The following is a 53,022-nucleotide window of genomic DNA, read 5'->3' on the forward strand; positions in this document are numbered from 1 at the left end:
GCGATCAGCACCGCCTGGCTCATCACGATGCCGGCTTCGCGCACTTTCTCGTAGCGGGCATCGAGAATGAGGTAGGGGAATGGCTCCTGAAGCGGTCGTTCGGCAAACGCCTTCAGGCTCTCGTCCAAGCGCTTGTTGATGGCCGAGATCGACGAAGCCGAGAACGCATGACCGCACAGCTCTTCCGTGATCGCCTTGACCTTGCGGGTCGACACGCCCTGCACATACATCTCCGCAAGCGTCGCAACCAAGGCCCGCTCCGAACGCTGGTAGCGCTCGAACAGCTCGGTGGAGAAGTGACCCGCCCGGTCCTGTGGAACCCGCAGCTCAAGCTTGCCCACCCGCGTCACAAGGGTGCGGCCGTAGTAACCCGAGCGATACCCAAGGCGCTCAGGCGTGCGTTCGCCCTTCGAAGCACCCAGCGCCTCCTCCATCTCGGCCTCGAGAACCTCCTGCATTACCGCACGGATCACTTCGTGCAGCCCCTCCGGGTTCGAAAGCAGAATGTCTTTGACGGCAGCGCTGGTCGATTTACCTTCTGTCTTGGTCATGGTGGCGTTCCTTCCAGGGAATCGGTGACGTTGAACATCACCAGCCTGCCATGACCGCCCTCTCTCAGCGAATTTGCAGAACTCTCAGCACACTACCCCAGGATGAGTGCTCTTCTTGACATTGTCTGTTGACCTTTCCTTGCGTGCGATGCGGTAGTCTGAGCGTAGATCGGTACCAGCTTTTCATTCTTTGTCTGTAGTTCCGTGGTCAGCACGGATACTACCGCATCCGATAGTTTCGGGTTGGCGACGCCGCCTCATGGCAGCTACCCCATATGGCTCACGCGTTCCTTTCATGCTTTGATCTCTCTCTAACCGTTGCCGAACAGATGCGTGCTGCTGCAGGCTATGTTGTCGTCACTGAAAGGTAACTTTGTGCGGTTCTGAGTGTTTTCTCGATATCGGAACGCAAGACCGATAGTTGCGGAGCTAGGTGCGCATTATTTTTTTCGATGAACCGGAGAAATTCCTCGTCGTACATGCTCACGTAGTTGAGCTTTCTGACTGCTTCAGCCGATAGCACCGGGATTGACGACAAATCCACTATGGTGCGCGGCTCCAACCGCAGAAGCGCGTTTCCAAGAATGGCTTGATATTCATCATTGACATCGGCGGTTGCGATCACAACGATCGACCGAGGTTCCCGTACGGACCCAATCTCCGCCGGGCGCATGAGCGAAACTTCTATGTCGGTCCAGGGGCGGAGACGTTTGCGAAGGTTCTTAGGGTTCCGCGTTACGACTACCGTTGAACGGAATCGCTCTCCCACACCACTCCTGATAAACTCGCGACCCAACATACCCGCCCCGACCATGTAAAGGCGGTCGGGCAGTTCTCCATTTTGAAACCGATCAGCTATGATGTCTCGGACGATCTGATCGTAGTTGAACGATGCAATAAACCGCTGCCGCTCGCGCGAGGCACGACCTATATCAATTGCCAGCCGTGCGATCTGGAAAATCGGAAGGTTTGGATCAAGGCGTTCGATAGCATTCGCAAGTTGATCCGTGATGTAATTCTCGCCGAGAATCTGGGAATGAGCGCCCGACGCAATCTCGGCGAGACGCTGAGTAATAGGGACCGCCCCTGCGATGTGTTCGCATGAAAAGCCAGAGAATATTGTACTGCTATCAATAGTTCTGAGTGCAGGCTCTTCACCGTAGATCTCAACCCGTAAGCAGGTCGTGACAAGGAGAACTCCGCTTCTCGCGAGGTCGGTCGCAAGTGGTTTGATCTTCGCCGAATGCTGCGCCATTGCCAAAGGCGAAGTCATTTGGTGATCAACATAAAGGCCAAGGAGTCTACTCATGTTCCCTCCTGACGTTAATCGAGGCTCAATTGATAGCTGACGCAGAACGCCCTCAAGTTCTCGGTCTTGCACCGAGCCTTCCTTTGCCGCGACATGTTGCAATCAGGAGCGGGCTAGCGGGTCGGCCTTTGATGGCAGCCGATGATGCGGATCTTCTGCGGGAGGTCGACGAGGACGGCGAGCGTATTTGGTGGACTTGCCGACCCTTCCCGCTAGAAGGCGGATCTGTTGCAGAACCTGACATATTGTTTTCCTTTGCTCCTTCGGGCGACGTCATATCGGTTGGCAGTTCCGGTCGCCTCGCCAGGAAGCAGCAAAAGTTGCGCCAGTTGCGCATAAGGACCGCAGCAGAACTGTCTTGCACATTGTTCGAGGGCTTTAATGAGAGTGCGGCAGGGCACGGGTTGAACAACACTATGTCGCGGACCCGACAAACCCGACGGGGCTTCATGGTTTACCTAAATCGGCGCGAGGACCGGCGCGACCATTGGCGGTTGCCGGCACGCGTCACCGAAGTCTACTGGGAAGCGATCTGTTCAGCGAGCAGCGGCTCCTGTCCTCGGCTAAGCGGTTCAGAAAAGCGCTGGCACGTCATGGCCGGCCCGACCGCGTCGTGATCGATGGGTAGCCAGACCAACCAGGAGGCTATCGTTTCCTGTGACACCACAAATCGACTGCAGGATCGTTCCCGGGGTCGGCTGACGCCGATCCGGATCCGCAAGAGTAAATACCTGAATAACCGGATCGAACAGGACCATCGGCGCATCAAGCGCCGCGTCCGGCCAACGCTCGGCTTCAATCACCAGCATCAGCCGCGAACATCCTAAACGGCATCGAAATGGATGCGTAAGCCACAGGCGGTTCGCCTTCAATCCGGATCCATCCCTGGCCGAGCAGTTCCAAATCCTTGCAGCGTGATTGGCCGGGTGTCAGATTTCTCTGCGCTCCCATTCAGCCGTTGCAACAAAACCCACAGCGCGGATCGTCTCGATAGAGGAATGGATCAGATCGGCGGTTCCCTCGCGCGGCCGGGGGACACGCGGTGACTTTTGTCACCGAGAAGAAACGGAGACTTCAGCGGCCGGCTTGTGCTAATGTTTGCCAAAACAATTCGGAGGTAAACTAATGGCCAAAAGGCGAGTCCTTACTGGAGGCATTGCGCAAGAGTCCCACAGTTTCAAATCCCATCCTGACTCGCCGCGAGCGCTTCACGATAATTGAGGGCCAAGGTGGCCGGCCGTTGATTTCTGTTTCATATTTCCAAAGCCGCAAAGGAGCCAATAGGTGGAGATTATCCCGTCTGATCGACAGAACATCCTCATCGGCATTCGTCCGATAGAGTACGCCGACGAGGACGCTTTGTTTTCTTCCGAAGTTACCGCACTAGGACAAGCTGTTGCCAAAGTCCGTCGCCAAAGCGGTGCCGCTAGAATAATAGCCCGGGCACTACTTGGAGAACTGGGATTTCCACCAATGCCTATTCCAAAGACACAATCTGGTGTTCCGACTTGGCCGACCGGCATTGTTGGATCTTTGGCTCATCACGGTACAGTAGCAGTAGCAGCTATTGCAGAGAAGAGAAGGGTTGCAACCCTTGGTATCGACATAGAACCGAATGAACCTCTGCCAGAGAACTTAATTGAGTTGATTTCTACCCCTAACGAGCAACGCATCTACGGCTTACGGCTGCTCCAGCGGCGAGATCTGTTTGTTTTGAAGGAGGCCGTGTATAAAGCCTACTTCCAACTATATAGGGATTTTCTTGAATTCCACGATATTGAAATCGATATTCACGCCCGACGTGGACATGTGCCGAGGTCAAATTGTACCTTTTCATTGGAGTTACATACTTCCTACAATGTAATCGGTTTAGCATATTTACTGACAGAGCGGATGTAAGAGTGCGGGTTTCGGAAAAGTCCGGACAGGCTTTCCGGTAATCTCCGGACAGGGTTGGAGTGCACCCCCAGACTGAGACACGGAAAATTGCGGACACCTCCGTGTTAAGGTATGCAGCCTTTTCCATCTGTCGCCCGCGTGAATGCTTCTGTTCGTATTCCTCCGGACTGAGGTAGTCGAGCGCCGAATGCAGGCGCTGCGTGTTGTAAACGGTCTCTATGAAAGCACCGATGTGCTTGCGGGCATCATCTGCATCCTTATAGGCGAGACCTTGCACCTTTTTCTGTTTCAGGGTTTTCATGAAGCTCTACGCCTTCGCATTGTCGTAAGGATTGCCGACACGGCTTATGCTTGCCTGGATGCCGCGGCGATGCAGAAGTTCGGAATAGGCCCCGCACGCGTATTGGGCGGATTCAACCGGTCGTCGCAACACCCCTTTACCGGAGGTGAAATTGACGACAGGAAGACGCAAATCTGAACGCTCCACCCGGCGTAAACTATCCTCGCCAGGACGGCCACCAGTCTGGCAACGTGAGCATCTGTGCCGGTTCTGGCGGGGTACCGCGGCAGGTCTCTCCAGTGAGGCCGGCGTCGAAGCAGGCGGTCTCCGGGCCTGTCGGAAGCCGGTGGTTTCGGAGTTCTGGTGGAATGCCTCCCACACATCTCGCCGCCTCGGAACGCAAGGGACACTGGCGTGCGTGCCATCGCGCGCAAGCTGGGGCGATCGCCCAGCACAATATCGCACGAGATCAGGCGCAACTCAGCCACGCGAGGCGGTGACTTCGATTACCGAGCTCTCACCGCGCAGTGGCAGCGGATCGTGCGGCACAACGGCCGAAAACCAACAAGCTGGCAGGCAATCCTGCCTTGCGCGACTACCTGGAGGACAGGCTCGCCGGCCTGATCGCCACACCGGAAGGCATCGCCTTCGACGGACCCGTTGTGGTATGGAAAAAGCGGCGCGCCGTTCATCGGCAGAGCCGACGCTGGTCTTTGGCGTGGAGTCCGGAGCAGATCGCGTAACGCCTGAAGGTCGACTTCCCCCGGGATCTGACCATGCGCACCACTGCTGAAGAGCCGCAACCTCTCGTTCGCGGAACGCGACGAAGTAGCCTTGGAGTGCGCGTTCTCTTTCCCTCGCCTCATCGACAAGCTCACTCGCGCCAGTTGCTCATCCTCGACGACTTTGGAACACATACGCTCTCCGATCAGGAGCGCTTGCACCTCTTCGAAATCGTCGAGGAGCGCTATGAGAGAAAATCCACCCTGATCACAGCCCAGGTTCCCGTGGCAAGCTGGCATGACCTCATTGCCGACAGCACGGTCGCCGACGCCATACTCGACTGTATCGTGCACAATGCTCACCGCATCGCCCTCCGGGGCGAGAGCATGCGAAAGCAGAAAAACGCACCCCTCTTGACTAGGGCAGAAAACGGCGAAATCAATTAGCCTTGATGGCAACCAGGCTGCCGAGGACCAACCTCGTCAAACTGTCCGGGATTTAGCGGAATCGCTGTCCAGTTTTTGCGAAGCGCGCAGTAACAGTCATCTCTGATTGGAGTCGTTGAGGTCAAGATGCTCCTGCACTTTTTCTGGACCGTTCCGTGGGTCACTCGCTTCTCTTCGCGGTCGGCGCTTGGGCCGCCGCATGATGGGGTCAGGAGGGCGAGGCGTCTCAATCTGTTTCACGACCTTGTCGCGCTTGGGCCGGCAGGTTCGGGACTCTCACGAGATCGCCTCGCCCATCGTCCCCAGGTAACGATCGGGGCATCGCCCTTTCGGGCGAAGGCTTTGTTCGTGTTGCTTGCTCCTCGATCTGTCTCAGTTCACGCGGCCAGGTGATCAGGCTTCTTTCCAAAGCGGAACTCGGTCGCGTCGGCCCACATGTGATGCAGAATGACGACCAGTTAGCGGGCCACAGCCACCCGCGCCCGCTCCATGCCCCGGCCTAACACTATTCATGCCCCAGGCTCGGAGGCTCGACCACTTCTTCGATCGCACGAGCAGCGAATGCCCGGCCTCGTAGATGGCGGTGCGGGCGAGTTCGTCGCCGCAGCGGCTGACCTTGCCCTGGATGTCGGTCTCGCCGGACTGGTAGCGTGCCGGCGTCAGCCCCAGATGCGCTCCCACCGCCTGCGACGAGCCGAACCGCTCGGGCCGGAAGGCGAGCGCGGTGATCGGCCCGACGCCCGGCGCGCTCATCAGCCCGCTGGCAGACTTCCTCCTTGCGCACGATATCGAGAACCCTGCTTCGTTAGGCGGGCGAACTCTCTCGACATGACACCGAGGATCGCAAGCAGCGGCTCGACCATCGCTATCACCTCGGCGTCGGCGCCCGTCAGCTCACGCACGCGTTCTCGATGCTGCGCATCATCTTCGAGGTCGCTGGCGCGAATTTGATAGGGAGCGCAACGCATGACCTGCTCGGCGGGCAATATGCCGTGCCTGAAGAAGCGGCGGATCTTAACGTGCAAGACGGCCGCATCCGACATGGTGAGCCACTCGCCATTCTTGTCGGAGGATCGGTAGCCGCTGCGACTAGTGGCTTAGAGTAGTTCAATCCGCATCCGTCCACTTCTCCCTGGGCGCGCAGGAAACCGCTCCCACGTCGTTCAAAAGGGTCCCGGTGACAAGGCCGAAAAGGGCACCAGGCAGGGTGTGGGCAGCTCCCACGAACCGGTGACAGCTCATCACCCTCCCCAGGTGATCGGAATTGAACGACGTCCCACGCGACTAGATCCATGCACGGACACAAACCGCGTCCTGGGGTCTTGCGCGGCAGTCGAACACTGGACTGCACCCAGCCCAGTGCTAAATTAGACTCTGCAACTGAAGGGCGGTCGGCCAGCCTGAATGACCTCCACGCGGAAGAGGTTCCCGGACTCGGGAAATCGAAGAAGTTCATCAGACGATTGCCTGGCTCGCCGTGAGGTTATGAACAGTGCTCTCAGATCTTCGCCGCCAAGTGCCACACAGGTCGGCGCCATAGTCGGCATATCCACGCGATCTGTGAGGTGGCCGTTTCGATCGATACGGACGACACAGCCGCCTCGTAGCCTGGCGCTCCAGTAGCCCCCTTCAATGTCCACGGTGGCGCCATCAGGCGATCCGGGGGCAATGTTCGGGCCTGCCAGCGGGCCTATCTCGGCAATACCCGCAAATTGCGGAGCCACGGCGAAACGCCGGATGGTGCCTTCCGTTGTGTCGGTGAAGTACATGATCCGGCCGTCGGGCGAAAATGCCAGTCCGTTGGCGGCCGCTACGCCGCTGAAGAGCGTAACGACGTCGCCATTGGGCGCAATGCGATAGACGCCTCCGACTGGCTCACGGCTCTGTTCATTGTATGTGCCCAAGACGATCCCACCGTAGGGGTCGATCGCGGCGTCGTTGACACGGGTTTGCGCAAGATGCGGCTCGATTTCGGCCACTTGTGAGAAGTCGGTGAAGGTTGGGTCCGTGATGACTATAGACTTAGGAAAGCCGAGCACGAAGCCACCACGCGCGCGTGGAAAGACGAACGCCGCACGATTGGGAAGTTGCCGCACAGCCGCAACTTTCCCGTTGTCGTCCCAGCGGAACACGCTCTTTCCTTCAATGTCAGTCCACCAAAGGCTCTGGTCCAATGCGCTCCAGTTGCATCCTTCGCCTAGGAGGTTGTGGCAATCGACCGCCATGCGCGCGTGATGGAGCCGCATTCACTTTGCGCTCTGCATATTCCGGGTCCGAAGTTCGGCAGGATCGACAGCGAAGGGTTCGAGTTTTTCGTGATCGAACACCACCCCATGTCCGGGTGTTTCAAATGGAAAGGCCACTCCGTTCTCCAGGCGAAGTTCCGCCTGAAGTACGCCCATCTCGGAGAAGCTCCCGCCGTGCACGCATTCGAGAATGTCCGCGTTGTCGATTGCACACATCAATGCGACGGAGAGTTCGGACATGTAGTGGGGCGCCATGGTGCGGTGGAAGGACGCTGACAGATTGGCGATCTTCAGCCACTCGCTGATACCTCCGACGCGGCATACGTCCGCTTGGACGATGTCGACGGCGTTGGCCTGGAGATAATCGGCGAACTGATGCCGCGTATATAGGCTCTCGCCGACCGCAATGGGCAGCGCTACGAAGCCGCGTAGGTCGGCGTGCCCGCGAATATCCTCGGCATGGAGAGGCTCTTCGATCCAACCAAGGTCGAACGCGGCTAGTTTCTGCAGTCGGTTCATGCAGTCAGCGATATTCCAGCGCTGGTTGGCATCGACGAACAGTCGTCGCGTGGGGCCGATCAGTTTCTTCACGGCTACGATACGGTCGAGATCTTCTTCCGCGGCGTCACGACCGATTTTTATCTTCACCGCATTGTGCCCCTGCGCTACGAACTTATCTACCTGGTCGAGTAGAGCGTCGCTGTCGAGGAAGAGGTCAATGCCACTGCCATAGGTGCGGATGCTTTCGCGCCGCGCGCCGAGCAGACGGTGTATTGGAACATTGTACCACTTGGCCGAAATATCCCAAAGCGCGATGTCGATCGCGCCCAATGCGAGGGTGTTGATGCCCCCGGTGCCGCTGCGGTGCAATTGGCCATAGAGGAACGACCAAAGTCGTTCGATCTGCCGCGGATCTTGTCCGACAAGCATCGATCGGCAATAATCATCGATCAGGGCGAGGATGGCACTTCCGCCAACCCCTGTCGTATAGGCAAAGCCCTCGCCGACGATCCCAGCGTCTGTGGTCACGCGGGTGATGATGAATTCGAGGTTCGCGACGCGGTGTGTGGCGTCCTCCCAGGAGACCGTCGGCGGGATCTGATAGAGACGCGAGGCGACATCGATTATTTTCAAGGCACGATCCTCCCCGCCATCGCGAGAACTTCGGGGTTCGACAGATTGCCAGGCTTGCCGGCCAAAAGCCGCTGCAGGTTTTGCACAATGCTACGGGTGTGACGTAAACGCATCTCTTCGGTCCACGCGGCGATATGAGGCGTCGCAAGGACGCGCGGATGAGAAACAAGCGGATCCCTCGCCGAAGGCGGCTCCGTGTCAAAGACGTCTAGCGCGGCCCCAGCGATCTGTTCGCGATCTAAGGCCTGTAGTAGCGCGCCAGTGTCGATAAGGCCTGCCCGACCTGTGTTGATGAGATACGCGCCGCGCCCCATCCGATCGAGCTGGTCTGCGCCGATCATGCCGCGCGTTTGTGTGCTGAGCCGCGCGTGCAAGGTTACAATTGCCGAGCGTCCCAGAAGTTCGTCGAGTGAGACCGGTTCGACCCCGAGCGTTCTTAACTCGGCGCTATCGACGTAAGGATCGTGGACGATAGTGCTCATGCCAAAGCCGGAAAACTTTTCGGCGACCGCACGACCGATTGCCCCAAAGCCGACGATACCGAGTGTGCGACCATGCAGCTCAATGCCCGTGAATGCGAGTTGCGGAGAACTCGCGCCGCGACCCCATACCGTACCACGAAAAAAGTCCTCTCCGGCGTCGAAGTCGGGCGAGCGGGACCTAATCCATGCAGCGGCAGGGATGAGTTGGCGAGTAAGCCCCAGCGCGAGAGCAATCGTGAACTCTGCAACTCCGTGATTGGTTCGCCCGAGAGTGTGTACTACAGCGATCCCCCGCGCCGTGGCGGCCGCCACATCGATGTTCGCTTGCGGGGCCGAGCGTACTGATAAGATGACGCGAAGCCGTGGCGCGGCAGCCAGTAGCGCTTCGTCAAAACACTCATATCCCGCTATCACGACCTCAGCTTCAGCGATTGCGTCCACCAGCTGCTTGCGATCACAGAACCACTCGCCGGCTGCCCAGCCGAGCAAATTAAGCTCGCTGATTTCGCGGAGCGAGGCGATGCCTTCCGGGCTAAGATCTGCTGTCGCCAGGACGCGAGGTCGGCCACTAATCAATCTGATGGCGTCGGTGCTGCTAGGCATCGAGGAGATAAACCGGATGATCGGAATCTTCGCCGTGCGCGGCAACGACCGGAACGATTGTAGATTCATTGATGCGCGCACAGAACTCCACGTCGTTCTGCCGGCAGTTGCCGATGAAGCGGCGACCGGTCATCGAGCCCAACAACACCTTCACGGCACTATCTTGCGAGATTGTGAAGCCGTGAGCGAGCGACGCGGAGTCGTCAAGTTCAACAGCGTCATCCTTCGCCAGTGCACAAAACCGTGAAACGATCAGTCCGGCGCAATAACTATCTTCAATCGCAATACGTGAGTTGTGCAGTTGGCCTGAGCAGATGATCGTGATGTCTGCATTGCGCGATGACGCCTCCGTGAGTGCGCGCCGGGCAACCGCATCAAGGTTTCGCAGCGAACCAATGAGTATTGAGGCTGCGCCTTTGCGGACTGCCGCGAGAATGGCTGGCGTGCCATTGGCCGTTGCCAGCATCGCGGAGCGACCCGACAGATCGAGTCGAGACAGGAGGGATGGCGAGGGCTCATGATCGAATCCGAGGGACGTTGATCCGTCATCCAGCTCCGCGCAAATAACGCCATTCTCGCCCACGGCGGCGCGCGCTTTAGCGACTTCCGCGCGAAATCCTCCGACAAACACACGATCGCTGCCGGCGTCGAAAAGGCCGACAAGAGCTGTCGTGGCGCGGATCACATCCACGATAATGCACACGTCACCGGCAATAGCCAGGGGGCCCGTGGGAAGGAAAGCAACCCTAATCTTCATGCGCAAGCGGTCCGGGTTTTCATCAATTCTGAAATCTGATTCTCATCGGGCAATGCCGGAACCACGAGCTTTTTCGTGACTGCGAGGGCGCCCGCCGCAGTGCCGCGGCGAACAGCGTCCGTGAGGGTCAATCCACTGGCCAGCCCTGCAGCGAGTGCCCCGTTGAATGCATCTCCAGCCCCGGTAGTGTCGACGACGTTGACTGGATAGCTCGCGATCTTGGTCAGTCCTTCGGGGCCGACAATCAAGGCACCATCCGTTCCCAGCGTCATGACGACATGCCCCACGCCGAGGTCGCGCAGTCTTGCCGCTAAATCGGCGTCGGCCTGCTGATCGTCAGCGTCGAGCCCCAGCAGAATGCGCGCTTCGGACTGGTTTGGCGTTAGGATGTCAACGTCGGCAAAGATTTGCTTCGGCAGGGCGCGTCCAGGTGCAGGATTGAGGATGGTCGTCAGTCCTCGCGCCTTTCCGATGGCAAGCGCGCGGGCCGCCGTCTCGACTGGGATCTCGAGCTGTGTGAGCAGGATGCACGGGCTCTTCCAGGTGGCTGCGAAGGTTTCGACATCGGTCGCCGTAAGCCGCGCGTTGGCCCCGGGATCGGTGATGATGCGGTTCTCGCCTTCGGCGTCGAGAATGATGATCCCGGCCATCGTCGGTGTCTCAGTTATCTGCCTCACAGCCGAGCAGTCGACGCCTTCGGCGCGCCAAAGTTGCAGTGCCTCGTCACCGAATTTGTCGGCGCCAACGCCCGCCAGCAGTTTGCAACTGGCGCCGAGTCGCGCAGCTCCGATAGCCTGATTAGAGCCCTTGCCGCCATTTCCGAAGGCAAACCCCGACCCCAGCAGAGTTTCGCCCGGCGCTGGCACGTCGCCCACAATCCAAAACGCAACTCCGTACGAGCCGACGACGTAAACCTCGCAAGTGGGCATCATCTGCTCCCGCCGATTAATTGGCGTGGTTGAGTGATCGAGGCGCTCGTGCGCTCGATCCAGCCGGTGTAAATGTAGCGATCGGCCCGGTAGGACGAGGACGAAAAGTAAATAACCTGATCGGTCGCGTCGAAGGCGGTACGATCGATTTGCAGCACCGCAGCGCCGCTCGACACGTCGAGTGCTTTTGCCAGTTTGGCACGCGCGACGCCGGCCTTTATCTCCTGCCTGGCTCGCGCCAGAGCCACACCAAGCTGCCGCTCCAGAATTTCGGTGAGAGAGGTGTCGGCAAGGTCGAGCTTTTCCATCAGTAGACCGATTGCTGCTACAAACGAAACTGTCTCAACCGCTACGACCTCGTCGTCGATCGTCCGCACGCGCTCGATGGTCAAGACGTTCTCATCGGTCGGCACGTTTAGTGCGGCTGCAACCAAGGCGTCAGCGGGATGCCAGTCGACCATCACGTGTTTAGTACCCGGCCGGAAGCCACGCGTCACCGCTTCTTCCGAAAATCCTGAAAAAGTGAGCAGGTCCCGACCGATGTGACGTTTGGCAACGAAAGTTCCCTTGCCAGCGCGTCGATACAGCAAGCCTTCGCCGACAAGGGCAAGCACTGCCTGTCGCACAGTGCTGCTGCTGAGCTCATGCTGCTTCATCAACTCCATCTCAGTGGGGAGTTGATCGCCAGCATTGAAGACGCCGCTCTCGATCTGAGACCGAATGATATCGGCGAGCTGAATATGAAGTGGAGTTCTACCGGGCCGAATCATGCGGTCTCCTCAGGGCGACTCATTGCTACCACATGGCGTTACCGTTTGGCAATATTAGGTTATTGCATTCTTGCAAGAAATGGCCTAGCGTACGCTTTGAGCTAAGGGAGTTCCTTTATGCTTCCGCAGAACGAACGGGAGGAAACAAGATGAGTTTATTGGGATATCGCCCGGGTCGGCGCGACTTCTTGACTGGCATGTTGGGGGTGTCGTCGCTGCCACTCCTTGGATCATTGCCGGCCAGGGCGGAGGACAAGAAGCTGCGATTCTTCGGCTATGGCGACGGCGCCGGCTATAAAAGGCTCTTCGATGCTTTCGAAAAGGTGTCTGGCAAGAAGGTTTCTTTCGAAGGTGTGCCGTTTTCCGACCTTCAGAACACGACAGTTCAGCGCTTCCGGACGGGAAATTCCGGAACCGATGTCTTCCTCGTGGACCCGACTTATGTTCCGACGTTCTCCAAGCTGGGCATTTTGGCCGACTTGACGAGTGCCTTCGCAGAAAAGAGCAAGGGCGTACTGTTCCCCAGCGACGTGCAGGGCGCTACCTACAACGGGAAGATGCTGTCAATGCCGATCGGGGAGTCAACGCAGCTCCTGTTTTTCAACAAGAAGCTTCTGGCCCAAGCCGCTGTTGAAGCGCCGGGTGTCTCGCCCGACGCGCGCTTGACCTGGGACAAGCTCATTGATCTGGCCAAGAAGGTGCAGAAGGGCGGAGCCGAGATCGGCTTTGGATTCGAGCAAGTGGATCGTTACTACCAGCTACAGATTCTTCCCGAGTCGCTTGGCGGTGGCCCAGGCGTCAAGGGTCCGGACCTGCTGACCATAGACGTATCCAACGATGCCTGGTTGCAGGCAGGAAAATGGTATGGAAGCATCTTCGCCGATGGCGTGGCTTCGCGTGGCCCGACCGGAGCCGAGATGCTTGACCTGTTCACAGCTGGCCGGCTCGCATTCCTTGTTGGCGGCCCTTGGTTAGTCGCCGCTTTCAACAAGGCCGACGGTCTTGATTATGGGGTGGCGCCTCATCCGTATTTTACCGGTGGCAAGGCGGTCACGCCTTCTGAATCGTGGCATTTTGGAGTGGCGGCGAGCACAACTAATGCCGACCTGGCTCTGGAATTCTTGAGCTACGCGGGTTTAGATAAAGATGGGTCGCTATTCGCCTCCGACGAAGACGGTCTATCCGCGAACATCGCGGCTTCGACCGAAGTGCTGAGCCGCATTCCCCAGCAGAATCCCAACCTGAAGGGTGTTGATTCTTTGATCCGCTATGAGCTGGCGAACACGGCCGTCCGGCGACCGCGTACACTCGGATATCTCCAGCTGGAGGAGCTGGTCACGCGTGCGTGGAGCGATATTCGCAACGGAAGTGACGCTGCTCCGACGTTTACACAGCTTCAAAGTGAACTTGAGCGTAGTTTCAAGCGGATCGAGCGATAAAAGCGATGGAGATGGGAGCGGTTTCTGAAGGACGGATTGTGAGGGCCGCTCCCATGATTGGTCGACGTTCAAAATGGAGAGCGGCCATAGCGCCGCTCCTCTTCCTGACGCCGGCTCTGGTTGCCCTCATCGGGTTTCGGTTGTTGCCAGCAGGTTGGCTCGTTCAGCAGAGCTTGTCCGGCCCTGACGGCGAATTCGCCGGGCTCGATAATTTCGGGTTTCTTTTCACGGCGCCTTCATTTGCCAAGACCCTGCACGCCACCCTAACCTTTGTCGCGGTGACCGTGCCGCTGCAGACGGCAATTGCTTTCGGCCTCGCTTTGCTGTTTGGCGAAAACTCACGGATCCTCTCGCTGCTGCGAGTTTTGGTGTTCCTGCCGGTATTCATCCCATCGAGCGTCGCAGCCATCCTGTGGGGCGCTGCATACCGCCCGCAGGGATTGGCGAATGCTCTGTTGACTTCTATAGGCGTGAGCGCTCAGCCGTTCTTGACATCGCCGGACCAGGCACTGATGTCGATCATTATCATGAGCTCGTGGGTCGGAGTAGGCTTCTGGATGATGTTCCTCATCGGTGGCCTAAAGGACATTCCTCGCGATCTCTATGAGGCAGCATCGATCGATGGGGCTGGGAAGCTTTCGTCGCTATGGCACATCACTATCCCGCTGATGCGTCGGCCTCTGGCCTTCGTAATCGTCGCAGACACGGTGTCCGCATTTCTGCTGTTCGCTCCGATCGCTATACTAACCCGAGGCGGGCCCGGCGGCAGCACGCAGCTCATCATGTACGACGTGTATCAGCAGGCTTACTTTTTCAACGACGTGCCATTGGCTGCTGCGGAAGGGTTGACCTTGATGGTCATCATGATGGTCATCATCCTCATCCAGTTCCGGTTGCTGTCGCGGGAGAAGCAACTGTGAGCGCCGGAGAAAAGAGTTCGGCCGGGGCGGGCCGCATGATTAAGCTGGTGTTCGGCATCGCCGTCGCCGCCGGCTTTCTGCTGCCGATCGTCTGGCTGGTTGCCGGAAGCCTCCGGCCCGGTAGCGAGATATTCACCTCGCTCGATCCGCTTTCCATTGGCAGCTTCATTCCGCCACGGCCGACGCTGGCAAATTTTGGCAGCGCGCTCGGCGGAGCGTTCCGGACCGGATTGATCAACTCGATCGTCGTGGCCGCATGTACGGTGGTCGTAGGACTGCTGGTGTGCGCAGCCGCGGCCTTCGCGTTGAGCGCCATGCAGTGGCGCGGCCGCGAGGTCGTCTTCGCCATCATCGTCTTCAGCTTTTTGGTCCCCGAGGAGGTCGTGGCTGTTCCGTTGTCGGCCATCTTCGCACGCGCCGGGCTGCAGAACACCTACCTCGCACTGATCATGCCCTTCGTGGGCAGCGGCATAGTGATCTTCCTGCTGCGGCAATTTTTCCTTGCCATACCGCGTTCGCTGATTGAAGCCGCTCAAATCGACGGAGCCGGCTGGCTCAGGATTTTCCTCGAGATTTTCCTGCCGCTTTCGCGTCCGGCTCTCATCGGGGCCGGGGTCATCCTCTTCAATGGCCAGTGGCAGGCGTATCTCTGGCCGCTTCTGGTCACGACGCGCAACGACATGTTCCTCGCCCCGATCACCCTCGGCCTTATGGTGGGGGAGCATAGCAGCGACTACGGCCAGATCTTCGCCGCATCGACCATTCTCAGCCTCATCCCTGCAGTCATCCTGCTGGGCTTCCAACGCTTCTTCACCGACTCGGTCGCGATGTCGAGCGTCAAAGAATAACGCGCACGTTCGAATCGAAGACAGTGTTCAAGATGAAGTCGCCGCATTCGCGGCGAAGGCGAAGTGAAGATGCGGATTGCTTTGCCCCAGTAGGAGGTGTGAGTTGGCTCAGGTCACTGTCAGGAATATCGTCAAGCGCTACGGAAACGTCCAAGTCATCCATAGCGTGAATGTCGACATTGCCGATGGCGAGTTCGTCATCCTGGTCGGCCCGTCAGGGTGTGGCAAATCCACCCTGTTGCGCATGATCGCCGGTCTCGAACCAATATCGGCCGGTGAGATCAGCATCGGCGGCCGGGTGGTGAACGATGTTCCGCCAAAAGACCGCGACATAGCGATGGTGTTCCAGAACTATGCACTCTATCCGCACAAGAGCGTCGCCGCCAACATGGGCTTCTCGCTCAAGATCAAGGGCAGGCCAAAGGCCGAGATCGACGCCAAGGTTAAGAAAGCGGCCGATATTCTCGATCTGGGCAAGCTGTTGGACCGGTTTCCGAAACAGCTTTCGGGCGGACAGCGCCAACGCGTGGCCATGGGACGCGCCATCGTGCGCGACCCGGAAGTCTTCCTGTTCGATGAGCCGCTGTCCAATCTCGACGCCCAACTTCGTGTTGCGATGCGTGTCGAGATCAAGGAACTGCATCAGCGCCTCGGCACTACGATCGTCTATGTTACCCATGATCAGATCGAGGCGATGACGATGGCCGACAAGATCGTGGTGATGAAGGACGGCAAGGTGGAACAGGTCGGCGCACCGCTCGATCTCTACGACAATCCGGGCAATGTCTTCGTCGCCGGCTTCATCGGCTCGCCGGCTATGAATCTCATCAAGGGCAAGATCAATTCGACGGGCGGCAGGCAGATCTTTGTGTCGGATACCGGATCCGTGCTGCCGGTCGAGGAGGGCAGGGCGCAGGGCGGCCAGCCGGTCATCTACGGCATACGTCCCGAGCATATTGATATTGCGCCCGACGGCTTGCCGGGAATTGTTTCGGTGCTGGAGCCGACCGGCTCCGAGACACAGATCTTCGCCAAACTTGGCGAAGATCCTATCGACGCCATCGTCAAGGACAGGCTCACCGTCGGTCCCGGTGAAGAGGTAAGGCTGAGGATCGATCCGCGCCGTGTCCACATCTTTGACAGGCAAAGCGGCGCGCGCTTGTGACCCTTTGCTCCCGGAAGCCCGTGCTGGTCACCGGCGGGCAAGGGCAGTCGTGCGATCACGCTGATGTTCGCCTGCACTGGCGGGTTTTGTTGCAACGGCTGACGAGGGCGCAGAGAGGCCTGATGCGAGGTCAATCAGGCGGCGATGATTTCGATCTGCTCGGCCAGGGAGGATTCGGATTGAAGGCGTACCTCACCTGTCGATTGCGCATCATGTGGATCATTTCGATGCCGGACAGGATGGTGGAGGCGGTGGCCGTCGATTTGAAGCCGAGCTTCGGCCGGACCCGGCGCTTGATGCGCCGATGGTCCTGCTCCATCCGATTGTTCAAATACTGGCTCCGGCGGATGCGGATCGGCTTCAGCCGGCGCCGGGAGCGATCTTGCAAGCAATTTGTGGTGTCGCAAGAAACGATCGCCTCGTGGTTGGTCTGGCTCCATGACGCGATCCGGTCGGCCATGACGCTCCAGCGCCTTTATGAAGAACAGCGCTTGGCCGCCGGCAGGTCGCGCTGCTCGCTGAACCGCCACGCTTGCACCGGTTGAAATGCTCCAGCAGTCGCGGTACGAAACGAACGGTCCAGCGGTGAATGGTCGTGTGGTCGACGGCGATCCACCGCTCGGCCATCATCTCCTCAAGATCGCGCAGGCTCAGGTTGTAGGCCAGCTACCAGCGCACGCGAAGCAGGATCACGGACCGGACGGCCTGTGAACATTCCAACCCTCCGAAAATGATCGAAGGCTCCTTGCCACAGTGCTGGTAATCAAAAGGTTGGAACAGATCCAATCGGCGCCTTCGTCGATACCGCTTTCAATACGCAACGGCACGCGCATGTCCGCGCCGCCACCAAGCACAACGCGCGATCTACAGCAAGTTTCGCTGTCTGCGCGTCACTTCGGCAAGCGGCTTGCCGGTTGGTGGCGCCGATGTAGCGAACCCGACAAAGTGTCGCGGCCATTCCAGCGGGCGCGCGTGCTTCATCTTTTCAAAATGAGGAGCACTGCATTCCGCAACGTGGCACGCCGATTGCTGCGATGATGAGAAAGAGCCGCCGCGACAAACCGGTCGGGCGGCCCCGTACCAAGATCACAAGTTAGCATTGGAGCGCCGAGCCATGCTGTCCCAGTTTGAAAACCAGTCCATAAATCAAGAAATCGCTAGGCTCAATTTACCGAACTCTCGGATCAAGCACTTCGCGCCGTCTAGTTACGCACAAGCTGGAGAAGACGTTATTGTCGAAGGAATACTGGCTGCAAGACTCTGCAAGAGCCAAAGATCTTGGGTCAGTGCGTTCTATGTCGAGATCGGCGCTAATCACCCCATCTCTACCTCAAGTACCTATCTTTTGTACCAAAGAGGCGCGCGAGGTGTTTTGGTTGAACCCAATCCTGAGCTGGGGGCGCTGATTCGGGCTGCGCGCCCGGAAGACGTTCTCGTGCGATCCGTTGTCTTGCCTGCTCCGCAAGCGTCTGCCACGCTCTTCATCGGAAACGCCCATGAGCTTTCGTCGGTGAATCAGGCACATGTGGAAAGTTTCGGCGACTTCGACGGTATAGGAGGTATCCGAGAGCGTATTGAAGTGAGCGCGATAGGTATCAATGAACTATTGGCGCCTTATGCCAATAAAGTCGATTTTTTATCAATCGACTGCGAGGGGCTAGATCACGATCTCGTTAAGGCCATCGACTACGAGCGCATCAGACCTGCTGTCATCCAATGCGAGCCAAGTGAGCATTATCTGAAGGGCAACAGGGACCGGATCATCAATCTGATGGAAAGCAGGTCATACCGGCTTGCTGCAATGACTAGCATCAACCTCATCTTCGAGCGATTGCCCTGATGGAGTGGCGCAATCGAACGCTGTCATTGAACAAACACGAAAACCCTGCCATGGCGTCCGACCCTCGGGTGCCTCGCGGCAATCAGGCAAGATGGGAGCGCGTATGCCGGATATACCGTAGGCGGGCAACTAAGGCCTGCCAGCGCTGGTAATTCCATATGTGGACGTATATGGACGGTTTTGTTGCAACGGCTGAATAGGGGCGCAGAGAGGCCTGATGCGAGGTCAATCAGGCGGCAATGATTCGATCTGCTCGGCCAGGGAAGGATTCGGATTGAAGGCGTACCTCACCTGTCGATTGCGCATCATGTGGACATTTCGATGCCGGAGAGGATGGTGGAGGCGGTGGCCGTCGATTTGAAGCCGAGCCTCGGCCGGACCCGGCGCTTGATGCGCCGATGGTCCTGCTCCATCCGATTGTTCAAATACTGGCCCCGGCGGATGCGGATCGGCTTCAGCCGGCGCCGGGAGCGATCCTGCAAGCAATTTGTGGTGTCGCAAGAAACGATCGCCTCGTGGTTGGTCTGGCTCCCGTCGATGATGACGCGATCCGGTCGGCCATGACGCTCCAGCGCCTTTATGAAGAAGCGCTTGGCCGCCGGCAGGTCGCGCTGCTCGCTGAACCAAAACTCGACTGTGTCACCAACAGATGTGCCGCTGCAAAGGGAGCGGATGATGCAAGGCTTCCGATCACCAGGAGCACTGTAACGCTTTGTTTCGATCTTTTCGGCTCTGCGCAATCTCTTCGTCCCGCCCCGCTCAAAACGCTCCGCTCTGGCTACACAATATTCACCGCCTGCAGGCCATGGCGGAATAGAAAGCTGTGGCCATGGTCAGCTGACATCAGCGGCCGCAGGTCTCAACGCGTGTATATGCAGACAACGTGAGATCGCCACTTAACATTTCTTCATCAAAGCATCACACAGACCCGCTGGTACACATGCACACTTGGGATACAATCCCTCACTCCCGTCGCTACGTTGACGGCAACTTTATGACTGATAATCTTCGGCCAAAGGGTTGGTGAGCCGAAGATGGCCACTCAAGGGTCGCATGTATTTTGACGTTAGCCGGATTTCATTCTGCGAGAGCAGGGATAAAATGATGAGATAGGGATCGTCTGGCGGTAGGACAGCGGAGTTTTGCTCGGCAGACCCTGGTTCGAACCCAAGTCCCTCAACCAGTTCAGGACATCTCTATTTTGATTGCCGGTTTAATTGCCGGCTTCATGGAAAACTCCGTAGCAAACGCTGTTGCTGCTGACATCGACAATTTGGCGATCCGGAGGGCCTAGACCCGAGAGTGGACGACAAGTGAGAAGTTCTCAGCCAGACAGATTGCACTTGCGCGAAGGAGAAACACAATGCAGCTTATACTAGAGCGCTTGGTCGCCAAGATAAAGCAAGCCGATATTAATCAGCAGTCTTCCGGAAGGTTACCTATTGAGGATATGTTTGCTCCTAGCTTCGTGTCGCATATTTCCGCCGGAGACGACGTCTATCGGTTTATCGGTCACTCTGATGCAATGTTTCCATACGGAGGACATCTAATAGAAGAGATCAACCAATGGCAAAAGCCGGAGGATTGCCTTCTCTCCAGCAACGTGCGTCACACTCACCATACGGCGCAAATAACGGCCAACGATATCCCAACTATTCTGGACGACTTTGGCGCTTCGATAAAGGTACTCTCACTCGACTGCTTCGATACGTTGCTATGGCGCAAAACAGCGACACCCGAAGACGTTTTTGCTGAGCTGGCCAATAATCCCGTCGGGCGAAGGTTCGGGATTACTCCTCACCAACGCATTAGCGCTGCTGCGCGTGCCTATCGAGCGAAGCCTTTGGAGAACGGATCCAGGGAGATCGATATCGCTGATATTTATCGGATTTTTACATCGCTTTCTTGTGAGGAACGGGAGCTATTGGCCGAGGCGGAACTCCGAACCGAAATGAATGTTTGCTTTGCATTCTCACCGTACGTAGAACTGATCAGGCTGGCGCACACCCGTGGTATCAAAATTATCGTCGTGAGCGACATGTATTTGCGCTCAGGCGAGTTAAGGCGCCTCTTGGCTCGGCATTTGCCTGCGGACGCTATGCAGGCAATCAGCAAGATTTACTGCTCTGTCGATTATGGGACGTCGAAGAGACATGCCCTTTTTCAGATTGTAATCAAAGAGTGTGGCGTTCCTGCATCGCAACTACTCCACATCGGGGACAATGACGTAGCCGATGCGCAAGCGCCGCGGAAATTGGGCGTACGTGCGCTGCATTTTCTACAGTTTGATCGTGAGGTCGCAGACTTCTTGCGCCTACAGAACGCGGCATCTTCGTTGATTGTACTCGAACAACCCGCACCGGAAGCGGTTGTCATTCCACGCTATAGTCCATTTCGACCAATTTTTTCGGTAGCAAACCTGAAGCCGTATGCGCCTGAGACAGTGATCGGCTACATGTCGTTCGGCCCCGTGCTATATGCTTATGCCCGTTTTCTTATGGACGAGGTGGAGACACTACAACAGCGGGGCAAGCGAGTAAGAGTTTTCTTTATGTTGCGTGGGGCTTATCTTCTTTCAGCCGCCTGTGAAGCCTATGCGGGCAAACCGGTCGGCACGCTGGTACGAATCCGCAACTTCGTTGCTCGCGCGGCCTCGTTCAAAACCCGCGCCGATGTCGATTATTACATCAGCGGGATCAAGCCCGAAACTGACAATCTTCATGCCACTGCAAAACAGCTTTTGCTTCCGCCGGAAGTGACGGAATTGTTAATACGGATCGCTCATCAATCTGACGATCCACGAACGGCGTTCCATCAGTTGCTGCACGACGACGATGTGTTGGAGTTGATATTCAAGAACTCCTTTGCTTTGCGTGCGCGCTTGATGCGCTATATGTCAAAGGAATTGGAGTTGGAGGAAGGCGATACCATTATCCTGGCAGACACAGGCTATATTGGCACTACGCAGGAATATTTGGCTCGCACCTTCAAAGAAGAATTTAAAGTCGACATACTGGGGCGCTATGTGGTTGGCTCCGACGAACCTTACCGTGCGGCGAACAGCAAAGCGCTCATTACGTCGCCCTGTTGGCCCAGACTATTTGAGCAATGCTGCACTGTTAAGGAGGGAGCACTTGAAGATTATGACTTGTACGGCGTGCCGATTCTTGGCGACACCATGTTTAGCGATAAGCAGTACGAGAAGGTCGCCAATGTACAGGCGGAATGCTTGCGGTTCATTAATGATACGAAAACGTTTTTTACCAAGACGAGCGTGACGCACGAGTATTCTATTTTGCAGCAGGCTGCCCATGCAGCTCTATTTCGTCAGACCTATATGCCTACTGAAGCGGAGTTGGAATATTTGAAGGACTTCGAGCACGACAATTTTAGGGAACCAGGTCGCAAGGAGAGGATTTATCATCTAGAAAATGCTGGGAACATTGCGAGGTGCCTGCCCTCACCGTCTCGGCAGGGCGCATATGAAACGCGCAGCTCGGGGCTTGACTTCACATTCAGTGGTCTGGTGCAAAGAAGATTTCAGCTTGATCTAAGACCAGAAGATATGAATGTGCGATTTTCACCTCTGAAAGTCGCGATAGGGAGCATACACGAGTCCAAGGCCCTCTTGCTTAGGGCACACCATCTGCATGACGGATATTTCTCCATGATGCTGCCATATGTAAGCGGCACCAGTGTAAAAATGCTCCTGGGAGAGCACTACGAATGGTTGCAGATCGCAGATATACAACTTTTATGTGGTGCAACAAGCGTGTGTAGAAATGTGTTGAGCTCTCTCTATTTGGAAGAAATCAACAGGGAGGGAGAGATTTACCAATGCCTGTCACAGGCAAGTGTCGCGACAATACGTCCCGTTGATTTGCAACAGTTCAACTCGCCTCATTGCTACAATATGATCTTTCGCCCATTGGTTTCGAGGGCATCTGATCCGCTGCGGAGTCGAGGCGATTCGCAATAAAGGGAGGAAAATTCATGCCGTCTGCGCAACGGTGATTCACTGGCTCCGAAGGGATTCGGAGGATAGCGAGTGCGCGGCGGCGACGATACAACTGGCGAACTGTTCAGATCCTGTGTGGGGCCGGCACGGTGGCAAAGTGAGGTTGCCAAAACATCTCACCTTTGGAGGCTAGATGACCAGTGCGCGGGTGTCTGGATTGGCGTGTTGACCTGTCATGCTCTCCATCAGTACATTGGATTGAGGGATCCGATGTCACGTCGGCGCAGGCTCAAGGGGAACCTGTAGTAGAGCCAGACTGCATTGGCGATGATCTGCGGCGGGAAACGATGGCGGTTGTAGCTGACGGTCGCGGTGTTCATGCCATCGGTCTATGCCGCAAATCCCTGAACGCGAGTTAAGTTGATAACGCCCACAAAGGACCTGATCGATCGGCACCAGTCGATCAGTCTGGCAAGCCCATCCAAAGACGAATGCTGGCCGCGATCAACAGCACAACCAAACTTTTCCTGACGAATGCGCGTCTGGTCGAGGAAATGCGGCTGGAGCGCGGGATCGTGGTTTCGTATGAGACAATCCGCCGGTGGGGCATCAAGTTCGGTCCGGATTACGCTCGCCGCTTGCGCCGCAAGCAGCACAGCCGAAACGATGTCTGGCACCTGGACAAGATCGTCATCACCATTGCCGGCAGGAAACACTGGTTGTGGTGGTGGCGCGCCGTCGACCAGGATGGCCATGTGCTCGACGACATCGTCCAGAACCGCCGCAATACCAAAGCGGCCAAGCGCTTGCTGACGCGGCTGCTGAAGAAGCAAGGCATCTCGCCGAAGCGCATGATCACCGACAAGCTGCTGCGCTCCTATGGAGCAGCCAGGCGACAGGTGATGCCGCACGTCGAGCATTGGTCGCACAAGGGATTGAACAACCGGGCGGAGCATGCACTTCGTTTCGATGTTTTCGGCTCTGCGCAATCTCTTCGTCCCGCCCCGCTCAAAACGCTCCGCTCTGGCTACACATATTCACCGCCTGCAGGCCACGGCGGAATGGAAAGCTGCGGCCATGGTCAGCTGACATCAGCGGCCGCAGGTCTCAACGCGTGTATATGCAGACAACGTGACATCGCCTGCGTCGCGCGCCGCCGTGGGCGAGAATGGCGTTATTTGCGCGGAGCTGGACGACGGATCAACGGCCCTCGGATCCGATCATGAGCCCTCGCCATCCCTCCTGTCCCGACTCGATCTGTCGGGTCGCTCCGCGATACTGGCTACGGCCAATGGCACGCCAGCCATTCTCGCGGCAGTCCGCAAAGGCGCAGCCTCAATACTCATTGGTTTTCGCTGCGAAACCTTGATGCGGTTGCCCGGCGCGCACTCGCGGAGGCGTCATCGCGCAATGCAGACGTCACGATCATCTGCTCAGGCAAACTGCGCAACTCACGTATCGCGATTGAAAATAGTTAGTTCGCACTGAACTACGAGAGCCATGACCAACTGCGCCAGCATCTCGCCGATTTCGTCTTAGCCTATAATTTCGGCCGTCGACTGAAGACCCTCAAGGGCCTCACGCCCTTTGAATACATCTGCAAAATCTGGACAAAAGAGCCCGAACGATTCAGGCTCGATCCAACCCATCAAACCTTGGGACTAAACACCTAGCAGCACCGACGCCATCAGATTGATTAGTGGCCGACCTCGCGTCTTGGCGACAGCAGATCTTAGCCCGGAAGGCATCGCCTCGCTCCGCGAAATCAGCGAGCTTAATTTGCTCGGCTGGGCAGCCGGCGAGTGGTTCTGTGATCGCAAGCAGCTAGTGGACGCAATCGCTGAAGCTGAGGTCGTGATAGCGGGATATGAGTGTTTTGACGAAGCGCTACTGGCTGCCGCGCCACGGCTTCGCGCCATCCTCGTGATTGAGCTGGAGTTTAACTTAGCGGTTCTCCATTGGCGCTGGAAGCCACCGCAGAGCCATAGCTTGAACGGAGGAGGCCGTCCTCGCGACGGGGCCGGAAGGCCGGTGGCAACTGGGAGGTTCGTTGCCCAACCAGCTTCCTGGCTGCGCCGCAACGCAGCCAGGATAACACGTGGTGATAGCGCCGATTTTTCGCTTCGCGGCCACGGCGAGGGCCCCGCTACAGCGCCAAAACCACTCGTTCGCGACGATCACCAGCGGCGGAAAGGTCTCGAAATTGCAATGGCCGCCATTTCGGCTTGCGACTACTGAATATTCCCCAGTAGCGTCGTCATGGCGAGGGTCATGGCGCTAGCATAGCTATCGAGATCCTTCACCTCAAACAAGAACCGATTTGACTCTGCATCGGCGTCCGTCCACGTCGGCACCTCATTCGGATCGCATTTGATGTCGACGGGACGGAAGCCAAAAACCGCATCGTCCGTGTTGGAACTTGGAATGATGTTGCCCGCCTTGTCCACGGCTTGAGACACCATGTGGAAAAACCCGGCGGTGCACCACATATCACGATCGGCACGAAAGGTCACGAAGCTCGGTACGTCGCTCCGGGGTGCCAGCAGCGGCTGTAGGTAGCGTGCATCTGTCCGCCCTTCGAGGGAATAGGTGAAGTAGCTTTGGAGGGCCGGCGACAACTTTGACAGAATGTCGCGCTGCTTGAAACGGTATAAAGTACCATACCGCTCGACCGTTCCCTCCGCCTCCTGCCAAATGGTCTCGAAGCATGGCATCCAGTAAATCGGGCAGGGTATGTCGAACGTGGCCGCGTACGCGGCTGCATTTAGTTCGACATTGTACTCTATCCCTCCCTGCTTCGCGACATCGGGATGGCCCGTGCCGGCGTTGAGGTAGATGCCTGCGCATTTGTTACGGAAGAGATCCGGATCAAGCTTGGCCGCAATGGCGAGATCGCGGCAGGAACCTACGATGCTGATATAGGCCGGCCCTTCGCTGCCGCGAAGATAGCGGAGGAGAAACTCCGCGCCGGCGCGGTCGCGCCTGGAAAGGGTAGCAAGCGACGCCCGGTCATGCGTGTAGGGAACCGATGAACCGACAGCCATATGGGTCGGCAACCCCGTGAGGTAGCTTAGCTGCGCAATGCCGGTGACGTCGGGACTGCGGCCCGGATAGTGATTGGGCGGGAAGTCAACCAGTACGCCGCCGAGTTCGAGTTGGCCCGATGCGGCAAGAGCATAGACGCAAGCAAGGTCCCAGTGATCGTCCGGATCGATATAGGGACGAAACAGGTCGGTCTGGTGAAGCAGTCTTATGGTCATGCGAATCCTCTAGATTTTCTTTGACGCCCGAAATCGCAACCGATTGCGTGAAGAAGCAGCGCCTACGCTAAGTCATTATTTGCAAGAATGCAATAATCTAATATTACGAGCAATACACGCGTTGAGACCTGCGGCCGCTGATGTCAGCTGACCATGGCCGCAGCTTTCCATTCCGCCGTGGCCTGCAGGCGGTGAATATGTGTAGCCAGAGCGGAGCGTTTTGAGCGGGGCGGGACGAAGAGATTGCGCAGAGCCGAAAACATCGAAACGAAGCGTTACAGTGCTCCTGGTGATCGGAAGCCTTGCTCATCCGCTCCCGTTTTCGCAGCGGCGCATGTGCATTCTCCGCCCGGTTGTTCAATCCCTTGTGCGACCAATGCTCGACGTGCGGCATCACCTATCGCCTGGCTGCTCCATAGGAGCGCAGCAGCTTGTCGGTGATCTGCGCTTCGGCGAGATGCCTTGCTTCTTCAGCAGCCTCGTCAGCAAGCGCTTGGCCGCTTTGGTATTGCGGCGGTTCTGGACGATGTCGTCGAGCACATGGCCATCCTGGTCGACGGCGCGCCACCACCACAACCAGTGTTTCCTGCCGGCAATGGTGATGACGATCTCGTCCAGGTGCCAGACATCGTTTCGGCTGTGCTGCTTGCGGCGCAAGCGGCGAGCGTAATCCGGACCGAACTTGATGCCCCACCGGCGGATTGTCTCATACGAAACCACGATCCCGCGCTCCAGCCGCATTTCCTCGACCAGACGCAGGCTCAAGGGGAACCTGTAGTAGAGCCAGACTGCATTGGCGATGATCTGCGGCGGGAAACGATGGCGGTTGTAGCTGACGGTCGCGGTGTTCATGCCATCGGTCTATGCCGCAAATCCCTGAACGCGAGTTAAGTTGATAACGCCGCGGCAGATGCTTGACAGCGATCCGCAATTGAACGGTCGATTGACAGCGCTCAATCGTCCTATGTCCGACGATGTCCGATAAGCAACATAGCAGTGTTAGGCTATCACATTGGTTGAGAACGATTTCTCCTTTGGCACGGTACATGCGTAGTCCTCTACAAGGCGCATAGACTGAGGAGAGGTCGACCGATGATCACGCCCACCGGAGACTCGGACGAGGTTAAGCTGGCAGCTGCGATGCTGCCGGAGACGATATTTGGAGCCCTGGGTGGTTGCCGGGCACTTGGGGAAGATGTGGCTCCGCGCAATAGTTTCGTTACCGTCAAAGCACGCCATATAACACAAGCGACTGTGGGCGCTGTTACCCCCGAGCAAATCCGAACCAGTGTGATTAGTTTGGGCCGCTACGTGCCGCGACGCCTGGGTCGGGCACTGCCCGGCCTACTGGGTGGACTGCTGGAGGGGTGAAGATGGCAAATCGGTCTTCTCCAGTGCGCGCAGGCGCTTGCGAACCAGGCGATCAGGATAGGCATGCTGCAGCGCAATCGATCTCCTCCAGCGTCTTTGTTGGCAGTGGTACGCTTGCTATCAGCTGCGCTCAGCTGGCAATTGAGATGGGCCACGTCATTGGCGCGGCCCTGTGTGGCGATGCCAAATTTGCAGAGTGGGCGGCTCGCGCCAACATCCCCCGCATGGCGAGCGTTGAAGAACTCTGCTCTCTTTTGAAGGCTGAGCCGGTGGATTGGATTTTCTCCGTCGCCAATCCGCTGATATTGCCACCGGACGTGTTTGGGCAAGTGCGTCGAGCTGCTTTCAACTACCACGACGGTCCATTGCCACGATATGCAGGAACGCACGCGACGTCCTGGGCGCTGCTGGCGCAAGAGACCGAACATGCCATCACGTGGCATCGTATCGATGATGGTGTTGATACGGGTGACGTCGTGGTCCAACGCCAAGTGCTGATTGCGCCTACCGATACGGCACTGACCCTGAACCTCAAATGTTATGAGGCAGCTCTCGACGGTTTCCGCGAGCTTTTAACTGGCCTCAAGAGCGGGAAGCTTATTGCTTATCCGCAGGCGCTGCGGAACAGAAGCTATTTTCCGAGACGTCGACGCCCAGATGCGGCAGGCTGTCTGCGATGGGATCGATCCGCGCAAGATCTGTCAGCGATGACGCGGGCCCTAGATTTTGGGCCATATCATCCCAATCCATTGTGTTTGCCCAAGGCTCTCGTAGGCGATGGGGTTGTCACAGTCAGATGCCTGGAGGTGCTGCCTAAACGCTCGGGCTTTCCGGCAGGTTGCCTGCTTGAAATCCACTCCAGCCATTGGCGTGTGGCGACGGGTACGCAGGATATTGATGTTTGCTTTGGCAGCTTAGTTGGTCAGGTTCTAGACGCGCGAGCCCTCGCCAGGCACTTTGATGTGGATGAAGGTGATCGCCTTCCGATCTTAAGCGATGATGAGGCGCGGAGCATAACTGCCACCCATGAATTGCTGGCGCCTCGGGAGGATTTTTGGCGACAGCGGCTAGAGCAGTTTAAAATATTGCAGCTTCCTTTCCTGTCGTCGTCCGCGGCTGAGGCGCCGCCCAGATGGCAATCGAGTTCGTGGTTCATTCCAAGTGCTTTGGCTAAGCTGGCGCCACATGATCGCACGGAATGCTTGGTAACGGCTTGGCTGATCTATCTCGCCCGCATCACGGGAGAAACAGAGCTTCAACTGGGATGGACGCCTGCATCGGATAGATCGCAAGTTGGCTCTAAAGCGAGGGGGGTGCTTATCGCCTCTGTCGCGCCGATGGAAGTTACCATTGATCTTGCACATGATTTTGAAGAACTGCGCAAAACGGTGGCAGCCGAATGCGCTCAGTTGAGGGAGCGCGGTAGCTTTGCGCGGGATCTTATCGCGCGCTTGCCCACAGTGGGAAGTGTGGAGCCCCTACGGTCGCACCAGCCCTGGCCGATTGGCCTCACAATGACGACAGACAGCTGTTCCGTCCCTGGTGATTTGACGTCGAGCCAAAGTGCTGGGGCAGGCCTATGCGGCGATTTGCTGACATTTGAGGTCTGCGTTCAGGACGGGAGCTTTCGATGGCACTTTGATGCAAGTCGACTAGCGCCGAAGCAAATCGGCCGTATGACACAGCATTTGCAAACTTTGTTATATGGTGTGACGGCCGATGCAGGGCAGCCGGTCGGCCGGGTTGAGCTGCTGCCGGCCGACGAGCGGGCCTATCTTTTGGAGGAATTGAACCGGACGGCGGCGGCCTATCCGTCGGAGCGGTGCATCCACGAGCTGTTCGAGCAGCAGGTGCGCCAGGCGCCGGAGGCGGTGGCGGTGGTCTGCCAGGACGAGCGCCTGAGCTATGGCGAGCTCAACGCGCGCGCCAACAGGCTGGCGCATCATCTGATCGCACTGGGTGTGAAGCCGGACCAGCCGGTGGCGATCTGCCTGGAGCGCAGCCTGGCGATGGTGGTGGGACTTTTGGCGATCCTCAAGGCGGGGGGTGCCTATCTGCCGCTGGACCCGGCCTATCCGTCTCAGCGGCTGCGGCAGGTTCTCGGCGATGCCGCCCCGAACCTGTTGCTGGCCGATGCGGCCGGACGCGCAGCACTGGGCGCCGAGGCGCTGGCCGATGTGAGTGTGGTCGAACTGGATACGGCGACCCCGGCCTGGGCCGAGTTGCCGGCCTCGAACCCGGACCCGCGCACCCTTGGCCTCACCGCGCGCCATCTCGCCTATGTGATCTACACCTCAGGCTCAACCGGAACCCCAAAGGGCGTCATGGTCGAGCATGGAAGTCTGGTGAACTACTTGCATTGGTCGGATCGCAGCCACTACGAAGGAGCGTTGAACGGCTCGCCGATGCTGCTGTCGTTCAGCTTTGACGGCAGTATCACAACCTTATTCGGGCCTTTGCTCGCGGGTACCAAGATTCGTCTTGCCAACTCCATTGCCCAAATGGATGCGCTTGGTGTCGACGAGAATCAGACCTATGATCTTGTCAAGCTGACGCCTTCGCATCTTAGCCTGCTGAACAAGAGGCTTGAAGGGTATAAAGGGCCGGCGCCGACCAGAGCGCTCATGATCGGGGGCGAGACATTAATCCCGGCGGATATACAGTTTTGGCAAGAGCGTTTTCCGGCCGTGCGCCTGATCAATCATTTTGGTCCGACAGAAGCGACGGTTGGGTGTGCGACATTCGCAATGTCTGAAGCTGTCGAGGGGTTAAGCTCGATCCCGATTGGCCGTCCGATTGCGAACACGCGGGTGTACCTGCTGGATGGTCATGGTGCGCCCGTTCCGTTCGGGACGGTGGGTGAGCTTTACATCGGCGGGGCAGGCGTTGCGCGTGGCTACCTCAACCGTCCCGAGCTGACGGCGGAGCGGTTCATCGCCAGTCCCTTTGTGGACGGCGATCGGCTGTACCGGACCGGCGATCTGGTGCGCTACCTGCCGGACGGCAATATGGAGTTCCTGGGCCGCAACGACGACCAGGTGAAGATCCGCGGCTTCCGCATCGAGCCGGGCGAGGTCGCCGCACGGTTGAACGAGCATGAATGGGTGCGCGAGGCGGTGGTGGTGGCGCGTGAGGACCGCGCCGGTGACAAGCAGCTTGTCGCCTATGTGGTGTGTGTGCCCGATGCCGGCTCGGACGAGGACGATGGAAGCGGAGTTGCTGGCGCCTTGCGCGGTCATGTCAGCGAGCAGCTGCCGGACTACATGGTGCCGTCGGCCTTCGTGCGGCTGGATGGGCTGCCGCTGACACCGAACGGCAAGCTCGACCGCCAGGCGCTGCCGGCCCCCGACGACAAGGCCTATGCGCGCACCGCCTACGAAGCGCCGCAGGGCGAGGTCGAGACGCTGCTGGCCCGGATCTGGCAAGAGCTGCTCGGCCTTGAGCGGGTCGGCCGCCACGACCACTTCTTCGAGCTCGGCGGCCACTCGCTGTTGGCCGTGCAGCTGATGGAGCGGCTGCGGCGGCTGTCGCTCGGGGTGGAGGTGCGCACCCTGTTCGCCCGGCCGGTGCTTTGCGATCTGGCCGCCAGCCTTGGCAGCCATCGCGAGGTGGCGGTGCCGGCCAACCTGATCGGCGAGCAGAGCACTGCGATCACGCCGCGGATGCTGCCGCTGATCGATCTTACCCAGCCGGAGATCGACCGGATCGTCGCCACGGTGCAGGGCGGGGTCGGCAACATCCAGGATATCTATTGCCTGTCGCCGCTGCAGGACGGCATCCTGTTCCATCATTTTCTGGCCGGGCGGGGCGATCCCTACCTGCTGGTCTCGCAGATGGCCTTCGCCGATCGTGGCCTGTTGGAGCGCTATCTTGGTGCGGTTCAGCAGGTGGTGGATCGTCACGACATTCTGCGCACGGCCTTTGTCTGGGAGGGTCTGTCGAGCCCGGCGCAGGTGGTGTGGCGCAAGGCGGCCCTGGAGGTGCGCGAGGTCGAGCTGGATGAGGATGGCGTTCCCGGTTCCGAGCAGCTGAAGCGGCGGTTCGATCCGCGCCAGTACCGAATCGACCTTGGCCGGGCGCCGTTGTTGCGGTTTGTGATCGCGCGTGAGCCGGGCAGCGTGCGCTGGCTGCTGTTGGAGCTGCTGCACCATCTGATCGGCGATCACACGACGCTGGAGGTCATGCATGCCGAGGTGCGGGCCGTGCTGGAAGGTCGCGGGCATGAGCTCGCCGCACCGCAGCCGTTCCGCAAGCTGGTGGCGCAGGCGCGGCTGGGGGTCGATGCCAAGGCGCATGAAGAGTTCTTCCGGGCGATGCTGGCCGACATCGACGAGCCGACGCTGCCGTTCGGGCTGAGCGAGGTCCATGGCGACGGCAGCGGGGTTGGCGAGGCGCATCGGATGCTGCCGCAGGCGCTCAACGATCGGCTGCGGGCCCAGGCGCGGCGGCTAGGGGTGAGCCTGGCCAGCCTGTGCCATCTGGCCTGGGGGCAGGTGGTGGCGCTGAGCAGCGGGCGTCAGCAGGTGGTGTTCGGCACGGTGCTGTTCGGCCGCATGCATGCCGGTGCCGGCGCCGACCGCGCCATGGGCCTGTTCATCAACACCTTGCCTGTGCGCCTCGACCTCGACGGCACCGGAGTCGAGGAAAGTGTGCGGGCAACGCATCGCCGGCTTTCCGAGCTGCTGGCGCATGAGCATGCCTCGCTGGCGGTGGCGCAACGCTTCAGCGGCGTTGCGGCGCCGGCGCCGCTTTTCGGCGCGCTGCTGAACTACCGCCACAACACGCCGGAGCGCATGGCCGGTTCCGGGACGGAGGATGGTCGGTCCGGCGTGGAATGGCTGGGCAGCGAGGAGCGCACCAACTATCCGCTGACCTTGTCGGTGGAGGACTTTGGCGAGGCGCTCGGCCTGACGGCGCAGGTGGCGGAGCCGTTGTCTGCGAACCGGATCTGCGGCTACATGCAGCGTGCGCTCGAGCAACTGGCTGAGGCGCTGGAGCATGCCCCCAATACGCCGGTGCGCAACCTGGACATCTTGCCGGCCGACGAGCGGGCCTATCTTTTGGAGGAATTGAACCGGACGGCGGCGGCCTATCCGTCGGAGCGGTGCATCCACGAGCTGTTCGAGCAGCAGGTGCGCCAGGCGCCGGAGGCGGTGGCGGTGGTCTGCCAGGACGAGCGCCTGAGCTATGGCGAGCTCAACGCGCGCGCCAACAGGCTGGCGCATCATCTGATCGCACTGGGTGTGAAGCCGGACCAGCCGGTGGCGATCTGCCTGGAGCGCAGCCTGGCGATGGTGGTGGGACTTTTGGCGATCCTCAAGGCGGGGGGTGCCTATCTGCCGCTGGACCCGGCCTATCCGTCTCAGCGGCTGCGGCAGGTTCTCGGCGATGCCGCCCCGAACCTGTTGCTGGCCGATGCGGCCGGACGCGCAGCACTGGGCGCCGAGGCGCTGGCCGATGTGAGTGTGGTCGAACTGGATACGGCGACCCCGGCCTGGGCCGAGTTGCCGGCCTCGAACCCGGACCCGCGCACCCTTGGCCTCACCGCGCGCCATCTCGCCTATGTGATCTACACCTCAGGCTCAACCGGAACCCCAAAGGGCGTTATGGTCGAGCACCGGGGAGTGGTGAATCACACAACTTGGCAGGCGGATCGATTCCGGCTTGCTGCCCACGACATTTTCTTGCAGCGAACCTCCCCCTCTTTTGATGCCGCGGTTTGGGAGCTATGGACAGCCTTGTCGATTGGGGCCCAATTAACTCTTCTCCCCTTCGACAGCCAATTAGATGTCCGAGCAATTCTGGATATAGTAAATAAGTATCGGGTGACAGTACTTCAGTTGGTTCCGTCGCTGCTTTCGGCATTGACAACGGGTGATGACGTTCATCCCAAGCAAGTCCGTAGTTTACGTTACACATTCTGCGGCGGAGAGCCGCTCCGGAATGAGCATGTAGCTAAATGGCTGCAATTGGCATCGCGGCCACTTGTCAATCTCTATGGGCCTAGTGAGGCAACGATTGACGCGACCGCCTGGGTGTATTCCGCTGGATTAGACAGGCCAGTTGTCCCGATCGGGCGTCCGATAGCGAACACGCGGGTGTATCTTCTGGACGGTCAAGGTGCGCCCGTGCCGTTTGGGGCGGTGGGTGAGCTTTACATTGGCGGGGCAGGCGTTGCGCGTGGCTACCTGAACCGCCCCGAGCTGACGGCGGAGCGGTTTCTGGCCGATCCGTTCAGCGATGGGGCAGGCGCGCGGATGTACCGGACCGGCGACCTGGCGCGTTATCTGCCGGACGGCAATCTGGAGTTCCTCGGCCGCAATGACGACCAGGTGAAGATCCGCGGCTTCCGCATCGAGCCGGGCGAGATCGCCGCGCGGCTTTGTGAGCACGACCGGGTGCGTGAGGCGGCGGTAGTGGCGCACGAGGACCGCGCCGGCGACAAGCAGCTTGTCGCCTATGTGGTGTGTGGACCCAATGCCGGCTCGGACGAGGACGATGGAGGCGGGCTTGCCGCCGCCTTGCGCGCGCATGTGAGCGGGCGGCTGCCGGACTACATGGTGCCGGCTGCGTACGTGCGGATCGAGGCGCTGCCGCTGACGCCGAACGGCAAGCTCGACCGCAAGGCACTGCCTTCGCCGGCCGACGACGCCCATGCGCGGGCGACCTATGAGGCGCCGCGCGGCGAGGTCGAGACGGCGCTGGCGCAGATCTGGGCGGAGCTTCTGGGTGTCGAGCGGGTCGGACGCCATGACCACTTCTTCGAACTCGGCGGACACTCGCTCTTGGCGGTGCAGCTACTCAGCCGAGCATCAGATCTTGGACTGAAGTTTAGCGCGGCTGAACTCTTTCATGCTCCTGTCCTGAAGGAGCTTGCATCGAGGGTCGAGATTGACTTTCACCGTCATAGACCTGGCATTCTACCCGTTCGTGTGACAGGATCTCAACCGCCGCTCTTCTTTGTTCCCGACGGTGAGGGCGATTGTTCCTATGTCATCAGTTTGGTAAAGGAAATGAACATAGACTGTCCCGTCTATGCTTTGCCATGGCCGTCTTCCGATGAAGCTCGTTCACTGTCCCTTGAAGCGATTGCTGACACGGTCATACTGGCAATCAAAGAAATTCAGCCGCAAGGTCCATACCGCTTTGCAGGATACTGCTCGGGTGGCATCTTGGCTTACGCCATAGCCCAGCGCTTACTGGGTCTGGATAAAGTCGTGTCTTTCATGGCGTTCATCGATGTTACGCTAGTTGCAAATCCACCGAGCATATCCCCCTCTCAGATCGTCCGAAATATCGTATTGGAACGTTTCGAATCCTTGGATGATGAAAGCTTCGAAGTGTTGGAACGCTTTGCTGGACAATGTTCAATTACTCAGCTGCTTGAAAAGGCACAAAAAATTGGGGCGATACCTCCGGATCGTGATCTCCACGATGACGTTCTGATGTTTGAAAGAATCGCCCAATTTCATAGGGCGCTGCAGTCGTATCAAGTTCCGTCCCTGCCAATTGAGATTCATCAGTTTTATGCAGCTGATCCTTTCCTCAGCCGTCGTGTGCGACTGGGCGAGAGCTCAATTGGCCCAGAGGCAAGATCGCTCATGCGCGGCTGGGACCGAATTTTGAGTGCGGCGGCCATCCATGCAGTTCCAGTCCCAGGCAATCACGACACGATGATTGTAAACCCAGAAAACCGCAAAGAGCTGGCACGCATGTTATCAAGAGCCTTAAACAGTTTCGCAGACAACACACGCTATTGAGAGGTGACGTGACGCGCTTGCCCCGCCCCAACTCTTACCACCCATGAACTTGCTTGCTCCTTACCGCGAGAGGCGATGAGAGCATCTAACCGAATAAATACGGGTGCCAACCTACACCCGACAACGGACTCTTTTCGTTTGGCTCGCGACGGTATGCACGATCTCTGAAGCCGGATTTTGTGCGCCTGGTGCGGGCGATCCGGAGCAACTGGCCGAGCACCCGGATTCTGATCCGGCCGACAGCCACTATTGCAGTCCGCAGATCATGGATTGCGCTAACGATGTCGACTTCATCCTTGGCGAGGCGCCTACCACGACCCTACGCAAGCATGTCGCGGATCTGGAAGGCCGCTCGCGGGCGCGTTTTGAAGCGTCGGCGAAGACGAACAAGGTCCGCCGGTTCAAGGAATTCCTGGACGGCGCCGCCACTTTGAGCCGCGTCGAGCACTCATCGCCCGCGTCAATGTCGGCGCCCAAGGGGCCGACAGCCGCTTCATCGTCACCAATCTTGCAGGCGGAATAGCCAAGGCGCTCTACGAGGATTCTACTGCCGGCGCGGCCGGGAACCACATCAAACCCTGGAAGACGCATCTCGCCGCCGACTGCACATCCTGCACAAGAGCGACGGCCAATCAGTTCCGGCTGTTCCTGTATGCCGGCGACGCGGGAAAGTTTAACAGCGCTACGCGCCATCTCCGCATCGATCGACAGCTCGGTCGAATAGCCCCGCACTCGATGCTGAGAGCCGTCGCAATCAATGACTGTGTGCCAGGCATCCAGCTGGTACCAGTTGCCCGGCGCTGTCTCAGCACAGAATCCCTCTGAGAGAGCTGATTCATGCGCCATTCAGCCACGGTCAGCGTTGTCCGATACCGACAATGTCGGGTACGCAACATGCCACAGTTGTTTTAAATGCTTTTTTGTTTTGGCACGCTACATGCAGGCTATTCGAAAAACGATCTGCGGAGAAGTCGTCTCATGGCTCCGAAAAACCGCTGACTTACGCCACCTCCCAAGGCGTACCCGGCCCGGCAGCGAGCTCAGCCTCCTGCCGGGCATTCGGTTTCACCCCTGGCGTTCAGAAGTTGAAGTTGGGGGGCGTCAATGTCCGCGGCGAATGGAATATGAGAACGCAATCTCAAGCCGACTCGAGAGGGATTTCCGACGGCATTAAGAAGCGCCGGATACGGGCTCAAAGAAAGGAGAGCAGCTCTCGTCTCTCGCATCTGCATGCAGTCAGCTTTTACTCTGTGTTGCCGCATCTCAATGAGCAAAAGCCGTGCCAGCACGCTCAGCGCGCAGTACGCGCATGATTACGCTTTGAAAACCTTCGTGTGCCAAGATGGCCGGTTGTAGAACCCGACATGTCTTCTGCCGCTGACAGGTTTTGGACACGCATCACGCGCTTCGCGCCGGCAGAATAGCCTGGCCACGGACCCCTCAACATGTATTAGGGCTGACGATCAGATGCATGACTGTGTTGGCCGGGCTCGTCGGCTGCAGGAAAAGGCGATTGCTATTTTCGGTGCAGTCCGAATTGAGCCAAGGCTCGGAGTATCGGGCGAAACTAATGTCGACGGAAGTTGGTACACGCGCCAGACACAGCTTGAAATTTTCCAGCCTAAGATGCTTCGAATGAGATACCTTTCTTTGCCGGTCCGCGAACTTGGATCGTGTCCCACCAGGTGGTGTAGCTCGGCGGTAGCGAAGCCGCTCACGAGCGCGCCGTTAGTAGCGCTGTAGCGAGCGAGCGGCGTGTGGGTGGTCATCGGCGCTTTCCGGTAGGGTTTGGTTGTTGACGCCAACCCATTTCGGAAGGACCACCGATGCCGACGACATGATGAACCTGCGCACGCTCGTGGAGAAGACCCCGGATGCCGATCTGCTGCGGGAGATGATCGGCTTTGCCGCCGAGCGACTGATGGAAATGGAGGTGGGCGCGGCCACCGGCGCCAGCTATGGCGAGAAGAACCCGCTGCGGCTCGCCCAGCGCAATGGCTACCGCGACCGGGACTGGGAGACGCGGGCCGGCACGGTCGAGCTGCGCATCCCGAAGCTCAGGAAGGGAAGCTACTTCCCAGGTTTCCTCGAACCGCGCCGCATGGCCGAGAAGGCGCTAACCGCCGTCATCCAGGAAGCTTATGTGCAAGGCATCTCGACCCGGTCGGTTGACGACCTGGTCAAGGCCATGGGTATGAGCGGCATATCCAAGAGCCAGGTCTCGCGGCTGTGCGAGGAGATCGACGGGGAGGTGAAGGCCTTCCTCGATCGGCCGATCGAGGGCGATTGGCCATACCTGTGGATCGACGCCACTTACCTGAAGGTGCGCCGCGGTGGGCGGATCGTCTCGGCCGCCGTTATCATCGCCGTCGGCGTCAACGCGGACGGCCGGCGCGAGGTACTGGGCACGGAGATTGGCACCTCGGAGGCCGAGCCGATCTGACGGAGTTCCTGCGCAAGCTGACACGTCGCGGCCTGCGCGGCGTCAAGCTCGTCGTCTCCGATGCTCACGAAGGCCACAAGGCGGCCGTCACCAAGGTGCTGTGCGCGCACATGGCAGAGGTACCGCGTCCACTTCATGAGGAACGTGCTGGCCCATGCCGGCAAGAGCGGCCGCAGGGTCGTCTCAGCCTTCATCCCCACCGCTTTCGCCCAGGAAACGCCCGAGGCCGCGTCCGTACAATGGCGCGCCGTCGCCGACCAGATCCGGCCGAAGGTGCCGAAGCTGGCGACAACCATGGACGACGCCGAGCCCGACGTGCTGGCCTACATGACCTTCCCCAAGGAACATCGCGCCAAGCTCCACTCGACGAATCCGAACGCCTCGTCGGCGCAATCCTGCTCGAACAGAACGATGAATGGGCAGTGCAGCGGGCCAGATTTATGACTCTGGAAACGATCAGCCAGATGAGCGATGATCCCCTGATCAGCCTTGCCAGCCGTGGCGCGCTGATCAGCCCGGCCCATGCCGGAGAGCACGGCGACTAATGCCGCCAGCTACACCACGCCGCGGGACACGATCTACCGGAGAAATGTGGCCGTTAGCGGAAGCTTCGCCGCTCTCAATCTTTGCCACGCGGTCGGCTGGTCGGCGGGGAACAGATGCCGATCCTGCGGGTACTCTGTCCGGCAGAGACGCAAGGTTCTGCACTGTCCGATCATGAAGACTTCGTGCTGGTCTCCACAAGAGAAGTATTTTGGTGCAGAAGGGCCCGATTAGCTATCGAAAAAGGCGACATCGACGTGCAAATGGGGCGCCGCAGTGAGGCGTCCCCCTCAATGTCGGATTTCTGACAGGATCGTAAATCCGCCAACCCATTGTTTTAATAAAATTTCCTTCTCTGGCACGGCCCATGCATGGGACTCTGCGAACGCATCAGCGAGACGTCGTCCATGATCATGCGCACGAAAATGCTGTCGCCGCAGTGAAAACCGCGCTCTCGCCTGCCATCAAGCCGCCGAAAGGCCGGCGCGTCATGGTCGAGGCAGGCGATTGCGCCGGCTTCAAACACCTTAGTGGGCCTGGAAAGCTCCTCGCGTGACGGCGAGGGGGGCACCCAGACGGGCGGAAAGGACAAACGTCGTTGCCCCACGTCGCCGGCATGACCCGTCGATTGTCACCGCGCTGGAATGCGCGGGTCTACATGCGAAGACCCGAACGCGCAGGACAAATTCTCGCAAGCCCGGTCGGGACTGGGGCTCGAAGTCCGTGAGCGGAGGCTAATGGCTATGGCCTATATTCGCCGCGAACAAGCCGCCTAGTGGGAAGACGCTATAGGAGGAAGCAGGTGGAGTTATCTTGCGTTGGGATCGGTGCTGGCCCGTCCAATTTGAGCCTTGCGTGTCAGATACACGAGCAAGTTGGGAAAGGGGCAGTGTTCCTGGATCGGCAGGTCGACTTCCGCTGGCATCCAGGCATCGCATTCGATTCCTCGGAGCTCCAGGTCAGCCACTTCAAGGACCTGGTCACTCTAGTGAATCCGCGATCAGCCTACACTTTCGTAAACTTCCTGCACGAGAACGGGCGTCTGTATCACTTCCTGAACGCACAGTTCGAAGCCGTGCTCAGAGTGGAGTTCGAACAATACCTGAACTGGGTCTTCCACAGGAACCCACTTGTGCGTGGCCGCGAGACAGTGCGCGAAATCCGCTTTGACGGCGAGTTTCAGGTGCGGACGGATAAGGCGGTTCTCGGCGCCAGAAACGTTGTGGTCGGCATTGGCAAGCAGGCGCAAATTCCGCCTCAATTTCAGGGCTGGGTTGGACGCAACCTGTTCCACTCATCGGTTTTACTGCACATCCACCCTGAGGTGCGGAGAAAGCATGTCTGCGTGGTCGGCGGAGGCCAGTCGGGAGCCGAGGTGATGTTGCACCTTGTCGGCCTGCCGAACGAACGGCGGCCTGCCTCGATCACTTGGGTCTCGCAGCGCGAAAACTATCTGCCTCTGGACAACAGCCCGTTCACAAACGAGTTGTTCATGCCCTGCTTTTCGGATCGCTTCGCGGCGATGAGCGAGTCGCAGCGTAAGCTGCTCCTGCGGCGTTTCGTGCTTGCTTCGGACGGCATTTCGGAAAGCACGTTGCGCGCGATCTATCAGGCGCTGTACCGCCACGCATTTTTCGAGCCATACCGATGCGACATCACACTGCGGCCGGGCTGCACCGTCTCGCACTGCATCAACGCCGGACCGGGTCACAGGCTGACCCTGCAGCATGGCATGGACGAGGTCGAAGAAGTCACGGCTGACATCGTCATCCTGGCCACCGGTTACGAGAACGCGGTCCCAAGCTTGTTGGAACCGATCATGGGCCGCTTGGAGCAGATCGACAATGAATTAGCTATTCGCGAGGATTTTTCGGTGAGCTGGGACGGACCGTGTGACAGACGCATCTTCGTACAAAATGCGAGCCTCGGGCAGCGCGGCCTGGCCGATCCGAACCTAAGCTTGCTGGCCTGGCGCGCGCGTCGCATCCTCGATAGCCTACTTGGGCGCGCGCCATGCGCGAACCCCGAGCATCCTGGCTTCATCACTCATACCTCGATCGAGAGCTGGCCCGACCACGCAGCCGAAGAAATGGGCAGTGGAATATGACTCGTATGCTTTTGATCATCGGCGGTGGCATCCTAGGAATGATGCCCGCCTGCGCTGCGGCGAACCCCGGAGGCTTCTCCGATATCATCGTGACCGACCAAGCCCTTCGACCAAGCGGCGCATCGCATCACTCTGGGGGCGTGCATTTCCCCTACGGTTGCCAAGGCCGTACCAAGTCGCTCACTCGAAAGACCGCCGTGGTCTTGGCGGCCATGGCTGGGTCGGCAGGTAGCGGATGGTGCCGGCCTTTGGCGATGCGTGTCGTGGTTGAACCGGGTGAAGCGATTGATCCGGCCCAGTTTGCGGAACGCCTAGACCCGGCTGAGCCTGACATAGGCAGTCTCGCGCCGAGCTTCTGCGGACAATATCCGCCGGAGCGGAACGCACTTAGCATCGCCTCCCTCATCACGTGAGTCCGTCTCTGTGGACCCGCAACTTGATCAGCGTCCGACCGTCCTAATTGGCATGTCCAACCAAACCAGTGTTTCCAACAGGAGGCTTTTCGCATGTTGACTGATGCACAAAGAGAAAAGTGGCAGAAGGACGGATACGTCAGGCTCGAAAGGTTCTTCGATCCAGCGGCTCAGGAAGATATCTCTACCTTTGTCGAAGATATGTCACGCTGGGATGTCAGCGATGATAAATGGCTCATGTGGTTCGAGAAGACGACGGACAATCGAAAGATCATCTCCAAGATCGAGAATTTTCTCGACTTCCATGATCCATTGCGTCGTTTGCTCTTAGAAGATCAGCGCATAAAGTCAGCGGTCGAGGAGTTGCTTGGCGAAGATTCGCGCAGGCTCAAGGAGTTGCTGATTTTCCACTACCCCGACAGCGGCGGCTATCTCCCGCATCAGGACATTTATCACATTCCACACAAACTCCCGGATCGGATGGTCCATGCGGTGGTTGCCATAGGCATCGACGACTCCGACGAGGAAAACGGCGGGCTTTTCTTCAGCCCCGGCAACCACAAGAAGGGGGTGTTTCCCATGGATGCCGGTGGGGTGATCGACCCTCAAGTTGCCGAAAAGTTCTCCTGGGAACCCGTAGTATGGAAGGCTGGCGACATCTTCATCTTCGACGATTACGCACCGCACTACTCACGACCGAACAAAAGCAATCGTTCTCGGCGGACGCTCTACTTGGTGTTCCAGCGTGCTTCAACCGGCGGGCCGACCCGCGCTGAATATAACGTGCTTAAGCGCGCCCTTAACCCACCCGAGGGCAAAGTGGCCGATCTCGACAATCTCAAGCCCCCAAATGGCATCTTCTATCGCGATTGAGCTCACGCAGGCCAGGCGGAGGCATGCACACGACTGATCGACCGCTCAAAAATGCGCGGACGGTATCGCCGTCTGATTTGCGGGCTCGCGGAGCATCGACCGCAGCCCGTTACGACGCTTTGGCACGTGGATTGTGGAGGTGGTCGCAGGCGGTCTTCTGTGCGCCTACAGCCCGACTAGTGCCCCCCCCTTGGTTGCCCGCTTGCCGGCCCAGAGCTGCACTATCCCTGGCCGGGCCGCCAATGTTCGGACTGCCTTTCTTTCCACGAATTGCACGGGAGGCTGTTGCGTTGGCAGCCAAAGGTCCCACTCCTTCAACAGCTTAGGTTGGTTGTCATGCGCAAATACACGTTTTCTCGAACGGAGCTGTCGCGAGCGTTCGGTATCGACACGGCCACGCTTGGAACGGGCAGCGCTCGCACGGGGTTTTCGTTCGGAAAGGTTGGACCCGGGGTCACATCCGAGCCCCATCGGCACGACGAAATCGAGGCCTTCGTGGTCCTGTCAGGATCGGGCAATGTCACCACCGACCGGGGGGAAATCTCGGTCGAGGCGGGCGATGTCGTTCTGTTCCATCCTTTTGAAGCGCATGTGCTGCGCAATGACGGAAACAAAGACCTAGATTTCGTCGCTGTCTACTGGCGAGACGGCGAGGCCGCCCTTGATGCCGCTGCAAAGACCACGACTCCACGCGGCCCAATCTTCGTCTTCTCCACGCCGCCAACGCCAAATGGCGATCTGCATCTGGGGCATCTTTCTGGCCCTTATTTCGGCGCTGACGTCTATACTCGTTTCCTGCGCATGAAAGGAGTGGAGGCCTATCACCTGACCGGAAGCGACGATTACCAGAGCTACGTCGCGACACGCGCCGATGCCGATCAATCGACGCCTGCAAATGTGGCGCGCTACTACGCCGACGAGATTCGCGCCACGCTTGCACATCTCGATTGTGAGATCCACAGCTTCCAAGCCACAATGGACGATGACGGTTACGGCGAGTTCCAAACCGCGTGTTTCCGGAGTCTTCTGAGCAGCGCGGCGGTAGATTTGCGCCAGAGCCCTGCGCTTTTTGATGCTGTGACAGGCCACTATCTTTACGAGCCGGATGTTGGCGGCCTCTGCCCCGATTGCGGCGGCTCCGCCGCTGGCAACATCTGCGAGGAATGCGGTGCCCCAAACCTTTGCCACGACTTAGGTGCAGCGCGGTCACGGCAGTCTGCCGAGGCGCCGGTGGTCGGCTCCCTCCGCCGTCCAGAACTTGCCATGGACCAATGCTACGACAATATCGACCGGCATCTAAGGGCGTCGGGCGTCCCGCTACGGATCTTGGATCTCTTCGCGCGCCTACGCCAACGCGGCGACTTTTCAGTGCCCATTACCCACCCCTCGGACTGGGGCCTGCCGGCGGAGGGGTTCCCGGGGCAAGTGATCTGGGTGTGGCCGGAGATGGCATTCGGTTTTCTGTACAACATCCAGGCGCTCGGCCGCTCGATGGGTCGCGACTGGAAGGCGGAGATGCCCGGCAACGACTGGCAGATTGTCCATTTCTTCGGCTTCGACAATTCGTTCTACCACGCGCTACTCTACCCCGCTCTTTACGCCGAGGTCTTCTCCCACTGGACGCCACGCATCCGCTATCACGTCAACGAGTTCTACCTGCTCGACGGCAAGAAGTTCTCAACCAGCTGCCGCCATGCGGTCTGGGGCAAGGAGGTTCTGAGCCCAAAGACAGTCGACGTCGTGCGCCTTCATTTGGGCCTGACACGCCCGGAAGGTGAGCGGACGGATTTCACGCTGGACGCGCTGCGCCGCACCGAGAAAGAGGTGTTCCAAAGCATCTGGCTGAACTGGCTTGAGGCGTTGAACCAGGAAATCAAGCAGGATTTTGCCGGCCGTGTACCCGATGCAGGCGACTGGAGCCCGGCCGACCGCGCCTTCTTTGCTCGCATAGAGATCTATCGTGCTGCGATGGAGCGCGCCTATTCGGACGAAGGCTTCTCGGTTCGGCGCGCGGCCACTCAGGTCTGCGAATTCGTGCGCGATTGCGTGATCTACCGCGGGGCGCGAGACTTTGCGGCGGCGCGACGTTTCTATCCCGCCCGCAATCGGACTTCGCTAGCCCTTCAGACGACGGCCGCTGCGATCCTGGCACCGACACTCGCTCCGCTGATGCCCCGCTTCGCCAGAACGCTGGCGCGAGGCATGGATGGCGCCTCAACCGAAACATGGCCCCGGTCCGTCCAGCGCCTTGCGCCTGGGACGCGCTTTGATCTCGGACCCGTGTTGGTGTTCTACGCCAAATCCGGCAATCCTCATCTCCATGACGAGGAAACACTATGAGCCCAAAGGTGCACCAGTGAGCTGTCCCCATCTCGACCAGATCTGCGCGGCAATCAAAGCCGACGATGCCAAATATCTTGACCCGCTGTCACTGGCAAGAGAAGCCGCTCTGAACGGTAGAGACTAGATTAGCTGACCTGAACCAACGCGTCGTCAAACGACCCTGGCCCGCGCCTTCGAGGACCGCTCGGCCGATCGCTTCCCAGCCCTTGCTGTTCGTGCCGAAAATGCGTGTGGGCTCGACTGGGCTGACCAACCTCTTCGGCATCGGGATTTCCGTCCTCCAGCCGGTCAAGGCTGTCATTCGGTTCGACCCGCTCGGTCAACCTGGCGCGCCCTGGACCGTGCGCCGATCACCAATGTGGATGCGAATGCCGCGTGATGGTACCTTCGATTCTGTCCGAGCATGTACCGGCGCGGCAGTCAGCCGAAGAACAGCTGAGCTACTGATTACGATGGCTTGGTGCACAAGCTTCCAACCAGACCGCGCAACGACAGCCCGTCGCCTGAGGATAGTCGGCGAGGGCCGCCAAATCGCAAGCGTATCCTCCGTCGCATGCGCGCCGTCTTCGCCGAAAACGCAGACGCTTGTCTCGTCGAGAGATACATCCAGCTATTTTAGGCGGCTCCTCAGGATTGCGTGTTTGCTCGGGTGCGGACCGCCCCTCAGTTCCCAATCGAGGAGCGATTCTACAATTCACATGTTTGGAGATCGCTCGCTAGTTAACCCGTCTGTGAACCCTGCAAGCCGATGCTTCAGATGCCGCCCATGCAGAGGTATTTCATTTCGAGGTAGTCCTCGAGGCCATGGCGGGATCCCTCCCGCCCGATGCCGGACTGTTTTATCCCACCGAACGGCGCCGCTTCCGAAGACATCCGGCCGGTATTTACCCCGACCATTCCATATTCCAAGCCCTCGGCGACACGCCAGACACGCTTCAGGTTAGAGGCATAAAAATACGCCGCGAGGCCGTAGATCGTTTCATTGGCATCACGCACGACCTGATCCGCATCGTTGAAGCGAATAATCGGTGCGAGCGGCCCGAATGTCTCTTCTTGCGCCACGGTCATCTCGCTGGTGACACCGGTCAGGACCGTTGGTTGGAAAAACGTGCCATTCGTGCCGACGCGTTTGCCCCCGCATCGAATTGCGCCGCCTTTAGCTACGGCATCGGCAATATGGGATTCAATCTTGGCCAAAGCCTGCTTGTCGATGAGAGGCCCGATGTCCACTCCGGGAGCGAAACCGTCACCAACTTGAAGTTGGCGAGCCCGTTCCACGAATTTCTCGACGAACTCGTCGTGAACGCCCGACTGGACGTAAAGGCGGTTCGCTGAAACGCAGGTCTGGCCGGCATTGCGGTACTTCGCCTGGATCGCACCGTCAACTGCGGCATGGACATCCGCATCATCGAACACGATGAAAGGTGCATTGCCGCCGAGCTCTAGGCTGACTTTTTTGATCTGGTCCGAGCACTGGCGCATGAGTAGGCGCCCGATCTCCGTAGACCCGGTGAAGCTGATCTTGCGGACCTTGGGATTTGTGCAAAGTTCGCGGCCGACCGCGTCACCTTCGGACGCATAGATCAGGTTGACGACGCCTTCGGGGAAGCCTGCCTGATGGGCGAGGGCGAACATTGCTCCAGCCACGAGCGGCGTCTGTTCAGCGGGCTTGAGGACGATCGTGCAGCCCGCTGCCAAGGCTGGCGAGATTTTGCGCGCCACCATCGAGGCTGGGAAATTCCATGGCGTTATCGTGCCGACGACCCCGATGGGCTGCTTGATCACCAACATTCGGCGGTCCGTCGATGGTGCGGAGATCGTCTCGCCATAGATGCGATTTGCCTCCTCGGCGTACCATTGCAGATACGCCGCAGCATGCGATAGCTCCGATTTGGCCTCTGCAAGCGGCTTGCCCATCTCCGCGGTGAGAATTGCAGCGAGATCGTCGGCGTGGTCGATGATCAACTGATACCATCGCCATAGAACGTCGCTGCGCTCACGGGCGGTAAACCCTGCCCATCCAGGCTGCGCGACATAGGCCTTGTCGATCGCAGCGCATGTCTCTTCGACACCCATGTCGGGTAGTTCTGCCAGCACTTCGCCGGTCGACGGGTTGAGAACCTCGAATGTCCGCTCGCTAATCCGCGTGCCAAGTGTCGGCAGGCGATCAATGGATCGAAACAGGTCAGGGGATCTCAGGTGACGGGTCATCGGCAGGCACAGGGGCAATACCGGATTCCTCCTCAAACGCAGCAGGGGTATATGGCAAGTGCGGTGTCTATTCCGGATGCCAAGTTCCTTATAGGGCCTCGGCCAGACAGCTAGCAGACCACGGTACCCAAGTGGAAAGGAGAATACCCTGAAATCGCTAGAAGATGCCTCGCGGTTCTACTTTCGGGCTCGGCCGGTCAGGTGCGCGGGGGCAGGACCGGCCCGCGCGCAACCTTGCCATAGGTCTTCGCGGCCAGCGCCTTCACCGTCTCAGGCTCTGCGTCGCCGGCCACCACCAGCACGGCGTTGTTCGGGTCGGCAGCATTTGTTGTAGATCGTGAATGCGTCGGTGCCGTTCAGCTTGTCCATCTCCTGCATCCAGCCGTTGACCGGAATGCGGTAGGGCTGATCGGCCGCAACGTCGCGTTGACCTCCTCGTCCAGCAGACCTGCGGGTTCGTCTCTCTGCGCCAACGGCGCTCCTCCAGAATCACGTTGCGCTCGGTCTTGATATCGTCGTTGAGGATGAGGTTGAACATGCGATCGGCCTCGAAGCCAATCATGTCGCCCAAAGCTAGTCATAGCGTTGGGGGCGTTATTGTAGCCGCCGCTGACTGAGACGGCTCGGTCGAACTCGCTGCCGGCGCGGTTGGTGGTCGCCTTGAAGATCAGACGCTCAAGGAAATGGGCAAGTCCGGATTTGCCGGGTGGCTCGTCGGCGCTGCTGACCTTGTACCATGTGAGTGACGACTGGCGCGCGGTGATCGCGGATGTCGATCCTTCCATGCCATAGTCGAGCAGGAAACCCGCGATCTTGCCGCCGTCGGTGGCGGCCAGAGCCGGAGCGGTCGTCACCAGGGCCAGGGCGGTGGCAGTGAACGCCGTGCGCAGCCAGGGGGAGCGATCGATGGCTCCGGTTGGAAAGGCAAGGTTCGAGGCAAAGTGATTTGTTCCTCATTTTGATGAACGCGTTGCGTCTTCGCCTCCCCGTGGGGAGGATCGGCGGGCAGCGCCGAGCCAGACCAACATGCGGCCAGGCCTCACTCGAGCCTCATCTTCGGATGGACCCAGGAGACCTGCGGCGGTGTTCTTGGCGAGGGTGGTCATTGGACGGATTTTCCTTGGTCCGCGACGTCTGCGGACGACCATGCATGCACCGTGCCAGATCAGAAAACCATTCGAGGCATGAAGACAAGTCGGGTCTGACATGTTGCGCATCCGACATTATGGGCCATCGAACAGGGCTGAAGGCGACGCGAGCATGGCTGAGAGTATCGTCTTCCTTCGGAAGACGATGAGGCGCGCTGCCGGGGAGGGGTACACGATGCGCTTCGAAGGCCGCTGCACTGACGGACAGAATTGAGATGTTGTCGCTCCAGCGCTCGCCGTGGGGGCATGCAGGCAACATTTGTCGCTGCAGGACAGCAGCACCGAAGCTGTGCGCGCTTGCCGTTGTCCCTGGGCACCAAACAGGAGAATTAGCAGTCGCGGTTGATTTCATGTGCGTAAAATACCGCCTGGTGCGCTCGGCTGCAAATGCATGCCTGGCGGAGTGGTCGCTTAGGTCAAGAGCATCGCGTGAGTAACAGCCTGACCTTGCTCAATCTGATGCGCGCTAACCGCCTCGCCGGATTGTGGAACTGCTCGCGGGTGGCTTCTACCACAAACAGCAAGGTCATGAAATCAAGCAGGAAGTCGTCAATCGCTTGGGCGATTGTTTCTGACTTGCCCTTGAACTGGTCCAGCAAAACGCGCGCGCTATCCGCTTCCACGCTGGTCGCATCGATCAACCCCTCGACCCTCTTGAAACAATCCAAATCGAAACTCCTTCATGCGCTTGCCAAGCCGTTATGCTCGAAGGCAGTTCCGTGAACTACCCGGCCTTTGACCTGCGGCACGAGCAGCGGTCGGCCTTACGTCCCGTGCCTCCAAACACGAGCCATCGACGTGGCGCTGAGGAGCGTTGGAAGAAATTGGGCGCTTCCGGCCACGCTCGAGCGGTAGTGTAGGACAGTGCTTGCTGGCGGCTACGCCCACAATGGAGTGCGCCAACTGATCGGGGCTTAACAATTTTTCGCTTTTTGCTGCGCCCAACTCTCGGCTATGACTCGGACAGGCCTAATGGCCTGCCCACGTTGCATTGTAAAAGAAGGAACAAGTATATGCCGACTGGAACGGTAAAGTGGTTCAACAGCACCAAGGGGTTTGGATTTATCCAGCCCGACAATGGCGGTCCGGATGTTTTCGTCCACATTTCCGCTGTCGAACGCGCGGGCCTCTCGACCCTCGCTGACGGCCAGAAGATCAACTATGAGATCGAGCAGGATCGCCGCACGGGCAAGTCCTCCGCTGGCAGCCTCAGCAAAGCTGTTTGAAATTTTCTCCTGCGTCATGGCAAGAGTAGGCACGTAGGTCCTCACGGCCGCTCGACGGGACCGAGCAAAAACTGAGGGCAGCAGATTGCTGCAGGCGTCGCGAATTCCTCATGAAACAAAGTTGTTTGAAAGGAAGGCGGGGTTGGCCCCGCCTTTTTATATGACGCGCAGATTAAGCCGATGGCTGCAACGCTCCAGAACGAATCTCGATTGCCGAAATCAAGCCGCGACCTTCTTGCGGGTTCGCTTCGTTGGCGCAGGCTCCGGCGCTTCCGGCGCCTTCGGTTTGCGGCCGAGCCCCATCGTCTTGGCCAATGTCGAGCGCGCCGCGGCGTAGTTCGGCGCGACCATGGGATAATCTGCCGGCAGGCCCCATTTGGCCCGATATCCATCCGGCGTCAGCCCATAGTGGGTCGACAGATGGCGCTTTAGCGATTTGAATTTCTTCCCGTCCTCAAGGGAGATGATGTAGTCCGGTGTCACCGATTTCCTGATCGGGACTGCAGGCGTAAGGGCAACCGGCTCTTGCGCAGAGACACCTCCGGCCGTCGCTCTCAGAGCCGCATGCACTTGGCCGATGAGGGCAGGGAGATCCCCCACCGGGATCGGATTGTTGGAGACATAGGCCGACACGACATCGGCGGCAAGCTCAATGAGGGTGTCGACGTTTTTTCCGGCTTCTTCTGTCATGAAACTCTCCAGGCGGTGAAACATAGTCAGCGAAGCGTCGCTTCATAGGGCCGGTTGCCGCTGAAAGCAACAATGCTCGACAGCGTTATTGCCAATGCTCGTCCAGAAGCGACATCGATGCGCCATATTTCCCGTCGTGACGCTGAGCCACTCGTTGTTAGCGACCCTGCCGAGGTGCGTGGCGCGTCCCGGCTGTAACTTTGCGTCGAACTTGCTAGTAGTCTTGAGCCTAAGCGCCGTTTTTTTGTCTCGGTATTACTTCTTTTGACTGTGAAATCGAGGGATCGTGATCGCTTGCTGGTGGCATCAGGGACGATGGACGTTCATTGGCCATGGCCAAATGTAAGTTCATCGCCCGGTGAGCCGCTCTTCCAAGGGGCTGGGAACCGCCGCTGGTAACCAAGGACATCAATGTATTTCGAGGCGTTTCTTAGCCGGTCCTCGAGAGACGGCAATCGCTGCGGACGACACCTGTTCCACGATATCGAACAGCGCTGCGACACAGGCAGCTTCTCGAATCTGGAGCGGCTTCTCGCAAGCTGGCGCCGCGCCGAGAGGCCGGGCAAGGACAGTGCGTCGCCTGCTTCAATCATACGCGTCAACCAGCCAGCGACGCTGTCCCATACGGAATCCCGCGACCGGCCGTGTGATCTCGCCGGTAGTCGCCCCGGCCCTCTGCACGAAGCCTCGGGATGTGCTGACGATCACCTAGGCCACAAAGGTCGACGTCCTGAAGCAGGGATCACATGAGTTTGCCACTATGCGCAGGCTTGCCATGCGTTTCCGCGGCATTTTGCGGGCCTGTGAATTGGGCGAGCTCGACACTTCGATCGACGTGGCGTCAACTCCGGGTTCGTCGCCATCACGCGTTCCGGTCTGGTCCTACGCCGTGACGCTGACGCCGTTCGCGATGCCATTGAACTACCGTGGAGCAACGGCCAGGCGGAAGGGCTGATCAACCGCCTGAAGACGATCAAAGGTACCATGTAGGCAGAGCGGGCTGCGAACTCCTTAGGGCACGCATGCTGCCACTCAGCCGGCCTGATAACCGCACAAAGCGAGGAATAACCTAGTCAAGTGCAAAGCGACAATTGCCTCGACAGCGGGTCCCGGAAGGTTTATGTTGGCCAATGTTACCGCAATCCGGAATGGCGATTGAGTACCTTCACGAGTGAAGGGAGTGAAATTTCTTTGTCGGCCAAATTGTTGACGGAACGCCCGGCGCCCATTGTTGCTACATGTCTAGATTCTTGGGGCGTTTTGGATGATGCGATCCACCATCTCACTCCAAAGGGCAGTGGAATCTGGAACAATGTCGCTTTTGTTCGCACGACATCCTTCGTGCCCGATTGGCATATCGTCTTTAACTCTGCTTCTCTTTTTGGGCTCCCTGTTGATATCGAGGCGAGCCCAAACAGGACAATTTTTGCAATCGGCGAACCGCCGACGAAAGCTCATCGCGCGTTTCATGAAGGGCAGGGGAAAAATACTATCGTCCTGACGTGTGACGCAGAGCTGGCTGCTCGGCAGAATGCAGCGCGCCGATTCGTTTTGTCTCCACCTATCACTCGGTCTTGGTCTGTAAACAAGACATATGACCAACTTCTGGTCAGCGAAGTCGTGGATAAGCCGCTTCGGCTCTCATGGATTACCAGCGACATCGCCCTGCTTAAAGGACATCGATATCGGCTGGCGTTTCTGGAACGGCTGAGAAAGGAGCTCGATTTTGACCTGTTCGGCCGAGGTTTTCGGCTGATTGGAGATAAATGGAACGCACTCGCACCTTACCGTTACAGTATAGCGTTCGAGAATACTCGTGCTGATTACTATTTTACAGAGAAGCTTATGGACTGCTTCGTTGCTGAAACAATGCCGATCTATTACGGCAGTCCGGCAATCACGAGGTTCTTCCCTTCGGACTCTATGGTTCTGATTGACCCAGAGGACAAGAACGTAATCCCAAAAATTCAAGAAATCATCGACTCAGACCTCTGGAAGGAACGTCGCGGCGCAATAAGAGAGGCGAAGCGGTTGGTCCTCGAGAAATATAATACGTTTGCTTATCTCGCGCGCTTCATCGAAAGCGTTCAGGATAAACCCTTACCGCCGGAAATTATACACATCGATTCGCCTGAGGTCGATTTTGGAACAGACGAATGAAGTACTCCAACGCTCGCTTGGCGTGCCCGGCGGTCGGTGGTCTGGCGAGATCGGTACGGAACGCTCGGCGGAGAATGCCTGCTGCGCAGACGGGCCGGCACGGGCGCACGAGGTCATGCGCCCCCGGCTGCCGCTGATCAGACGAACTGGGGAAGGCCGGGAACGGAATTGAGGACCTCGTCCACGAGTTCGTCGCCGGCATGTTCCTTGGCGCAGGCGATCGTCTCGTTGGCGAGGCCGGCGATCTTTGCCATGCTGAGACCCTCACTCATTAATTGCTGGCCGAGCCCCATAAGGCCGCCACCCTCTGGGTCGTCGCCATGATACTTCGCTACTAATTCCGAAGCTCCCGGAATGGCCTCGATCATGCGCGCAACGGGACCGTCGGCCGCGTGACTTTGCAGGAAACCCAGCATTAACCCAACGCCCTTCTCTGCGAGAGCCGGGCCGATGCCGACACCAGTGGCGATGCGCGGTAAGAATTCTTCCATGCAGGGTCTCTCTCTCTCTTTGATGAGGTTTACACGGGGCCGGTCCGGCGCCCAGCTCCCTTGGCCGAACCACAATTGAACTCCACAAAAATAGGCCGGCGGAAGTGCTATTGCGCGTAAAACCGCCTCTGTCAACGCAAGCTGCGTCGGACGTGCGTGTTTCGCAAACCGAAGATCATTCCAATTCACATCATTACGCATTGGCAACCGCACAGTTTGCGGTGGCTCGCTTATGGGCCAATGCCCCGCGTCCGTCAAATGATGACGACAAGGTGGTCATCGCCTAGGATCTGTGGATCGAGGTGTGAGGCAGTTACAGCCGGTGGACCTGCTCAAGCGCCGCGCCGGCACAAGGGCTAGATTGGCGATACTGCGCGTATTGGCCATGTCTTTCCTCGCGTGATGGGATGTTCGTAGAAGCGGAGCTATATGCCGGTGTGACGATCGACAAGGCGGACCGGCTATTCCGATAGGACATCCATACTGTCGCATAGACCGTCGCTGCTTAGGTATTGAAACCGCCATCGCTGGTGACATCACAATGTGCAGTCGGCGGGTGTCGACAACGTCGATTCACGCAATCAGCCGGTCAGGAGGAACGAATGAACCCTGAGGTTTCAGAAGCTCACTTTTCGCAAGGCGTGCAGCGCACATCGTGCAAGAGATTGCCATTCTTGCGGATGCTATCGACTTTCTCAACGATGGCGGGAAGATCGCAGTGACCGAATCTCGAAGCCGCCCTCAGGGCGTGCTTTGATGCATACAAACGGTTGCCGAGCAGGGATACTCCTCCTCCCTGAAGGGTTGTGTGCGTCAAGTTCTGCAAAATGGGCGATCATGAAGCTGGTCATGCGGCTTGGCGTAGAGCGAGCTTCTTGTGCTCGCGCAGATCATCCATGTTGATATAGCGGTTGGCCTCCATCCAGTTTTCGTTGGTTTCGACGGCCAGCGCCCTGACCAGGCGCAGGCAGCTTTCGGCGTTCGGGAAGATGCGCACGACATAGGTGCGCCGGCGGATTTCCTCGTTGAGCCGTTCGAGCATGTTGGTGGACTTTAGGTGCTTGTGATGCTGACGCGGCAGCCGGAAGAAAGTCAGCGTCTGTTCTATAGCTTCTTCCGCCCAGGTGGTCAGTCGCGGGTAGCGGGCGGACCATTTGGACAGCCATGCGGCGAGATCGGCCTTGGCCTCGGCGAGATCGCGCCGGTCGTAGAGCCAGCGCAGTTCCTGCAGGCAATCGTCGCCGTGCTTCCTGGGCAGATGATCGAGCGCGTTCCTGAGGAAGTGGACGTAGCAGCGCTGCCATGCGGCTTCCGGGATCACCTCGCCGATCGCCGCGACCAGGCCGGCATGGTCGTCGGACACGGCCAGTTCGACGCCCTTGAGGCCGCGTCGTTTCAAGCCGACGAGGAAGTCCTTCCAGGCCGAGCGGCTCTCGCGATTGGCCATCTCCACGGCCAGGATCTGCCGGCGCCCGTCCCAGTCGATGCCGACCGCGATCAGCACCGCCTGGCTCATCACGATGCCGGCTTCGCGCACTTTCTCGTAGCGGGCATCGAGAATGAGGTAGGGGAATGGCTCCTGAAGCGGTCGTTCGGCAAACGCCTTCAGGCTCTCGTCCAAGCGCTTGTTGATGGCCGAGATCGACGAAGCCGAGAAGGCATGACCGCACAGCTCTTCCGTGAT

The 53,022-nt window shown here is 58.8% G+C and carries 29 protein-coding genes, 1 tRNA gene and 15 pseudogenes; 25 read left to right on the plus strand and 20 right to left on the minus strand.

The window, feature by feature from the left end; translation table 11 throughout:
• Both NKJ58_RS29135 and NKJ58_RS29140 read right to left on the minus strand, forming a co-directional pair.
• Nucleotides 1–551 (minus strand): IS256 family transposase (locus tag NKJ58_RS29135; protein WP_352854492.1); only part of this gene is annotated, 551 nt, incomplete at its 3' end.
• 346 nt (nt 552–897) lie between these two features.
• On the minus strand, nt 898–1,860 hold the full coding sequence (locus tag NKJ58_RS29140) for a hypothetical protein (RefSeq protein ID WP_352854495.1): 963 nt from the start codon (nt 1,858–1,860) through the stop codon (nt 898–900).
• A gap of 535 nt (nt 1,861–2,395) precedes the next feature.
• On the opposite strand from NKJ58_RS29140, the pseudogene NKJ58_RS31550 reads away from it, so the two are divergent.
• From NKJ58_RS31550 to NKJ58_RS29165, 5 genes and pseudogenes are all read left to right on the plus strand, one after another.
• Nucleotides 2,396–2,778 (plus strand): annotated as a pseudogene (locus tag NKJ58_RS31550) (DDE-type integrase/transposase/recombinase); the annotation flags it as partial.
• Between the two features lie 366 nt (nt 2,779–3,144).
• The gene (locus NKJ58_RS29150; protein ID WP_352854497.1) at nt 3,145–3,759 is read left to right on the plus strand and encodes a 4'-phosphopantetheinyl transferase family protein; all 615 of its coding nucleotides are present in this window, start codon (nt 3,145–3,147) and stop codon (nt 3,757–3,759) included.
• 187 nt (nt 3,760–3,946) lie between these two features.
• Nucleotides 3,947–4,237 (plus strand): hypothetical protein, encoded by a 291-nt coding sequence (locus NKJ58_RS31555; RefSeq protein ID WP_502902357.1) that lies wholly within the window; start codon nt 3,947–3,949, stop codon nt 4,235–4,237.
• Nucleotides 4,212–4,779, plus strand: a pseudogene (locus tag NKJ58_RS29160) (helix-turn-helix domain-containing protein); the annotation flags it as partial. The gene NKJ58_RS31555 and the pseudogene NKJ58_RS29160, both read left to right, overlap by 26 nt.
• Nucleotides 4,780–4,888: 109 nt before the next feature.
• A pseudogene (locus tag NKJ58_RS29165) lies at nt 4,889–5,208 on the plus strand (ATP-binding protein); the annotation flags it as partial.
• Nucleotides 5,209–5,585: 377 nt separating this feature from the next.
• Here the strand turns inward: NKJ58_RS29165 and NKJ58_RS29170 are convergent.
• The 7 genes and pseudogenes from NKJ58_RS29170 to NKJ58_RS29200 form a co-directional block, all read right to left on the minus strand.
• Nucleotides 5,586–6,113, minus strand: a pseudogene (locus NKJ58_RS29170) (transposase); the annotation flags it as partial.
• A gap of 462 nt (nt 6,114–6,575) precedes the next feature.
• The gene (locus NKJ58_RS29175; protein ID WP_352854499.1) at nt 6,576–7,454 is read right to left on the minus strand and encodes an SMP-30/gluconolactonase/LRE family protein; all 879 of its coding nucleotides are present in this window, start codon (nt 7,452–7,454) and stop codon (nt 6,576–6,578) included.
• A complete protein-coding gene (locus tag NKJ58_RS29180; protein WP_352854501.1) occupies nt 7,455–8,588 on the minus strand; it encodes a mandelate racemase/muconate lactonizing enzyme family protein in 1,134 nt (377 codons plus the stop codon). It lies immediately after the preceding gene.
• The gene (locus NKJ58_RS29185; RefSeq protein ID WP_352854503.1) at nt 8,585–9,742 is read right to left on the minus strand and encodes an NAD(P)-dependent oxidoreductase; all 1,158 of its coding nucleotides are present in this window, start codon (nt 9,740–9,742) and stop codon (nt 8,585–8,587) included. The genes NKJ58_RS29180 and NKJ58_RS29185 overlap by 4 nt, the downstream gene beginning before the upstream one ends.
• Nucleotides 9,666–10,430, minus strand: a complete 765-nt coding sequence (locus NKJ58_RS29190; protein WP_352854506.1) for a 2-phosphosulfolactate phosphatase — start codon at nt 10,428–10,430, stop codon at nt 9,666–9,668. The genes NKJ58_RS29185 and NKJ58_RS29190 overlap by 77 nt, the downstream gene beginning before the upstream one ends.
• Entirely contained in the window at nt 10,427–11,359 is a 933-nt protein-coding gene (locus NKJ58_RS29195; protein WP_352854508.1) for a ribokinase, read from the minus strand. Before NKJ58_RS29195 ends, NKJ58_RS29190 begins: the two co-directional genes overlap by 4 nt.
• On the minus strand, nt 11,359–12,129 hold the full coding sequence (locus NKJ58_RS29200; RefSeq protein ID WP_352799967.1) for a GntR family transcriptional regulator: 771 nt from the start codon (nt 12,127–12,129) through the stop codon (nt 11,359–11,361). Before NKJ58_RS29200 ends, NKJ58_RS29195 begins: the two co-directional genes overlap by 1 nt.
• A 149-nt stretch (nt 12,130–12,278) precedes the next feature.
• On the opposite strand from NKJ58_RS29200, the gene NKJ58_RS29205 reads away from it, so the two are divergent.
• The 4 genes from NKJ58_RS29205 (at nt 12,279) to NKJ58_RS29220 (ending at nt 16,501) form a co-directional block, all read left to right on the plus strand.
• Nucleotides 12,279–13,568, plus strand: coding sequence for a sugar ABC transporter substrate-binding protein (locus tag NKJ58_RS29205; RefSeq protein WP_352854511.1), 1,290 nt, complete (start codon nt 12,279–12,281; stop codon nt 13,566–13,568).
• Between the two features lie 53 nt (nt 13,569–13,621).
• Nucleotides 13,622–14,488 carry a carbohydrate ABC transporter permease gene (locus tag NKJ58_RS29210; RefSeq protein WP_352854514.1) on the plus strand — a complete coding sequence of 289 codons (867 nt, stop codon included), beginning with the start codon at nt 13,622–13,624 and terminating at the stop codon, nt 14,486–14,488.
• The gene (locus NKJ58_RS29215; protein ID WP_352854516.1) at nt 14,485–15,336 is read left to right on the plus strand and encodes a carbohydrate ABC transporter permease; all 852 of its coding nucleotides are present in this window, start codon (nt 14,485–14,487) and stop codon (nt 15,334–15,336) included. The genes NKJ58_RS29210 and NKJ58_RS29215 overlap by 4 nt, the downstream gene beginning before the upstream one ends.
• Nucleotides 15,337–15,439: 103 nt before the next feature.
• Nucleotides 15,440–16,501: an ABC transporter ATP-binding protein gene (locus tag NKJ58_RS29220; RefSeq protein WP_352854518.1), complete on the plus strand. Its 1,062-nt coding sequence runs from the start codon at nt 15,440–15,442 to the stop codon at nt 16,499–16,501.
• Between the two features lie 134 nt (nt 16,502–16,635).
• Here NKJ58_RS29220 and NKJ58_RS29225 read toward each other — a convergent pair.
• Nucleotides 16,636–17,167 (minus strand): annotated as a pseudogene (locus NKJ58_RS29225) (IS6 family transposase).
• Nucleotides 17,168–17,615: 448 nt separating this feature from the next.
• Here NKJ58_RS29225 and NKJ58_RS29230 point away from each other — a divergent pair.
• Complete coding sequence (locus NKJ58_RS29230) at nt 17,616–18,341, plus strand: FkbM family methyltransferase (RefSeq protein ID WP_352854521.1); 726 nt, start codon at nt 17,616–17,618, stop codon at nt 18,339–18,341.
• Between the two features lie 225 nt (nt 18,342–18,566).
• Here the strand turns inward: NKJ58_RS29230 and NKJ58_RS29235 are convergent.
• Nucleotides 18,567–18,991: pseudogene (locus tag NKJ58_RS29235) on the minus strand (DDE-type integrase/transposase/recombinase); the annotation flags it as partial.
• Here NKJ58_RS29235 and NKJ58_RS29240 point away from each other — a divergent pair.
• From NKJ58_RS29240 to NKJ58_RS29250, 3 genes and pseudogenes are all read left to right on the plus strand, one after another.
• Nucleotides 18,990–19,158 (plus strand): annotated as a pseudogene (locus tag NKJ58_RS29240) (IS6 family transposase); the annotation flags it as partial. The pseudogenes NKJ58_RS29235 and NKJ58_RS29240 sit on opposite strands and share 2 nt — an antisense overlap.
• A 292-nt stretch (nt 19,159–19,450) precedes the next feature.
• A tRNA-Lys gene (locus NKJ58_RS29245) sits at nt 19,451–19,524 on the plus strand.
• Nucleotides 19,525–19,704: 180 nt separating this feature from the next.
• Nucleotides 19,705–22,320, plus strand: coding sequence for an HAD family hydrolase (locus NKJ58_RS29250; protein ID WP_352854523.1), 2,616 nt, complete (start codon nt 19,705–19,707; stop codon nt 22,318–22,320).
• A 260-nt stretch (nt 22,321–22,580) separates the two neighbouring features.
• Here the strand turns inward: NKJ58_RS29250 and NKJ58_RS29255 are convergent.
• Nucleotides 22,581–22,679 (minus strand): annotated as a pseudogene (locus NKJ58_RS29255) (IS6 family transposase); the annotation flags it as partial.
• Between the two features lie 144 nt (nt 22,680–22,823).
• Here NKJ58_RS29255 and NKJ58_RS29260 point away from each other — a divergent pair.
• The 3 genes and pseudogenes from NKJ58_RS29260 to NKJ58_RS29270 all read left to right on the plus strand — a co-directional run.
• Nucleotides 22,824–23,388: pseudogene (locus NKJ58_RS29260) on the plus strand (IS6 family transposase); the annotation flags it as partial.
• A 398-nt stretch (nt 23,389–23,786) separates the two neighbouring features.
• Nucleotides 23,787–23,972, plus strand: a pseudogene (locus tag NKJ58_RS29265) (IS3 family transposase); the annotation flags it as partial.
• Between the two features lie 43 nt (nt 23,973–24,015).
• A complete protein-coding gene (locus tag NKJ58_RS29270; RefSeq protein WP_352854525.1) occupies nt 24,016–24,537 on the plus strand; it encodes a hypothetical protein in 522 nt (173 codons plus the stop codon).
• Here the strand turns inward: NKJ58_RS29270 and NKJ58_RS29275 are convergent.
• Together NKJ58_RS29275 and NKJ58_RS29280 are read right to left on the minus strand one after the other, a co-directional pair.
• A complete protein-coding gene (locus NKJ58_RS29275; protein ID WP_352854526.1) occupies nt 24,531–25,559 on the minus strand; it encodes a hypothetical protein in 1,029 nt (342 codons plus the stop codon). The two genes, NKJ58_RS29270 and NKJ58_RS29275, sit on opposite strands and share 7 nt — an antisense overlap.
• 143 nt (nt 25,560–25,702) lie before the next feature.
• Nucleotides 25,703–26,469 (minus strand): annotated as a pseudogene (locus NKJ58_RS29280) (IS6 family transposase).
• Nucleotides 26,470–27,076: 607 nt separating this feature from the next.
• On the opposite strand from NKJ58_RS29280, the gene NKJ58_RS29285 reads away from it, so the two are divergent.
• The 6 genes and pseudogenes from NKJ58_RS29285 to NKJ58_RS29310 all read left to right on the plus strand — a co-directional run bounded on the left by NKJ58_RS29285 (nt 27,077) and on the right by NKJ58_RS29310 (nt 43,409).
• Complete coding sequence (locus NKJ58_RS29285; protein ID WP_352854528.1) at nt 27,077–34,690, plus strand: non-ribosomal peptide synthetase; 7,614 nt, start codon at nt 27,077–27,079, stop codon at nt 34,688–34,690.
• 176 nt (nt 34,691–34,866) lie between these two features.
• Nucleotides 34,867–35,350: pseudogene (locus NKJ58_RS29290) on the plus strand (transposase); the annotation flags it as partial.
• Nucleotides 35,351–36,527: 1,177 nt separating this feature from the next.
• Nucleotides 36,528–37,678: pseudogene (locus NKJ58_RS29295) on the plus strand (IS256 family transposase).
• 800 nt (nt 37,679–38,478) lie between these two features.
• Nucleotides 38,479–39,783, plus strand: coding sequence for a lysine N(6)-hydroxylase/L-ornithine N(5)-oxygenase family protein (locus tag NKJ58_RS29300; protein WP_352854530.1), 1,305 nt, complete (start codon nt 38,479–38,481; stop codon nt 39,781–39,783).
• Nucleotides 39,784–40,289: 506 nt separating this feature from the next.
• Entirely contained in the window at nt 40,290–41,069 is a 780-nt protein-coding gene (locus NKJ58_RS29305) for a phytanoyl-CoA dioxygenase family protein (RefSeq protein WP_352854532.1), read from the plus strand.
• Between the two features lie 336 nt (nt 41,070–41,405).
• Nucleotides 41,406–43,409 (plus strand): class I tRNA ligase family protein, encoded by a 2,004-nt coding sequence (locus NKJ58_RS29310; protein WP_352854535.1) that lies wholly within the window; start codon nt 41,406–41,408, stop codon nt 43,407–43,409.
• Nucleotides 43,410–44,165: 756 nt separating this feature from the next.
• On the opposite strand, the gene NKJ58_RS29315 is transcribed toward NKJ58_RS29310, so the two are convergent.
• The 3 genes and pseudogenes from NKJ58_RS29315 to NKJ58_RS29325 all read right to left on the minus strand — a co-directional run bounded on the left by NKJ58_RS29315 (nt 44,166) and on the right by NKJ58_RS29325 (nt 47,412).
• Nucleotides 44,166–45,623 carry an NAD-dependent succinate-semialdehyde dehydrogenase gene (locus tag NKJ58_RS29315; protein ID WP_352854537.1) on the minus strand — a complete coding sequence of 486 codons (1,458 nt, stop codon included), beginning with the start codon at nt 45,621–45,623 and terminating at the stop codon, nt 44,166–44,168.
• Between the two features lie 200 nt (nt 45,624–45,823).
• A pseudogene (locus NKJ58_RS29320) lies at nt 45,824–46,531 on the minus strand (M16 family metallopeptidase); the annotation flags it as partial.
• Between the two features lie 656 nt (nt 46,532–47,187).
• Nucleotides 47,188–47,412, minus strand: coding sequence for a hypothetical protein (locus NKJ58_RS29325; RefSeq protein ID WP_352854539.1), 225 nt, complete (start codon nt 47,410–47,412; stop codon nt 47,188–47,190).
• A 372-nt stretch (nt 47,413–47,784) separates the two neighbouring features.
• Here NKJ58_RS29325 and NKJ58_RS29330 point away from each other — a divergent pair, with 372 nt between their 5' ends.
• A complete protein-coding gene (locus NKJ58_RS29330) occupies nt 47,785–47,997 on the plus strand; it encodes a cold-shock protein (protein ID WP_352854541.1) in 213 nt (70 codons plus the stop codon).
• Nucleotides 47,998–48,216: 219 nt separating this feature from the next.
• Here the strand turns inward: NKJ58_RS29330 and NKJ58_RS29335 are convergent, their stop codons facing one another.
• Entirely contained in the window at nt 48,217–48,687 is a 471-nt protein-coding gene (locus NKJ58_RS29335; RefSeq protein ID WP_023783325.1) for a Ros/MucR family transcriptional regulator, read from the minus strand.
• 399 nt (nt 48,688–49,086) lie between these two features.
• Here NKJ58_RS29335 and NKJ58_RS31560 point away from each other — a divergent pair.
• Both NKJ58_RS31560 and NKJ58_RS29345 read left to right on the plus strand, forming a co-directional pair.
• Nucleotides 49,087–49,760, plus strand: a pseudogene (locus tag NKJ58_RS31560) (ISL3 family transposase); the annotation flags it as partial.
• A gap of 82 nt (nt 49,761–49,842) precedes the next feature.
• On the plus strand, nt 49,843–50,847 hold the full coding sequence (locus tag NKJ58_RS29345) for a glycosyltransferase family 10 domain-containing protein (RefSeq protein WP_352720644.1): 1,005 nt from the start codon (nt 49,843–49,845) through the stop codon (nt 50,845–50,847).
• 137 nt (nt 50,848–50,984) lie between these two features.
• Here NKJ58_RS29345 and NKJ58_RS29350 read toward each other — a convergent pair whose 3' ends face one another.
• The gene (locus NKJ58_RS29350; RefSeq protein ID WP_352720646.1) at nt 50,985–51,338 is read right to left on the minus strand and encodes a hypothetical protein; all 354 of its coding nucleotides are present in this window, start codon (nt 51,336–51,338) and stop codon (nt 50,985–50,987) included.
• A gap of 847 nt (nt 51,339–52,185) precedes the next feature.
• Nucleotides 52,186–53,022: IS256 family transposase (locus NKJ58_RS29355; RefSeq protein ID WP_352854543.1), on the minus strand; the 837-nt coding region annotated here is incomplete at its 5' end.

This window comes from Mesorhizobium sp. M0139, from assembly GCF_040322455.1.
Classification (GTDB): Bacteria; Pseudomonadota; Alphaproteobacteria; order Rhizobiales; family Rhizobiaceae; genus Mesorhizobium.

Bases quoted from the DNA above. Each gene is read 5' to 3' on its own strand.
- NKJ58_RS29190 (WP_352854506.1), bottom strand. From the start codon at position 10,430: ATGAAGATTAGGGTTGCTTTCCTTCCCACGGGCCCCCTGGCTATTGCC.
- NKJ58_RS29350 (WP_352720646.1), bottom strand. From the start codon at position 51,338: ATGGAAGAATTCTTACCGCGCATCGCCACTGGTGTCGGCATCGGCCCG.
- NKJ58_RS29275 (WP_352854526.1), bottom strand. From the start codon at position 25,559: ATGACCATAAGACTGCTTCACCAGACCGACCTGTTTCGTCCCTATATC.
- NKJ58_RS29195 (WP_352854508.1), bottom strand. From the start codon at position 11,359: ATGCCCACTTGCGAGGTTTACGTCGTCGGCTCGTACGGAGTTGCGTTT.
- NKJ58_RS29310 (WP_352854535.1), top strand. From the start codon at position 41,406: ATGCGCAAATACACGTTTTCTCGAACGGAGCTGTCGCGAGCGTTCGGT.
- NKJ58_RS29230 (WP_352854521.1), top strand. From the start codon at position 17,616: ATGCTGTCCCAGTTTGAAAACCAGTCCATAAATCAAGAAATCGCTAGG.
- NKJ58_RS29205 (WP_352854511.1), top strand. From the start codon at position 12,279: ATGAGTTTATTGGGATATCGCCCGGGTCGGCGCGACTTCTTGACTGGC.
- NKJ58_RS29330 (WP_352854541.1), top strand. From the start codon at position 47,785: ATGCCGACTGGAACGGTAAAGTGGTTCAACAGCACCAAGGGGTTTGGA.
- NKJ58_RS29175 (WP_352854499.1), bottom strand. From the start codon at position 7,454: ATGCGGCTCCATCACGCGCGCATGGCGGTCGATTGCCACAACCTCCTA.
- NKJ58_RS29210 (WP_352854514.1), top strand. From the start codon at position 13,622: ATGATTGGTCGACGTTCAAAATGGAGAGCGGCCATAGCGCCGCTCCTC.
- NKJ58_RS29305 (WP_352854532.1), top strand. From the start codon at position 40,290: ATGTTGACTGATGCACAAAGAGAAAAGTGGCAGAAGGACGGATACGTC.
- NKJ58_RS29200 (WP_352799967.1), bottom strand. From the start codon at position 12,129: ATGATTCGGCCCGGTAGAACTCCACTTCATATTCAGCTCGCCGATATC.
- NKJ58_RS29185 (WP_352854503.1), bottom strand. From the start codon at position 9,742: ATGAATCTACAATCGTTCCGGTCGTTGCCGCGCACGGCGAAGATTCCG.
- NKJ58_RS29285 (WP_352854528.1), top strand. From the start codon at position 27,077: ATGGGCCACGTCATTGGCGCGGCCCTGTGTGGCGATGCCAAATTTGCA.
- NKJ58_RS31555 (WP_502902357.1), top strand. From the start codon at position 3,947: ATGCAGGCGCTGCGTGTTGTAAACGGTCTCTATGAAAGCACCGATGTG.
- NKJ58_RS29335 (WP_023783325.1), bottom strand. From the start codon at position 48,687: ATGACAGAAGAAGCCGGAAAAAACGTCGACACCCTCATTGAGCTTGCC.
- NKJ58_RS29250 (WP_352854523.1), top strand. From the start codon at position 19,705: ATGCAGCTTATACTAGAGCGCTTGGTCGCCAAGATAAAGCAAGCCGAT.
- NKJ58_RS29140 (WP_352854495.1), bottom strand. From the start codon at position 1,860: ATGAGTAGACTCCTTGGCCTTTATGTTGATCACCAAATGACTTCGCCT.
- NKJ58_RS29315 (WP_352854537.1), bottom strand. From the start codon at position 45,623: ATGACCCGTCACCTGAGATCCCCTGACCTGTTTCGATCCATTGATCGC.